The sequence below is a fragment of the Streptosporangium sp. NPDC048047 genome, assembly GCF_040653115.1.
GTDB lineage: Bacteria > Actinomycetota > Actinomycetes > Streptosporangiales > Streptosporangiaceae > Streptosporangium.
Window position 1 is genome coordinate 178,428 of sequence record NZ_JBEZNH010000001.1, and the last position, 54,580, is coordinate 233,007.

The following is a 54,580-nucleotide window of genomic DNA, read 5'->3' on the forward strand; positions in this document are numbered from 1 at the left end:
GGAGGGGCGGTGCCCGTCCGTGCGGCGAGGATCGGCGGGAAAGGCGGAGGAGGGGCGGTGCCCGTCCGTGCGGCGAGGATCGGCGGGAAAGGCGGAGGAGGGGTGGTCCCCTTCCGTGCGGCGAGGGTAAGCGGGAGACGCGGAGGAGGGGCGGTCTCCGGGAGGCCGGGCCGCCTCCGCGCGATCAGGCGCGGGCGCGGTCATGCTCGCCGGGCGAGGTCGTGCCCATGCTCGTCGGCGTGGCCGTGCTCGTGGCCGTGCTCGTGGCCGTGGGTGCGGCCGTGCTCGTGGGCCCAGGCATGGACGAGGCCGGAGACCCACTCGGCGACCGCGGGTGCGTCCGGCTCCTCCCGGATCGAAGTGAACAGCACCGGCCTTCCGTCCCGCACGGCCGCCGCGTCCCGGTCCATCACCCTGAGGTCCGCGCCCACCATCGGCGCCAGGTCGGTCTTGTTGATCACGAGCAGGTCCGCGGTGGTCACGCCGGGGCCGCCCTTGCGCGGGACCTTGTCGCCCCCCGAAACGTCCAGCACGAAGATCTGCCGGTCGGCCAGACCCCGGCTGAAGGTGGCGGTGAGGTTGTCCCCGCCGCTCTCCACGATCACCAGGTCGAGCGGGCCGAACCGTTCCTCCAGTGACTCCACCGCGTCGAGGTTGGCGGCGATGTCGTCACGGATGGCGGTGTGCGGGCAGCAGCCGGTCTGCACGGCGGCGATCCTCGCCGGGTCGAGCACCCCCGCCGCGCGGAGGAAGTCGGCGTCCTCGGTGGTGTAGATGTCGTTGGTGACCACCCCGAGGCGGAGCGCCGGGCCCAGCGTCCGGCACAGCGCCGCGGTCAGCGCGGTCTTCCCGCTGCCGACGGGGCCACCGATGCCCAGTCGCAGCGCCCGCCCGCGCGGATCGGCCGCCGGGTGGTGGTCGTCGTGGTCAGCGCCCATGAGGGTCACCGTCCTTCCTTCCCTGGTGATCTTTTCCGGTGGTCTGTCGCGGTGGTCTTTCCCGGCGGCCTTCCCCGATGGGCGGCGGTGCCGTCCGGTGTTCCGTCCGTCCGGTGTTCCGTCCGGGGCGCCCGTCAGGACGCCCCGGACGTCAGGAGACGAACATCCTCGGCTCGGCGCGGACGTGCCGTTCGGCGAGCAGGTCGAGCGCGGGCGCGGCGGGCGCGGGCAGCCGTTCCCAGGGGTCCGGCGCCCCGGCCTCCCCGGCGGATCCCGAGCCCGGTGTTCCGGGACTCCCGTCCGGTCCCGGGGCCGGCGCGCCGATTCTCCCGTCCGGTCCTGAGCCCGGTGCTCCGGCCTCTTCGCCGGATCCCGAGGCCGGCGGGCCCGCCAGGTGCGCGGCGGAGCCGGTGGCGATCCGTTCCAGGTCGGGGGCGAGGGCGGCGAGGAGCCGGTGGACCGGGACCGGGTCGAGGCCGAGGAGCCTGACCGCCGCGGTGGCGGGGCCGGTGACCGCGGTGTAGGCCGCCGCGAGCGCCGCCTCCGCCGGGGAGCATCCCGCGGCGGCGGCCACCGCGCCGAGTGCGACCGCGTGGTGCGCGCCAGCGGGCGCGGCCCGCGCCAGGTCGTCCAGGATCGGCGACGGCCAGATCCGCCGGGCGCTCCGCAACAGCAGTCTGCCCTGCGTACGGCTCGCCTCCCGCTGCGCGGGCGACGACGTCCGCGCGTCGGCCTCGGCGTCCAGGCGCTCCCACGCGGAGGCCGGGGGCTCCCATCCGGCGTCCGGACGCTTCCACTCCGCGTCCGTCGCCGGGCCGGCCTCGCGGGACGCGGCGAGGTCGCAGGCCGCGGCGGCGAGACCGGCCGCCACCGTCCCGGCGGTGGCCAGCCGTCCCCGCAGGAACGCGGCCAGGCTCGTGAGATCGCGGACCGCCCCGGCGCGGATCGCCTCCTCGGCGCCCCCCGAGTGCGCGTGCCCTCCAGCGGGCAGCCGGGAGTCGGCCAGCAGCAGCAGCGCGGCGTTCACGCGACGCTCAGAAGAGGAAGTAGCGCTGGGTCATGGGCAGGGTCTCGGCCGGGGCGGGCTCGACCGTCTCGCCGTCCACCCGCACGGTGAAGGTGTCGGGATCCACCTCGATCTCGGGGGTGGCGTCGTTGAGGGGCATGCTCTCCTTGCCCCGGCGGCGGACGTCGGCCACCGGCACCAGGCGCCGCCGTACGGCCAGCCGGTCGGCCAGGCCGTCCTCGATCGCGAGCGGGGCGACGAAGTGGACCGACGTGGCGGCGGCGGTGACCGGGACGGCGCCGAACATCGGACGCGGCAGCACCGGCTGCGGGGTCGGGATCGAGGCGTTGGCGTCGCCCATCTGGGCATGGGCGATGACGCCGCCCTTGAGCACCAGGTCCGGTTTGACCCCGAAGAAGGCAGGCTGCCACAGCACCAGGTCCGCCAGCTTGCCGGGCTCGACCGAGCCGACCTCCCCGTCCAGGCCGTGCGCCACCGCCGGGCAGATCGTGTACTTGGCGACGTAGCGCCGGGCGCGGAGGTTGTCCGCCGGTCCGTCGCCCGGCAGCGCGCCGCGCCGCCGCTTCATCACGTGCGCGGTCTGCCAGGTCCGGATGATCGTCTCGCCCACCCGGCCCATCGCCTGGGAGTCCGAGCCGATCATCGAGATCGCCCCCAGGTCGTGCAGCACGTCCTCGGCGGCCATGGTGGCCGGCCGGATCCGCGACTCGGCGAACGCCAGGTCCTCCGGGACCGAGGGGTTCAGGTGGTGGCAGACCATCAGCATGTCGAGGTGCTCGTCCAGCGTGTTGACGGTGTGCGGACGGGTCGGGTTGGTCGAGGAGGGCAGGACGTTGCGGTGCGAGGCGACCCGGATGATGTCCGGAGCGTGGCCGCCGCCGGCGCCCTCGGTGTGGTAGGCGTGGACGGCCCGGCCGCCGATCGCCCTCAGCGTCGACTCCACGAACCCCGCCTCGTTGAGGGTGTCGGTGTGCAGCGCCACCTGCACCCCGGTGGCGTCGGCGACCGAAAGGCAGGCGTCGATGGCCGCGGGGGTGCTGCCCCAGTCCTCGTGCAGCTTGAACCCCGAGGCCCCGGCGCGGAGCTGCTCCAGCAGCCCTTCGGCGCCGGTCGTGTTGCCCTTGCCGAGCAGTGCGACGTTGACCGGGTGGGCATCGAGCGACTCCAGCATCCGGGCGAGATACCAGGTGCCGGTCACCGTGGTGGCCTTGGTGCCCTCGGCGGGGCCGGTGCCGCCGCCGACGATCGTGGTGACCCCGGCCGCCAGGGCCTCGTCGAGGATCTGCGGGCAGATCAGGTGGACGTGGGAGTCGACCGCCCCCGCGGTCACGATCTTCCCGTTGCCCGAGATGACCTCGGTGGACGGGCCGATCACCAGATCGGGGTGGACGCCGTCCATGGTGTCGGGGTTGCCGGCCTTGCCGAGCGCGACGATCCGGCCGTCCCGGACGCCGATGTCGGCCTTGACCACGCCCCAGTGGTCGAGCACGACCGCGCCGGTGATCACCAGGTCGGGGGCGCCCTCGGCGCGGGTGGTCCTGGCCTGGCCCATCGACTCCCGGACGACCTTGCCGCCGCCGAACACGGCCTCGTCGCCCGCGCCCGCCGGGCCCATGGCGAGGTCCTCGGTGACCTCGACGAACAGGTCGGTGTCGGCGAGCCTGATCCGGTCCCCGGCGGTGGGACCGTACAGCGCGGCGTAGCGGGACCGCTCAACGAACATCGGTGCTCCCGTCCATCCCGTCCATCCCGTCCAGGGGGCCCGCCCACTCCGGGCGCAGGCCGGGCACGATCCGGCGCCCGGCGATCGGCACCAGGGTCACGTCGCGCTCGACGCCGGGCTCGAAGCGCACCGCCGTGCCGGCCGGCACGTCCAGGCGGGTGCCCCAGGCCGCCCGCCGGTCGAACTCCAGGCCGGGGTTGGCGGCGGCGAAGTGGTAGTGCGACCCGACCTGGATCGGCCGGTCGGCGACGTTGACGACCCGGACGGTGACGCGCTCACGGCCGGGGTTGAGCGGCACGGGGGCCTCGCCGTACCGGATCTCGCCGGGGACCACGCGCTCCGCCGTCACGGGATCGGCCAATGGACGGTGACGAGCTTGGTGCCGTCGGGGAAGGTGGCCTCGACCTGCACCGACTCCAGCATCTCCGGCACGCCGTCCATGACGTCGCCCCGGGCGAGCACGGTGCGCCCCGCCTCCATCAGTTCGGCGACGGTCCGGCCGTCCCTGGCCCCCTCCATGAGGAAGGACGCGATGACGGCGGTCGCCTCCGGATGGTTCAGCCGGAGACCCCGGGCCTTCCGGTCCCGGGCGACACCGGCGGCGACATGGATGAGCAGGCGTTCCTGCTCGTGTGGTGTGAGCCGCATTGAACGGACCATAAGAACCGGCTGTTACCGAAGTGTTGCACGGTGATGTCCGGGTGGTTTCCGGTCCGGGCCGTCACGGGGGTGAAACCCCCGCAAAGCGCAATTAACATCCGCGATCTTCTCGGGAAACCTTACTCGCCCACCTTGTCGGCAGGTGGATCGGTGCGGGGCCGTACCGGTGGGAACCGGTGAGAGAGGAAGGCACTTGAGGAGAACAGCCTGGCGCTCCGGCGTCACCGCCGCCCTGCTGGCCGTCGCGCTCGCCGCGTGCGGCGGGGAGGCTCCGGCGGGCGAGAACGCCGCCTCCGCCGGCGGCGGCGCGGACGGCGACGGCATCAAGGTCGGCATCCTGCACTCGCTGAGCGGCACGATGGCCATCAGCGAGGTGACGGTCAAGGACGCCGAACTCCTCGCGGTCGAGGAGATCAACGTCTCAGGAGGGGTGCTCGGGAAGAAACTGGTCCCCGTGGTGGAGGACGGCGCCTCCGACTGGCCGACCTTCGCGGAGAAGGCCACCAAGCTCATCCGGCGCGACAGGGTCGCCGCCACCTTCGGCGGCTGGACCTCGGCGAGCCGCAAGGCGATGCTTCCCGTCTTCGAACGCAACAAGGCCCTGCTGTGGTATCCGGTGCAGTACGAGGGACTGGAGAGCTCGCCGTACATCTTCTACACCGGCGCCACCACCAACCAGCAGATCATCCCCGCGCTCGACTACCTGAAGGAGCAGGGGAAGAAGAAGCTCTTCCTGGTCGGCAGCGACTACGTCTTCCCGCGCACCGCCAACAAGATCATCAAGGCGTACGCGGCGGCCAACGGGATGCAGGTCCTCGGCGAGGAGTACACCCCGCTCGGGCACACCGAGTACGGCACGCTGACCAACAAGGTCGTCGAGGCCGCGCCGGACGCGGTCTTCAACACCCTCAACGGCGACAGCAACGTGGCGTTCTTCAAGCAGCTCGCCAGCGCCGGGGTCACCGCCGAGAAGATGCCCGTCCTGTCGGTGAGCGTCGCCGAGGAGGAGGTCAAGGGGATCGGCGTGGACAACATCGCGGGCCACCCGGTCGCCTGGAACTACTACCAGACCACCCAGGGACCGGCGAACGAGAAGTTCGTCGCCGCGTTCAAGGGCAGGTACGGCGCCGGCAAGGTCACCTCCGATCCGATGGAGGCAGGCTACAACGCGGTGTACCTGTGGGCCGAGGCGGTGAGGAAGGCCGGGACCACCGAGGTCGAGGCCGTGCGCAAGGCCGCGGGCGGCATCGCCCTGGAACGCCCCGAGGGCCTGGTCACCATCGACGGCGAGAACCAGCACATGTACAAGACCGCCCGGATCGGGGTGGTCCAGCCGGACGGCCTCATCAAGGAGGTCTGGAAGTCCGGCGAGCCGATCAAACCCGACCCCTACCTGAAGGGCTACCCCTGGGCGAGCGGCCTGGCCTCGGGCTGACGCGCACCCCGGGCCCGCCGGTCCGCCCCCGGAGCCACACCGGCCCGGCTGGCCGGCCGGGCCGCCCCCGACCGGCTCCGGAGCGCGGCGGTGAACGACCCGCGGCAAGAACCGCGGCGCCGCCGCGCTCCGGAGCCAGACCCCTCGCGGAAAGGGACGAAGGTGGAGGCGTTTCTCAACCAGCTGCCGATCGGTCTGTCGATCGGCGCGGTGCTGCTCCTCATCGCCGTCGGGCTGACGTTCACGTTCGGCCAGATGGGCGTGATCAACATGGCCCACGGAGAGTTCATCATGGCCGGGGCGTACACGGCCTACCTGCTCCAGGGCGTCGCCGGCCGCGACGCGGTGGTCGTGGCGCTGCCCGTCGCCTTCCTGGTCGCTGGGCTCATGGGGCTCCTGCTGGAGTGGGCCGCGATCCGGCACTTCTACGGCCGGCCGCTGGACACCCTGCTGCTCACCTGGGGCGTCAGCCTGGTGCTCCAGCAACTCGCCCGCGACCTGTTCGGGGCGCCCAACGTCCAGGTCCAGGCGCCGGACTGGCTGCGCGGCGGGCTCGGCACGCTGCCGTACAACCGGCTGTTCATCCTCGCCCTGGCGGTACTCACCGTCGTCGCCGTCTGGGCCTACATGAACCGCACCGGCCAGGGACGGCGGATGCGGGCCGTGATGCAGAACCGGCGGCTCGCCGCGACCAGCGGCATCGACACCGGCCGGGTGGACCGGCGGACCTTCTTCATCGGCTCCGGCCTCGCCGGGGTCGCCGGGGTCGCCCTCACCCTGATCGGCCCGGTCGGACCGGCCCTCGGCACCTACTACATCGTCGACGCCTTCCTGGTCGTCGTCGCGGGCGGCCTCGGGCGGCTCCGCGGCGCCGTGATCGCCGCCGCCGGGCTCGGCCTGCTCAACTCCTACGCCGAGTTCTGGACCGACGCCAGCCTGGCCAAGGTCATCGTGTTCGCCGCGATCGTCGCATTCCTGCAGTTCCGGCCGCAGGGCCTGTTCGTCACCCGATCGAGGGCATTGGTCTGAATGAACCTCAACCATCCGGAAACGCCGGAAACATCGGAAACAGCGGAAATACCGAAGACCCTGAAAACACTGAAAGGGCTGAAAACGCTGAAAGGCCCCGGCGTCTTCGCGGCCATGGCCGTGCTCGCGCTGGTCGCCGCCCCCCTCCTGCTGGAGCCCTTCCGTCTCGGCCTGCTGGCCAAGTACCTGTGCCTGGCGATCGTCGCCCTGGGCATCGGCCTCGCCTGGGGCCAGGGCGGCATGCTGGCCCTCGGCCAGGGCGTGTTCTTCGGCCTCGGCGGCTACGCCATGGGCATGCACCTGAAACTCGCCGACGCCCGGGGCGAACTGCCCGACTTCATGGTGTGGAGCGGCGTCGAGCGACTGCCCGCGCTGTGGAGGCCGTTCGCGAACCCGGTGTTCGCGCTGACCGCCGCCGTGGCGGTCCCGACGCTGATCGCCGCCGCGCTGGGCCTTCTGGTGTTCCGGCAGCGGGTCCGGGGAGCCTACTTCGCGATCCTCACCCAGGCGCTCGCCGCCGCGTTCGCCATCCTCCTCGTCGGGCGGCAGGGCCTGACCGGCGGGACCAACGGCCTGACCAACTTCTACGACCTGTTCGGCCTGGACCTGGCGGACGACGCCGTCCAGCGCGGACTGTACCTCGTGGTCGCGCTCACGCTGGGCCTGCTCTATCTGGGCGCGCGGCAGCTGACCCGCAGCCGCTTCGGCCGCCTGCTCGTCGCGGTCCGCGACGGCGAGGACCGGGTCAGGTTCCTCGGCTACGACCCGGCCCTCGTCAAGACCGTCACCTTCGCGATCTCCGCGGGGATGGCCGGGCTGGCCGGCGCGCTGTTCGTGCCGGTCGTCGGGATCGTCTCCCCGGCGCTGCTGGGCGTGGTCCCCTCGCTGGAACTGGTCGTCGCGGTGGCGGTGGGCGGCCGGTTCACCCTGGCCGGGGCGGTCGCCGGGGCGGTCGTCATGGGATACGCCAAGACCGCGTTCAGCGAGGAGTTCGCCGGCGGCTGGCTGTACCTGCAGGGCGCCCTGTTCATCCTCGTGATGACCCTCGCGCCGCGGGGCGTCCTCGGACTGGCCGCGACGGCCCGGGACGCGCTCGCCCGCAGGCGTGCCCGCCGTACCGAGGCGAGCCCCCGGCCGGGCGGGCCCGGCGCCGGCCGCGTCATGGAGGAGGCCGCGTGACGTCCTCTCCGCGCCGGCGGGAACCGTCCGGCGGGAACCGTTCAGCGGGACGGTTCGGCGAGAACCGGAGGAAGCGATGAACCCGTCCGGCCCCCGGGCAGGCCTCCCGGAGGAAGCGACGAGCCCGCCCGGCTCCCAGGCAGGCGTTGACCCGTCCGGCCCCGGGACGGGCGTTCCGGAGGACCCGATCATCGAGATCCGCGGCCTGTCGGTCGTCTTCGACGGCTTCCGCGCCGTCGACGGCGTCGACCTGACCGTCGGGCGGGGGGAGCTGCGGTTCCTCATCGGGCCCAACGGCGCGGGCAAGACGACGCTCGTGGACGCCGTCACCGGCCTCACCCGCCCCACCGCCGGGGAGATCAGGTTCGCCGGCCGCGACCTGGCGGGTCTGCGCGAGCACCGGATCGTACGGCTCGGCGTCGGGCGGACCTTCCAGACCTCCGTGGTCTTCGAGGAGCTCACGGTGCTGGAGAACCTCGACCTGGCCGCGTCGTTCCGACGTACGCCGTGGTCGCTGCTCCGGCGTCGGCGCGGCGTCGGCGAGGCCGTCGCCGAGGCGCTGGAGACGACGGGCCTGGGCCCGATGGCGGAGCGGCCCGCCGGGGTGCTCTCCCACGGGCAGCGGCAGTGGCTGGAGATCGGCATGCTGCTCGCGCAGCGGCCCCGGCTGCTCCTGCTGGACGAACCGGTCGCCGGCATGTCGCAGGGCGAGCGCGAGCGCACCGGCGAGCTGCTGACGTCGATCGCCCGCGAGCGCACGGTGGTCGTCATCGAACACGACATGGAGTTCCTGCGCAGGTACGCCTCGCGGGTCACGGTCCTGCACGAGGGCCGGGTCCTGGTCGAGGGGCCCGTGGAGCAGGTCCGCGAGGACCCCCGGGTGCAGGAGGTCTACCTCGGGAGGAGGAGCGGCGATGCTGTCGGTACGGGATCTTGACGCCGGGTACGGCAGGGCCCGGGTGCTGTCCGGGATCGGCCTGGAGGTGGAGCCCGGGACGCTCGTCTGCGTGATGGGCCGCAACGGCGTCGGCAAGACCACCCTGCTCGACACCGTGATGGGCGTGCTCCCGGCCACCGCCGGATCGGTCGTCTTCGACGGGCGCGACGTGACCCGTCTCGCGCCCCACGAACGGGTACGGCTCGGCATGGGCTACGTCTCCCAGGGGCACGCGACGTTCCCCCAGCTCAGCGTGCTCGGCAACCTGCAGGTCGCCCTGGAGGCGGCCGGCGGGCCGAAGGAGGCGCTGGAGGAGGCGCTGGAGGTCTTCCCCCGGCTCAAGCCCCTGCTGAAGCGCCACGCCGGGTTCCTGTCCGGCGGCCAGCAGCAGCAACTCGCCATCGCCCGCGCCCTGGTCGCCCGCCCCAGGATGCTGATCCTGGACGAGCCCACCGAGGGCGTTCAGCCGTCCATCGTCATCGAGATCGAGGAGGCGATCGAGCGGCTGCACGCCTCGGGGCTCGCCGTACTGCTGGTGGAGCAGTACGTGGACCTGGCGCTGCGCCTGGCCGACCGCTTCCTGATCCTCGACGCCGGACGCGTCGTCCGCGCCGGCCCGGTCGCGGAGCTGCGGGACGAGGAGGTCCGGAGCCTGCTCGCGGTCTGACCCGGCCTCCCGCCCGGCGGCCGGACCGGCCGGGTCCGTACGGCCCGCCACGGGCGGACGCCTGAGAGCGGGCCGACAGGGGCCGGGACCGCACGGAGCCGGGAGCGTACGGAGCCGGGACCGTGCGGACCGGGAAGGCGTCCGTCAGGGGCGGGCCTCGAAGGAGTTGAACGCGACGTCCAGCCCGGGGCCGCCGCGCCGGCCCCGCGCGAAGACGCCGATGGAACCGGCGGTCGGCGGCCGGGCCCGGTCCACCTGGGAGACGACCTCCTTGCCGTTGACCCGCAGGCTCAGCGTGGTCCCGGTCGCGCCGCCGCGGCAGACCGCCTGCAGGACGGTGAGCCGTCCGGGACGCAGGCCGGGGACGCGCCGCACCGCCGACGGAGCCTTGCCGCTCCGGGTGATCGAGGCGGCGCCGTCACCGGTGAGCGCGAACTCGTAGCGCTCGGCCGTCCCCTTCCGGCCGCGGCAGAACACCCCGAAGTCTCCCTTGCCGGAGATCAGGCGCACCTTCACGGTGATGACGGTGTTCCGCAGCGAGGCGGTGACGGGGGCGGTGACCGGGAGGTCCGCACCGGCCCGGACGGTGAGCCGGTAGGCGCCGTGGTCCGGCCGGTGCTTCCCGGCGTTCCCCGCCGCCGTGCTGCTCCAGCCGCCGGCGGCGCCGAAGTCGTCCTGGAACGGCAGGGTGCGCGCGGTGGAAGGCCGGGCGGTGCGCTTCACGGGCGACGGGGACGGCGACGGCGACGCCGTCACGGGGGCGGGGGAGCCCGTGGGGGCGGGCCCGGCGCTCTCCGGGGCGCTGGGCCGGGCCTGCGACGCGACGTCGCCGGTCGCCGGGTCCCGGGGGAGGAGCCAGGCGACCCCGGCGATGACCCCGGCGAGGACCAGTCCCGCAACCGCGGGGATGAGATGCCGCCTGACCTGCCGCGCCGTGTCCGGAACCGCCTCATCGGCACGACGGGCCGCATCGGTACGGCGAGCCGTGCCCACGACGGCGGGGGTCGCGCCCGCGTACCCGGGGACGGCCGGTACGGCGGGCGGCGGGGCCTGTCCCGGAACCGCCGCGACGGGCGACGGGGCGGTTCCCGGACGGGGCACGGGCGGCAGGGCGGCCCCCGGACGGGGCGCGGGCGGGGGGACCGGCTCCGGAACGACCGGCGACCGGACCGGTGCGGGGCCCGCGGCGGGCGGGTCGGCGGGAGTCCCGGCGGACGGTTGGACGGCCGGTCCCTGACCGATCACGGCCGGTGCGGGCATCGGCCCACCGACCGGCGGAATCGGTGCGGGCGTCTGCCCACCGGCCGGCGGGATCGGCGCGGGGCCCGCGGCGGGCGGCCCGGCGGGGGCTCCGCCGGCGGCGGGCGGCCTGGGCGGGACCGGCGCGGCGGCCGGGTCGCTGACGCCCGTCAGGGCGCGGACGATGTCGCGCACGTCCGGGCGGCGGGCGGGATCCTCGGCGAGGGCGCTCGCCACGAGATCGCGCAGCGGGCCGTGCAGGCCGGTCAGGTCGGGCCGGAGGCGGACGGCCCTCGCGGTCTCCTCGGGGTCGCCGGCGTCGGCGTCGCCGTACGGTTCGTGCCCGGCACGGCCGTACGGATCACGTCCCGTCGCCGCGTACAGGACGGCCGCGCCCCAGGAGAACACGTCCGACGCGGCGGTGGCCGCCTCGCCGCGCGCCCGTTCCGGCGGCGCGACCTCGCCGGGGACGTCGCGGAGGGGGAGGCCGGCGAGACCGAAACCCCCCACCCTCGGCCCGAGGGGGCTCAGCAGGATGCCGGACGGCGTCAGCCGCCCGTGCGCGATGCCCGCGGCGTGGATCGCCTGCAGGGCGACGGCGACGGACACGGCCAGCGAGCCGAGGCCCGGCCCGGCCAGGGGGCCCTGGTCCCCGACCCGCTCACGCAGGGAGGGGCCTTCGACGTGCTCGGTGACGACGTAGGCGCGGTCACCGTCGAACCCCGCGGAGAGCACCGGGACGACGCAGCGCGGGGCGACCCGGGACGCGGCGCCCGTCTCCTGCTGGAACCGCCACCGGACGCCGGGATCGGCGGTCAGGGCCGGGTCGAGGACCTTGACCGCGACCTGCCGTCCACCGGGGTCGTGGGCGAGGAGGACCTCGCCGGCGGCGTCCTGCCCCAGCCTGCCGGTCACGCGGTACGGCCCGATGATGAGATCCATCCCGTCCAGCATCCCCCCAACGGGTTCACCCGGCAGGGGAATCGCCTCCTTAGCTGCGGTCGAAACGGGCAGAGCTCGTCCGTCGCCCGCCCCGGCCGAGGAAGCCGGGGAAAGCGGGAAGCCGCTCCTCTCGGGGGAGCGGAGGAGTCGTCCTCCGTTCCTGACATTCGGTACTGGATCTTAGGGGGTATTCCGGTCACTTCGCCGGGAAGCGGTTTGATCTCGTATTGATGAAGGGCCTCCTCACGGCCGGTGCCACGCCCTAGCCTGCCTAATGAGCAGGGGGTTCGTGGGATCATGACCGAAGAGCACGAGGGCGTGACGGCACCGTCCGGGAAGGCGGGTCTTTTCGCCGGGAAGCTGCGGCGCCCCGGCGAGAAGGCCGGCTCCGTGCCCGATCCCGGCTCCGTGCCCGATCCCGGCCCCGTGCCCGATCCCGTGCCCGACCCGGCCCCGCAGCCGGAGCCGCCACCGGTCAAGAGGTTCCGGATCTTCCGGCTCGTCGGCTGGGTCGCCCTGGTCATGGCCGCGGTCGTGGTCGGCACGTCCATCCTGCTGGCGAACGGGCCGCCCACCGAGGCGGAGCTGCGGGAGCGGGCCGGGCTGTTCAGCAAGGACCGGCTCCGGATCGGCGTGAAGTCTGACACTCCGGGCATCTCACTCCAGGAGAAGACGGGCAGGCGCGCCTTCAAGGGGTTCGACATCCAGATCGCCTACATGATCGCCGCCGACCTGGGCTTCTCACCGGACAAGATCGACTTCCTGTCCATCGAGACCGAGGACAGGGCGCGTATGCAGGCCAAGGACGACCAGGGCCGGTTCGTCAAGGTGGACCTGGTGGTCGCCACCTTCAGCGTGACGCCCGATCGGCGGAAGGACGCGGCCGTCGGATTCTCCACGCCCTACCTGTACACCGAGCAGTCCGTGGTGACGAGATCCGACTACCCGGGGAAGATCACCTCTCTGGTGGATCTTGAGGGGAAGCACGTCTGCACGCTCGGCACTTCCACCTCCGCGATCGAGCTGGAGAAGGCGACCGGGGCCAAGGCCACCGCCCGCAACCTGATCAGCGACTGCATCGCCGATCTGAAGGCGGGCAAGTTCGAGGCGGTGACCACCGACGCGGCGATCCTGGCCGGGTTCGTCGCGGAGTCCGGCGGGAAACTCGTCCACCACGACATCGCACTGGAGAAGACCGAGATGTGGGCGGTCAACACCGGCCCCAACAAGGCGCTGCGCGACCTGGTCGACCTCGCGCTCTACCGCTCCTACGCCGACCCTCAGGACCAGCGGTGGGAGCAGGCGTACCAGATGTACATCGACCCGCTGCTGGCGGCCAATCCCGGCATCAACGTCGCACAGGCGCAGCAGCCCTGTGCGCTGCCCCCGGCGGTGCGCAGGTGGCCGTGGGAGCGGACGCTTCCCGTCCAGGAGTGCTCGACCAGTTGATCGGCATCGGGCGGACCAAGCGCACGTCCAGAATCCACCCCAGGAACCAGGAGTGGCTGCTCGCGCTGCTCCCGGCCTTCCCCCTGGTCCTGCTCATCATGCGGCTGTGGTACGCCAGCCGTCAGGACACCCAGACCCTGCTCCTGCTGGTGCAGAACATCAGCCCGCTGGGCCTGCTCACCGCCGTGCTGCTGACGACCGTGTGGATCCTGCCGGTCCTCGTCCTGTGCGGGCGGATGCTCGGCGCCCTGTACTGGATCAGCACGAGGGACTGGAGCGGCGCGAACCGCTCCTCCTGGCTGCTGAACGCCACCGAGCGCCTGCCGGGCTGGGTGGTGGTGCTGGCGGTGGTGGTGGGCCTGGTCTCCTGGGAGCTGCGGTTCCTGCCGACGCTGGAGATGCTGGCGCTGGCCACCGCCGGGCTGACGGTGCGCGACCGCTTCCCCGGCAGGGAGAGACTGCGGGTGGTCGTGTGCTACGCCCTGCCCGTGGCGGCCGCCGTGCTCGTCTACGCCGCGCTGTGGCCCGCCATCGGCCAGGCGATCGCCGCGCGGGACACGACGACCTCGGTCCTGCTCATCCTGCCGCCGGGGATCGCGGGCCTGCTGACCGGTCCGGTGCCGCGGGTGCTCGCCCGGCTTCTCACCCACGGGCTCGCCGTCGTCGTGGCGGTCTTCGCGCCGTTCCTGGTGGGCGTGGTGGTGATGAAGGCGCCGATCCTGCCGCTGACGGCGTTCCAGATGAAGGCGGACAAGGGGCAGGACGCGCCGAGGGTGCTCGTGGGCTACCTGGTCGCCAGCGACGACCAGATGGTGACCGTACTGGGGGCCGACGGCGCGGTGAGCTTCATCCGCGGCGACCGGCTGGAGTCGAAGGTGCTCTGCCCCGACCCCGACCAGGCCCCCCGGACCTGGGTGAACCTGCACGGCTGGTACGTCGAGAAGAGCATGCTGTCGTGGCTGGCCCCGGCCCCGCCGGAGAGACCGGCCGACCCGCGTTGCCAGGGCCGCTCCGCGGACTGAGCGGCTCTTCGGGCACGGCTCCCGCTGACGGCTGCTACTGGCGGTAGCCCTCGACCTCGCCGACCGGGCGCGGCGCCGCCGAGTCGGGGTCCTCTCCGGCGTCCCGGCGCGCCCGGCGCTGCCGCAGCAGGTCCCATGCCTGGTCGAGGGCCTCCTCGACCTGCCGGACCCGGTTGTTCTCCTCGTACGAGGAGATCCCGCCGGAGGCCAGCCGCCGGCGCAGGTCGTGCTCCTCCTCGATGAGGTCGTGGATGTGGGCGAGGATGTCGGTGTCCTTCATGGGTCTCCCCGGTTCGGATTCGGCGGTAGCGTCAATCTAACCCGGCCGGTACGGCTCTGTCCTGAGCGGGGTTTCCTCGGCTGAGGATGTCGTCCCACACCCCCTGTGAACTGGGACGTCTCGATTCATGAGATCCGCGGGCGTGGATTTGGGACGGTCTGCTAACGTGCTAGACATGCTGCGCGGGCTGCTTCTTAGCTGCCGCGACGAGGGCCTGTAAGAGGTCGGCCCCCTCGTCGCGGAGCGAGCCATGCGCGTCGGCCACGATCGTTTCCCACGTCGAGGAGCCATTGCATGTATCCGCAGCAGCAGCCCAGTCCCATGCCGTTCCGGCGTTACCAGCCCTTCGCCCCGGTCAGGCTCGACGACCGCACCTGGCCCGGCAAGGTCATCGAGACCGCGCCCCGGTGGTGCGCGGTGGACCTGCGTGACGGCAACCAGGCGCTGATCGACCCGATGGACGCCCACCGCAAGCTCAAGATGTTCGAGCTGCTGGTGCAGACCGGCTACAAGGAGATCGAGGTGGGCTTCCCCGCCGCCTCGCAGACCGACTTCGACTTCGTACGGCAGATCATCGAAGAGGACCGGATCCCCGAGGACGTGGTGATCCAGGTCCTGACCCAGGCCAGGCCCGAGCTGATCGAGCGGACCTTCGAGTCGCTGCGCGGCGCCAGGCAGGCCATCGTCCACCTGTACAACTCCACCTCCACGCTGCAGCGCCGCGTGGTGTTCGGCCAGGACCGCGAGGGCATCACCGCGATCGCGGTCGAGGGCGCCAAGCTCTGCAGGAAGCTGGCGGCCGAGCTGGAGGACACCGAGATCTACTTCCAGTACTCGCCCGAGTCCTTCACCGGGACCGAGCTGGAGTACGCCGTGGAGGTCTGCAACGCCGTCAACGACGTCTGGCAGCCCACCCCCGACCGCAAGGTCATCGTGAACCTGCCGGCCACCGTGGAGATGGCCACCCCCAACGTCTACGCCGACCAGATCGAGTGGATGCACCGCAACCTCGCCTACCGCGACTCGATCGTGCTGTCGCTGCACCCGCACAACGACCGGGGCACCGCCGTGGCCGCCGCCGAGCTGGGCTACATGGCCGGGGCCGACCGCATCGAGGGCTGCCTGTTCGGCAACGGCGAGCGCACCGGCAACGTGTGCCTGGTCACGCTGGGGATGAACCTGTTCTCCCAGGGCGTCGACCCCGAGGTCGACCTGTCCGACATCGACGAGATCCGCCGGGTCACCGAGTACTGCAACCAGCTGCCGGTCCACCCCCGCCACCCCTGGGGCGGCGAGCTGGTCTACACCGCCTTCTCCGGGTCCCATCAGGACGCGATCAAGAAGGGCCTGGAGCACCTGGAGCGCGACGCGGCCGCCGCGGGCGTCCCGGTGGACGAGTTCCCGTGGGCCGTGCCGTACCTGCCGATCGACCCCAAGGACATCGGCCGCACCTACGAGGCGGTCATCAGGGTCAACAGCCAGTCCGGCAAGGGCGGCGTCTCCTACATCATGAAGGCCGACCACAACCTCGACCCGCCGCGCCGCCTGCAGATCGAGTTCTCCCGGGTCGTCCAGGCCCGCACCGACACCCTCGGCGGGGAGGTGAACCCGGCCGAGATGTGGGAGGTCTTCTCCGACGAGTACCTGCCGAACCCGGCGCGCCCGTGGGGCAGGCTGGGCCTGCTCGCGCACCGCGGCGTCTCCACGGTCGACGAGAAGGACGTCATCAGCGTCGACCTGCGGCTGGACGGCGAGATCCGCGAGGCCGAGGGCGTGGGCAACGGTCCCATCTCCGCCTTCTGTGACGCCCTGACGCGGATCGGCTTCCCGGTGCGCGTCCTGGACTACGCGGAGCACGCCATGAGCGCCGGCACCGACGCCAAGGCGGCCTCCTACATCGAGTGCGAGGTGGCGGGCCAGGTGCTGTGGGGTGTGGGCATCGACTCCAACACCACGACCGCCTCGCTCAAGGCCGTCATCTCCGCCGTCAACCGCGCCGCCCGCTGAGGGTTCCGGTCCCGTCCGGGCCCACCCGCCCGGACGGGACCTGACCGCGCCGGCCGTACGGCGTGCTCCGGGCACCGCCGTACGGCTCGCGGGGGAGTCGCGGGCCTTTCCGGGCCGTGGGGCGGGTGCTCAGGTCGCGGACACCGGTACGGCGGCGGCGCGGGCCTTGTCGAAGTTGGCGACGTAGCGCCGGTAGATGGTCTTGTCGTTGAGCCGCAGCATGGTCTCGTCGTTGTGGCGCAGCGACGTCTCGTTGTAGTTGTGGCTGCCGGTGAAGACCCAGCGGGCGTCGCGGTCCCCGTCGTAGGAACCCTCGACCAGCAGGTACTTGGAGTGGATGCGGCCGGGCAGCGCGTTCCCGTCGCCGAGGGCGCGCAGCTCGACGCGGGGCTCGGCCAGCAGCAGCCGCCTGACCTCGTCGTCCATGATCCCGTAGACGATCTGCACCGAGCAGCCCTGGGCGGCGAGATCGCGGAGCCGCTCGGGGATCGCGACGCGGTGGGCGTCCCACTCCGACATCCCGACGCGGAGCTTCGTGCGGCCCTCGCAGGAGACCTTGTCGAGGTACTCGACGACGGGGTCGGTGGAGGCGTCCGTGCCCGCCCGCGGGAAGAAGTGCGCCCGCACCGAGCCGCCGGCCGCGCCGGTGCTGACGACGCGGTAGTAGTCGAGGTTCTTCCGCTCCGCCGCGAGGTCGGCGAAGTAGCCGTCGTACGCCTGGTACAGCCGCCGGTTGCCGGGCAGGACGACCGCGTTGTTCCAGTACGTCGTGGAGTTCAGGTCGGTGAGGTTGGCCGACGACTGCACGACCACGTTCGAGGCCCGGCCCGTCCGGGAGAACGTGTAGAACTTGTTGTGCTGCCCCTTGTCCCCGATGCAGGCCGCCGTGCCGCCCGACATCGGGCCGGTGCAGACGTGCACCCACGATCCGGCCGAGGTGTCCGTGCCCAGCTCGGCCGCCAGCCGCGACGCCACGGTGGCGCCGCGCTTGTCGCCGTCCAGGATCACCCGCACCTCGACGCCGCGCCGGTGGGCCTCGGCGAGCTCCTCGGCGAACTCCGTGCCGGCCGTACCGGACATGACGAAGTGCGCGACCTGGATCCGCGCCCCCGCGGGGGTCTGGCGGACCAGGCCGCAGAGCCTGCGCACGATGGCGGCCGGGTCGCCCCCGACGGGCTCGCTGAAGACGGCGTCCGTGGTGACCGGGGTGTCCGGGGCGCTCGCGCAGACGCCGCCGCTCGCCGCGGTCGTGTCGCCCGTCGCGATCCTGGACGGGCCGGTGGCGGGTCCGGGAACGGCGGCCTGAAGCCCGGGACAACGGCCGGCGAACTTCTCCAGTGTGATTCACCTCTCTTCGGGAGGCCCGAACCGCGTGTGGGGCGGCCGCCCCCGGTTTCCGCAGAATGAAGTTCCACCCAGAAGGGTTGCGGCCCACACGTCGGGTACGGCAGTCCCCGCCGCAATGGAACGCGGCGGGCCGCCGGGGAACCGGCCGGCCCGCCGCTCGGGGACAGGGGAAAGACATGCAACGCAACACCATCGTGCGCTCCGTGCACGATCTCGGCATGGCCGCCTGGTTCGGCGGATCGCTGATGGGCGCCGTCGGTCTCAACGGCGCCGCCTCGGCGGTCGACGACCGGAGCGAGCGGACGAGGGTGGCCAACGTCGGATGGAGCCGGTGGACACCGGTCAACGCCGCGGGGATCGCCGCCAACCTCATCGGCTCGGCCGCCGTGCTGTCGGCCAACAAGGGCCGTGTCGCGACCCAGAGCGGCGTCGGGAAGAGCAGCACCGCCAAGGCGGCGCTGACCGCGGGGGCCATGGTCGCCACCGCCTACAGCAGGGCGCTGGGAAAGAAACTGGAGCGCGCGGGCGACGTGCCCGCCGAGGGCGCCCTGGAGCCCGGCAAGGAGACCCTGGAGGACGTCGCCCGGGTGCAGCGGCGGTTGCGCGTCGTGCAGTGGGTCATCCCCGCCATGACCGGCGGCCTCGTCGTCCTGAACGCCCTGCACGGCGAGCAGCAGCGGCCGAACCAGGTCTTCGGCGGCATCGCGCGCCGGGTGCTCGGCAGGGGATAGGGACGCGCCCCCGGCACGTCCCGTGTGCCGGGGACGCGGTCTCCGCGACCGTCGTCGCGGGGACCCGTCGTCCGCCGGCCGGGCGGGGAGCCCTCAGCCGCCGTGGGCGCCGTGGAACGGCGTGGTCACGCCCTCGTAGTCCAGGTGCAGGACCATCCCCTGGTCGGCGTGGGCGAGGTTGTGGCAGTGGTTCATCCACATGCCCGGGTTGGCGGCGCGGAAGGCGACCTCCCACACCTCGCCGGGACGCACGTCGAAGGTGTCCAGCCACAGCGGGCTGCCGCCCGTCGCCCGCCCGTCACGGGAGAGCACCAGCACCCGATGCCCGTGCAGGTGCCAGGGATGGGTGTCACGGCTCCGGTTGACGACGGTGAAGCGGACGAGCTCGCCGTCCCTGACGACCTGGGTGGGGATGGACGGGAACGCGCGGCCGTTGACCGTGTGCGCGTACATCGGCCGGCCGCCGGAGAACGTCAGGCCGCGGTCGAGCACGAGGGTGAACCGCCGGTCGAAGCGGTTGCCGGAGCCGAACGGCGTGCCGGCCGGGGTCCCGTACCGGGTGATGTCGAGCTCCGGCCAGCTCGCGCCGTCCCCGGCGCTCCCCGCGGCGCCCGCGGGTCCGGCCGCCCCGGAACCGGCCCCCGGGGCGGTTCCCGATCCGGACTCCGACGCGGGCGCCGGGCTCGCCGACGGAGCGGGCGCCGAGGCGCCCCCGGCGCCCTCCCGCGATGACAGCCGCAGACCCTCCGTACGGTCGTCCACCGCGAGCAGCACCGTCCGCGCCGCGGGCATGGTGAACGCCAGGTCGTAACGGCCTCCCGCGGGCAGCCGAAGCCCGGTCCTGCCCAGCCCGCCGGGGCCGTTCAGGTCCTGCCCGTCCACGGCCACCAGCCGGTACGGCGTGCCCGCCAGGGTGAACCGGTGCGGCGTGTCGTCGGTGTTGACCAGGCGGAGCCGTACGGGGGTCCCGGGGGCGGCGGACCGTTCGATCGTCCGGTCCTGGTCGCCGAGCACCGTCGCGCCCCCGAAGGTGTGCACCGGCAGCGTGAGATCCAGTCCCGCCGCGGACACGTCCGGTCCGCCGGAGCCGCCGTCCCGCGTCCGCCCGCTCTCCCCGCCGGACGCCGCACCGGGTCCGGAGCCGGAGCCGGAGTCGGAGCCGGAACCGGCCGGTCCGCCGGCCCGGGGGCTGACCACCAGCGTGCCGTAGAGACCCTTCCGGACGCCGATGTCGGAGACCTCGTGCGTGTGGTACCAGTAGGTCCCCGCCTGGTCCGCCAGGAACCGGTAGGTGAACTCCTGACCGGGCCGTACGGCGTCCTGGGTCAGGCCCGGGACCCCGTCCTCGCCGGCGGGCACGTCGTAGCCGTGCCAGTGGATCGTCACGCCCGACGTGACGTCGGCGTTGCGCAGCCGTACCTCGATCAGGTCGCCCTCGACGGCGGTGATCGGCGGGCCGGGCACGCGGCCGTCGAAGGTCCACGCCGCCACGCGCCGCCCGGAGGACAGGGTGACGGTGGCGGTGCGGGCGGTCAGCGTGAACCTGCGCACCGTGCCGCCCGGCGCGGGTTCGGAGGGGCCGCGCAGCGCGGTCACCGGCCGGGCGTCTCCCACCGCGGCTCCGCGCGTCTCCGGCGCGTGCTCTCCCATGGCGTCCACGCCGGTCGCGTGCTCACCGGCGGTGTGGGCTCCGGTGGCGTCCGCCGTACGGCCGTCCGCCCGGTGCCCGGCGGCCATGTGGCCGCTCGGCGGCCCGCCGCCCGCGTCGGTCTCCGGGGCGGGGACGAACGCCAGCCCCGTCCCGGCGAGCCCCGCCGCCAGTGCCGCCGCGACGGCGACCCTCGTGGCGGGCGCCGGAAGGGGCACGGGGGTGGAGACGATCCGCCAGGTGAGGAGCACGGCCGCCCCGACCAGGGCCACCGTGACCAGCCCGGCGCTCCAGGTCGCCGGGTATCCGAGCAGCAGCGCGTACACCGGCCCGGCCACGGCCGCGTAGCCGGCGCCGAGCAGCGGGACGACGACGGCGGGCCGCCCCGCGAGGTCCGCTCCGCCTCCGCGGGCCGCCCTGACCAGGCGCGGCCCCGCCACCGCCGCCGCGACCAGTCCGGCGACGGTGAGCAGCGGCACCGTGAGGGTGATCTTCTCCTGGACGAACCACCAGCCCGCTCCGGCCAGCACGGCGGCGGTGACGGCGCGGGCCACCGACAGGACGGCCGCCGCGACGAACAGGGCCAGCGCGATCCCGGACCGCCGGGCGGCCGCCGCCGCGCCCGCCCCCAGCCACGCCACGGCGACCAGGACCGAGACCAGCAGGTCGAACGTGATGAGGGTGGCGACGCTCATGACACGCGCGCCGCGGGCTCTCCCGGTGCCATCCCGCCGGACGCGGCTCCGGCCGGGGCCGCCGCCAGAGCCCTGGCCCGTCGCAGGACCGTCCCGGCCGCCCCCATGACGGCCAAGCCGTTGATCGCGTGCAGGCCGAGGACGACCAGGCTCGCGGTGGTGGTGTAGCCGGTGTCGTCGTTCAGCGCCCTGCCCAGGACCACGATCAGCACCTGGACGATCACCAGGCCCAGCGGCAGCAGGGTGAACCCGATCAGCCGTCCGGGTGCCTTGGCCAGGGCCGCGGCCACGGTGGCCAGCAGCGACAGGATCGGGATGGCCATCATGCCGAACGTGTCGTGCAGCGCGAACGAGCCCTCCTCCATGGGCCTGTCGAACGCGCCGACCGCCGCGAAGTAGAACTGCACGACCACGGAGGCCAGCAGCAGGCCGGCCAGCACGACGTAGACCTTGCGCACGGTTCGCTCCTTCCTGTTCCATCGCTTCCGCCCGTCGTCGGACGGTCACTGGCGATGGTGTCCGACACGGCCCGCGCTGTCGTCCGCCGGACGGAGGCGAACGGCCTACTCTCGGTGCGGTACGGATCACCCTCTCGTAGTACGCCGCCCGCGGTGCCCGCCGTGGCGGGCCGCGGTTCCGGAGGAGGGGCCGGCCGCCTTGAAGAGACCGGCCGTCGGGCCGCGAGTCCGAGGGAGGGCCGGCCGCCGGACGCTCAGCGGCGGCGCGGACCCGCCGGGCGGACCCGCCGGAAGAGCTCGGCGACGTAGCCCACCGCCGCGGCGGGCACGTAGACGACGACCGCCCGGCCGAGCCCGTCCTGCAGGAAGGACTCGGCGAACGGCTCGTCCGGCAGCGTGAGCCGCCGGGACACCACCACGACCAGCAGGCAGCCCGCGAAGGGCACGAGGGCGGCCAGCAGCGGGCGGACGAACGCCGCCCCGCCCCGCCCGGTCGCAACCCGCGCGGCGAAGAACGCCCCGCCGACCAGGAAGAAGGCGACGCACGCCATGTTGACGGCGCTGGCGAGCACGATTCCACGCAGCGGTTTGCCGGCGTAGAGCAGCAGCATGAGGGCGAGCACCAGCCCGCCGGCGATCACGGAGGGAAGCCACGGCCATCGCCTGAGTTCGCTCATGGGTTCACGCTAGCCGCCGACGTGTAGGCTGTCTACATATGATTTCCCGGCCTCGTCCCACCGGTCCGCGCCGAAAACGACCCCGGTTCCAGTACGGCGGGCAACCCGAAGGCCGTGAACACCCCGGCGTCCTGGAAGACCGTGTTACGGCCGACGAGCCCGCCGGCGACGGTGAACACCTGAAGGGTGTGCAGGTGATGGCGGCCGTCCTCCCCGCGCACGTAGGCCGCCGCCGCGGGCTGGCCGTTGGCCGAGGTCGGGACCATCCGCCAGCCGGTGCCCCGCATGGCGAAGACGCGGGCGATGAAACGGCCGTAGGCCGCCCGCCCGGTGAACCAGTCGAGGAACGGCGGCATCTCCAGGACGACGTCCTCGGTCAGCAGCCGCTCCAGCGCCGCGACGTCGGCGTTCTCGAACGCCGTGACGTACCGGTCGATCAGCGCCCGGCGGGCGGGGTCCGCGGGCTCGCCGATGCCGTCCTCGCCGGCCGCAGCCGTCTCGCCGAGCCGCGCGCGGGCGCGCTGCAGGGCGCTGTTCACCGCGGCCGTCGTGGTGCCCAGCGCCTCGGCCACCTCGGCCGCCGGCCAGTCGAGGACGTCGCGCAGGATCAGCACGGCGCGCTGCCGGGCGGGCAGGAACTGCATGGCCGCCACCAGGGCCAGCCGCAGGCTTCCCCGGGCCGCGACGACGGCGGCCGGGTCACCGTGGGCGGGCGGCATCAGCGCGTCCGGGAACGGCTGCAACCAGGGCACCTCCCACCCCGGGGTCAGCGGCCCCTCCGGATCGTCGCCCGGAGCGCCGATCGCCGACGGCAGCGGCCTGCGGTCCCGCTTCTCCAGGGCGGTGAGGCAGGCGTTCGTGGCGATCCGGTACAGCCAGGTGCGCAGCGAGGCTCGCCGCTCGTCGAACCGGTCGTAGGCCCGCCAGGCCCGCAGCATGGTCTCCTGCAGCAGGTCCTCGGCGTCGTGCACCGAGCCCAGCATCCGGTAGCAGTGCGCCAGCAACTCCCCCCGGAACGGCGCCGTACGGCCCGCGAACTCCTCGGCGCCCCCACTCGTCGTCATCGTCGGCTCTCTCCTCGTCGTCCCGGCCGTGACCGGACCCTACTCGTCGGTCCGCCGGTACATACCGCGGAAAGGCCCACGACTCATCGCTGAGGCCGCTCTGGGAGGCGGCCCTGTCGAGTGACACGAAATGCGGATGATCGGAGCGCGAGAGGACGTCATCATGAGCTCGTGCCCCTGTCGCCATCGAGAGGGAGAAAGCGTTACCGCGTCGGCGCTCCGGAAGTACGGGCCGGTGGAGTTCTGGGAATCCGAGAGACTGGAAACCATGACCATGCGCTGCACCCAATGTGACGGCACGGACCTGGAGCCGGGATTCGTCGAGGACGCCGGAGAGCATTCACGGGGATACGGTCGCTGGATCGCGGGTCCTCTGAAGCGCGGCCCGCTCGGCAACGCCAGGCGCATGGGAAAGACGCGCTGGATCATCGAGGCGTTCCGCTGCACCCGCTGCTCCCACCTCGAACTGTTCGCCCGCTCCGAGGAATGAGGCCTGGATGCGGAGCCGGTTAGACCTCGGGTGCGGAGCCGACGGCGGCAGGTGCCCCGAGGCCTGGGCTGATCGGGAAACAGCACTGTGGCCTCGCGAAACTACAAATAACTTTTAGTTCCACGTGTAGCCGGTTCACCGAACTACAAGTGACGACGGCGAGCGATCTCGGCCTGCCGCCCGGACGGGCCTTCATCCGATGAGCCACGTCGGCTCTCGACATGGCCGGGTCGCTCTCGCCGGTCGTCAGCGGCCCTGAGCGGGTCTGCCGCCGAAGCGCCAGGGATGGACCTCCGTACGGCCGTCGCCGCCGGCCGGCAACAGCGCCGCGGCGGTCTCCCGGTCCGGAGCCTCCACCAGGGCCGCCCGGCCGAGCCGCGTCTCACCGTCGAGGGAGAGCAGCTCGCCGTACACGATCAGGTGTTCCGACGTGGCCGGCGCGGGGCCGGGGCCGCCCATGGCGAGCACCAGGAACCGGTCGTAGCCGTCCACGGCCCCGGTGAAGTCCCACATGGTGCGGCCCAGGACGTTGCGGAAGCGGTACAGCAGCACCGACGCGAAGACGCCGGCCCGGTGGTACGGCTCCTCGTGGGCGAACGCGCGGGCGGCCTTCGCATCCGGGAGGTCGACGATGTGCAGGCTGCCCGTCGGCTCGGCCTCGTCGCCATGGTGGGTCAGCGTGGGACCCCGGGCGACCAGCACCTCGGCGTACCCGTCCATGAAGGCCCAGTGGTCCTCGCTCAGATCCACCTTGAGCCCGAACGTGCCGGGACGGTCGCGGCCGTACACGAAATACTCCACGACCGCCCAGCCTAGATGATCTCGGCGCCCCGGCCCGGCATCCCATGGAATCAGCCGTCGCGGAAGAGCCGGTTGCGGGGTGCTTCCCATGATCCATCAACATCCATTAGCCTAAAGTACTAGGAGACTAGATAAATGGTGGAAACAGTGATCGAGTTCTATCTGGACGGCAGGTCGGGCGTCTCGCCGTACCTGCAACTGGTCCAGCAGGTACGGCAGGCGCTGCGGCTCGGCCTGCTGCGTGAGGGCGACCGGCTCCCGACCGTCAAGGAGGTGGTGGCGCGGCTGGCGATCAACCCCAACACGGTGCTCAAGGCCTACCGGGAGCTTGAGCACGAAGGACTGGTGGCCGCCAGGCCCGGCGTCGGGACGTTCGTGACGAGGACGCTGACCGACGCCTCGCTGGCCGCGCACGGGCCGCTGCGTCAGGAGCTGCGCCGCTGGCTGACCAAGGCCCGCCTGGCCGGTCTCGACGACGAGAGCATCGAGGCCCTGTTCATGACGACCTTCCGGACCACCGCTCAGGAGGACATAGCGTGACCGCCGTCTTACAGGCCCGGGGACTGGGCAAGAGGTACGGCAGGCGCTGGGCGCTGCACGAGTGCACCGTCGACATCCCGGCGGGTCACGTCGTCGGGCTGGTCGGTCCCAACGGGGCCGGCAAGACCACGCTGCTGAAGCTGGCCTGCGGTCAGCTCGAACCGACGGCGGGCGGCGTCACCGTGCTCGGCGGCCGGCCGGGAAGCACGCCCGCGCAGCTGGCCAGGGTCGGGTTCGTCGCCCAGGACGCCCCCGTCTACGCGGGACTGACCGTCGCCGAGCACCTGCGGCTGGGGGCGAGGCTCAACCCCCGCTGGGACGACGGCGCGGCGCGGGAGCGCATCGCCCGGCTCGGCATCGACCCCGCCCACCGGGCGGGCGGGTTGTCCGGCGGCCAGCGCGCCCAGCTCGCCCTCACCCTGGGCCTGGCCAAACGGCCCGAGCTGCTGATCCTGGACGAGCCGGTCGCCGCGCTCGACCCGCTGGCCCGCCGCGAGTTCATGGGGGGACTGATGGAGGCCGTCGCCGAGCACGAGTTCAGCGTCGTCCTCTCCTCCCACCTGGTCTCCGACCTGGAACGGGTCTGCGACTACCTGATCGTCCTCGTCGACTCGCGCGTCCGGGTCGCCGGGGAGATCGACACGCTGCTGAGCACCCACCACCGGCTCACCGGCCCGCGCCGCGACCCCGGCAGGCTCCCCGCCGACCAGCACGTGGTCTCCGCACACCACACCGACCGGCAGAGCACGTACGTGGTCCGCACCGACGCGCCGATCCACGACCCCGCCTGGACGGTCAGCCGGCTCGGCCTGGAGGACCTCGTCCTGGCCCACATGGACGGGTCCGTCACCGACGACCGGCGGGTCGCCCTGGAGGTGCGGCGATGATCTGGCTGACCTGGCGTCAGTTCCGCGGCTCGGCCGCGATGACGGCCGCCGTCCTCGTCGTCCTCACCGCCGTCCTGGCCCTGACCGGCCCGGACCTGGCCTCCCGCTACTCCGCGGGGATCGCCGCCTGTACGAGGGACGACACCTGCGAGCGCTTCTACGACCGCTTCTTCAACGGCCACCAGCTGCCCTTCCTGGCCGTCAGCCTCGTCGTGCTGCTCCTGCCCGTCCTCCTCGGGCTCTTCTGGGGAGCACCGCTGATCACCCGCGAACTGGAGGCGGGCACCCACCTGCTGGTGTGGAACCAGAGCGTCACCCGCGGTCGCTGGCTGGCGGTCAAGCTCGGCCTCATCGGCCTGACCGCCACGGCCGCCGCCTGCCTGTGCGGCCTCGTGGTGACCTGGTGGTCCGGCCCCCTGGACAGGTCGGCCGTTCCCGAACTGGCCGTGATGGCCCCCCTGGTCTTCGGCGCGCGCGGCATCACTCCGATGGGGTACGCGGCCTTCGCCGTCGTCCTGGGCGTGACCGTCGGCATGCTGGTGCGCCGCACTCTGCCCGCCGTGGCCCTCACCCTGACCGCCTTCGTCGCGGTCCAGTTCGCCGTGCCGCTGCTGGTCCGGCCCCACCTGATGTCCCCGATCACGGCGACCTTCGAGATCAGCCAGGCGAACGTGCCCGGAATCGCCATCGACGGGGAGACCGGATCCGCGCACATCGTGCTGAGGCCGGTCGTTCCCGGTCATCCCGGCGCCTGGGCCCTGTCCAGCGACCTCCTCGACCCGTCCGGGCGCACGATCGCCCACGTCGGAGAGGAAGGCCCCGTCAGCGTCTCCACCACGTCGGGCCCCTGCGCGCCGATGGGAAGATCACCGGAAATGGGCGCGTGCCTGGCCGAGGTCAACGGCCTCGGCTACCGGCAGCGGGCGACCTACCACCCCCTTGAGCGCTTCTGGCCCTTCCAGTGGATCGAGACCGGGATCTACGCCCTGCTCACCGCCGGTCTCACGGGGTTCTGCTTCTGGTGGATCCGCAGGCGTCTGTCATGACGTGCCGTGCCGAGGTCATCGGTGAGCACGGCACCCCGGGCATCCGATCACCGAAGGAGACGATCACGGCCGCCGTCAGGGCCGCGGCCGCCGGGCTCGCCCTCCTGCTGGCGGCGGCCTGCACCACGCCGCCGCCGCCGCGCAGCCAGGCGGGCACGGCCGCCGGCACGGTCTGCTCGCGGCCTCACGGAATCCCCGGGGCGGAGACGGCCACCACGGTCGACGTCATCGAACAGGCGTACTTCTGCATCCTCAGCGACCACTACGGCGGCGCCACCCTGGACGCGCGCTCGCTGCTGACAGCCGGATTCGCCGCCCTGATCCAGGAGCTGAACCGCGACGGGCGCGACCTGCCCGAGGCGACGATGCCCGCGCTGACCGGTGATCGCGGAGCCGACTGGGCCGCCTTCGAAGCCGCCTACCGGAAGATCACCGATCAGGTCCCCGGCCTGCGCGACAGGCTGGCCGTCGTCACCCTCGAGGCCATCGTGGCCGCCCTCGGCGACGACCACGCCCGCTGGACGCACGATGTCAGAACGCCGCCCGACCACTACGACGGTGACGGCTACGACCTGGGTGTCGAGGCGAACGTCAGCGGCCCGCAGGTGGACGGCGACCCCGGTGCCGCGCTCCCCCCGCTGTTCGTCACCGCCGTGCCGGGCGGCGCGGCGCGGGCCGCCGGGCTGCGCCCCGGCGACGTCATCGAATCGATCAACGGCTCGGCGCCCTTCGTCGACGGGAGGGCCGGTCCCGCGATCGCCGCCCTCTACCCGCGCTATCCGGAGGCGCGCCCGGTCGAACTGCGGCTCCTGCGGCGGAGCACCGGCCGCCGCTGGACCGTCACGCTCAAGCCCGGCCTCTACCCGCAGGATCCGGCCACCCTGCGGGTGGTGACGTCGAAGCTGCTGGACGGCGACGTCGTCTACGTACGGCTGCGCGGGTTCGCCTCCGACTCCGCGAACAGGGTTCTCAAGGCCGTCTCCAGGCTGCGCGCGGGCCGGACGCCGGCCGGCCTCGTGCTGGACCTGCGCGGCAACGGCGGCGGCAGTCCCGCGGAGGCGACCCGGCTGGTGAGCGCGTTCGTCCACGGCAGGGTCACCGCCTACCAGTGCACCGTGGACGACAGGTGCCAGGCCATGTGGACCGACGGCACCGTCGAGCTGCTCGGCCTGCCGCTGGTGGTGCTCATCGACCGCGGCTGCGCCTCGGCCTGCGAGCACTTCAGCGCCGCGGTCAAGGACCTGCGCGCCGGCCGGCTGGTCGGCACCAGGACCGCCGGGGTCGTCTCCGGCCCGGCGCAGCCGTACCTGCTCAGGAACAACACGGTCCTGAGCCTCCCCGCCAGGCACCACCTGGGGCCTGACCGTGAGGTGATCGACCGGATCGGCGTGCCGCCCGACCACCACGTGCCCCCGACCCCGGAGGACGCGGCCGCCGGGCGCGACCCCGCGCTGGTCAAGGCCCTGGCCCTGCTGCATGAGTGAATCGGACCTCTCCATGAGACAGTTCCTGGCCGTCGTCGCGGGACCGGCCGTCCTGACCGCCCTGACAACCCTGGCCGTCCTGGCCGTTCTGACAGTGTCCGCCTGCTCCACGCCCACGCCGCCCCGGACCGGCGCCCCGTCGGTCACGCCGACCGGCCCGGCGGCCCTGCCCGCCCCGAACGGTCCCCACCCGGTCGGCACCACCGCCCTGTACCTGAAGGACACCTCCCGCCCTGATCCGTGGAACCTCGACGCCGACGCCAGAGAACTCAAGGTCACCCTGTGGTACCCGACCGGGCGGCGGGACGGGCCTCGGGCGCCGTACATGACGCCCGAGGAGTCGGAGCTCCTGCTGAAGGGCAAGGGGATCGCCGGCGCGCCGTACGACACGCTGAGCAGGACGCGCACGAACGCCGTCAAGGACGCCGCCCCCGCCGGACGGAGGCTTCCGCTGGTGGTGCTCTCGCCGGGCTTCACCGAGCCGGTGAGCACGCTCACCTCCCTGGCCGAGGACCTGGCCGGCCGGGGGTACGTCGTGGCCGGGATCGACCACACCTACGAGAGTCACGCCACGACCCTCCCCGGCGGGCGGGTCGCCGGATGCCTCGCCTGCGACAGCGACACCGACCCGGGCTTCGGCACGGGCGTGGTCCGGGGCCGGGCCGCCGACGTCTCCTTCGTGCTCGACCGGCTGATCTCCGGGTGGGGCGGGCACGGCCTGATCGACCGCACCCGGATCGCGATGGCGGGTCAGTCGATCGGCGGGGCCGCGGCCCTGGCGGCCATGGTGGAGGACTCCCGCGTGCGGGCCGGGATCGACATGGACGGCACCACCTACGCCCGGATCCCCCGGAGCGGCCTCTCCCGGCCGTTCATGTTCATGGGTTCGCCGCAGCACGTCCCGGGGGGCCGCGACGCCTCGTGGGACCGTGACTGGAAGCGGCTGACCGGGTGGAAGCGCTGGCTGGTGCTGTCCGGCAGCGAACACGGCTCCTTCACCGACTCGCCGCTGCTGGAGGACGCCCTCGGCATCAGGAACCCTCCCGGCGTCCTGCCCGCGGCGCGGTCCGCCGAGCTCGTCCGCTCGTACGTGGCGGCCTTCCTCGACCGGCACCTGAAGTCACGGCGGCAGCCCCTCCTGGACGGGCCGTCACCGCGCTTCCCCGAGGCCGGGTTCTGCCCCGGGGCGTGCGGCCGATCCTGAGGTCACACGCGCCATGTCCGAGGTCATGCCCCTTCGAGGGCCGGCCTGGTGCGGCTCCCGGGATCGGCCGGGAGCCGCGGCGTGATGAGCGCGGTGACGGGCTCAGAGGGGCAGGCCGAGATAGGCGGCGTGGGAGCGCATGGCGTGGTCGAAGGCCGGGCCGCGGTCGAGGATCGCGTTGTTGAACTGGCCGAACAGCTCGAAATTGACCCAGCCGAACAGGCCGGTCCAGGCGACCAGGGCGCGGGCGATCACGTCGTCGGGGACGTCCGGGATGATCCCCCGTACCCGGGCGGCGTCCTCGGCGAACGACGCGGCCGGGGGAGGGGTGAGGTCGGGCGGGTTCAGCGCCCCGGCGTGGAGGGCGTCGGAGACGATGCGGCCGTAGACGACGGTGTCGCGCACGGCCGCGGCGACGGTGTCCTGCGGCGCCTGGTAGCCGGGCACGGGCGAGCCGTACAGCAGGGCGTACTCGTGCGGGTGGGCCAGCGCCCAGTCCCGTACGGCGTGGCAGACCGCCAGCCACCGGCCGGTGTGGTCCTCGCGGGGCACGGCCGCGTCGGCGTTCTCCACGGCTTCGCCGAGGGCGTTGTAGGCGTCGAGGATCAAGGTCGTGAGGAGGTCGTCCCGGGAGGGGAAGTAGCGGTAGATCGCCGAGGAGACCATGCCCATCTCCCGGGCGACGGCCCTCAGTGAGAGCCCCGCGGCCCCCTCGGTGGCGAGCTGCCGGCGCGCGATGTCGGCGATCTCCCTGGTCAGCTCGGCTCTGACCCGTTCCCGTGCTGTTCGGCTTGAGCTCATGGTCAGGACGATATCAGAGCGGCGGAAATAAAAGAGAGCACTGCTCTTGACGAGGGTCTCTCTTTTGAGAGAGCATTGCTCTCACAACGAAGCAACGATCTCATCGGAGCCCCCCATGCTGAACCTCGCCAAAGGCGCGAACCTCCTCGTCATGTTCCTGCTGGAGCTGGGCGTCCTCGTCGCGGCGGGGGTCTGGGGCTTCACCGCCGGAGCGAACTGGCCGATGAGGCTGCTCCTCGGGCTGGGCGCCCCGGTGGCGTTCGCCGTGGTCTGGGCGGTCTTCGGCGCGGGCGGCGGCGCCAACGCGCCGATCCCGGCCACCGGACTCGGCCGGGTCGCCCTGGAGGTCATCTGGTTCGGCGGCGGCGCGGCGGCCCTGGTGGCGGCCGGCCGTCCCGGAGCGGGAGCGCTGCTCGCCGCGGTCTTCCTCGTCAACGCGGGGCTGCGGCTGCTGTGGAACCAGTGAGAAGCAGTGAGGGCCGGTGAGAGACCAGTGAGAGTGAGAGGGAGAGCGACCATGAGCAAGCACGTCGTCGCGGGGGCCGGGCAGATCGGCTCGCAGGTGGCCCGGCTGCTGGCCGAGCGGGGTGACGAGGTGGTCCTCGTCAGCCGTTCCGGCTCCGGCCCCGAACTGCCGGGCGTCCGCCGGATCGCCGCGGACGTGGCCGACCGCGACCGGATGGCCGGCCTCACCAGGGGCGCCGCCACCCTGTTCAACTGCGTCAACCCGCCCTACCACCGCTGGGCCGAGGCGTGGCCCCCGATGGCCGCCTCCATGCTGGGCGCCGCCGAGACCTCCGGCGCCGGATACGTGATCCTCGGCTGCCTGTACGGCTACGCCGCCCCCGACCGGCCGATGCGCGAGAGCGACCCGCTCACCCCGCCCAGCGCCAAGGGCGCCATCCGGGTGCGGCTGTGGCGCGACGCCCTGGCCGCGCACGAGGCCGGCCGGGTCAGGGTGACCGAGCTGCGGGCCTCCGACTACTTCGGCCCCGGCTCGCTGGACCAGGCGCACCTGGGGGAGAGGTTCGTCCCCCGGCTGCTCTCGGGGAAGGTCGCCCGCTTCATCGGCGACCCCGGGCAGCCGCACAGCTGGACCTACACCCCCGACGTGGCGCGGGCCCTGGTGACGGCGGCCGGGGACGACCGGGTCTGGGGACGCGCCTGGCACGTCCCCACCGACGCGCCGCTGCCGGCCGCCCAGGTCGCCGACCGGTTGTGCGAGCTGGCCGGCGTCCGCAACCCGGGCGTCAGGGCGATGCCGCACTGGCTGGTCCGCGCCGGGGGCGCCTTCTCGCCCATGCTCGGCGAGCTGGAGGAGCTGCGATACCAGTTCACCCGGCCCTTCGTTCTCGACTCCACCGATTTCCAGACGACCTTCGGCATGTCGCCCACCCCGCTCGACGAGGCGCTGACCTCGACGATCGCGTGGTGGCGGAACCGTCTCGCGGCGGCGGCGTAGGCCGTACGCTCGGAGCATGCAGATCGCCATGATCGGCCTGGGGGACATCGCGGAGAAGGCGTACCTGCCCGTCCTGTCCGCGCTGCCCGGCCTCGACATCCACCTCAGCACCCGTAACCGCGACACCCTCGACCGCCTGGGCGACGCCTACCGGGTGGCGTCCCGCTCCACCTCGGTGGAGGAGGTGATCGAGGCCGGGGTCGAGGCGGCCTTCGTGCACGCCGCGACCGCCGCGCACGTCAAGGTCGTCGAGCCGCTGCTCCGGGCGGGCGTCCACGTCTACCTCGACAAGCCGATCGCCTACACCTACGCCGAGTCCGAGCGTCTGGTACGGCTCGCCCGCGAGCGGCGGCGGTCGCTGCTGGTCGGCTTCAACCGCCGCCGGGCGCCGTCCTACCGGGAGCTGCTCGGCCTGCCTCGCGACCTGGTGGTCATGCAGAAGAACCGCAGGGACCTCCCCGAGGACCCGCGCACCGCGATCTTCGACGACTTCGTCCACGTCGTGGACACGCTCAGGTTCCTGGCGCCCGGCCCGGTCGAGCACACCCAGATCCGCACCCGGGTCGCCGACGGCCTGCTGGAGCACGTGACGCTGGAGCTGTCGGGCGACGGCTTCACCGCGTTCGGGATCATGAGCAGGACGAGCGGCGCGTCCGAGGAGACCGTGGAGGTCATGGGCGGGGGCGTCAAGCGCCGGGTGGTGAACCTGGCCGACGTGATCGACTACGCCGGGGGGGAGACGCTGACCCGGCGCGGCGACTGGGTCCCGGTCGGCGAGCAGCGCGGCATCGAGCAGGTCTGCCGGGAGTTCCTCGACGCGGTCCGCTCCGGCGTCGTCATCGACGCCGGCGACGCCCTGGCCACCCACGCGGTCTGCGAGGACGTCGTGCGGGCGGCGATCCACCCGGCTACCGACGCCCTCTAGGCCCCAGCCGGCCGTCCGGGCCGCGTCGCAGGACGGCCCGGACGGCGGGGGCATGCCGGGCCCGCCCCTGATCCGGGCCCGAAGATGTCAGCGCTGTTCGAGGTAGGCCCGGCCGAGGGCGCGCAGCCGTTCGTGGGCCGACTCGTAGACCGCCGGACCTCCGAGGTACGCCTTGGGGATCTTGGCGAGCATCGTGTAGTTGGTGTCGCAGACGTTGCCGACCGGCGCCTCACCGATCTGGCTGACGAGCTGGTAGGCGTCCAGGGTCTCCAGGCCGGTGACCTCCGAGGCCCAGGTGACCAGGTCGTGCTGGCTGATCCGGTAGGCGTCCTCCAGCGGGCGGGCCGAGCCGGTCGACATCAGGTGGGTGTCGTCCTCCAAGCGCGGCCACGGGGTGGTCACCCCCTTGACCAGCTCCACCGCGACGACGGTGTTCATCGCCGCCTCGACGGCGGTGCCGCAGACCTCGCCGTGCCCCTGGCGGGCGTGGCCGTCGCCGACCGCGAACAGGCCGCCCTCGACGTTGACGTTCAGGTAGACCGTGACCCCGGCCCGCAGCTCGGGGGTGTCCATGTTGCCGCCGTGCGTGTCCGGGGTGATCGTCATCCGCGCCTCGGACGCGGCGGGCGCCACGCCGACCGTGCCGTGCATCGGGTCCAGCGGCAGCTCGACGGTGAAGTCGTCGTTGCGGGCGTGGTAGCGGACCACGCGGGCCTCGGCGTCGATGTCGTAGCGCCAGACGACCTCGGGCAGCGCCGGGGTGAGCATGGCCGTCGCGTGGGTGGGCGTGAGCGCGCCGAAGTGCGGGAACGTCGCCGACACCGCCCAGTCCCTGGCCGGTTCGATGGAGACGAAGTGCAGGGCGAGCGTGTCGCCGGGCTCGGCGCCCTCCACGTGGAAGGGGCCGGTGACCGGGTTCAGGTAGGGGAAGTCGCAGACGCGCGAGGGCAGGTCCCCGACGGAGCGGACCCGCCCGGCGAAGCAGTCCTCGGTGTACATCTCGACGACGGTGCCGGGCCGGATCCGCCGTACGGCCGGCCGTCCGCCGAAGGTGTAGCTCAGCTCGGAGGGCTCGGGCCGGTAGGAGACGACGTTCATCGCGCGTCCCCCGTCCGCCCGGAGCGGGAGACCGAGGGCTCCGGCGCGTCGCCGTGCATCCCGGACAGCGTGGGGCGGCGGCCCAGGGCGTAGGAGACGGCCAGCAGCACGACGCCGAGGGCGATCCAGGACAGCCCCAGCGTCTTGGCCTCGAAGCTGGCGTTGATCACGACGTAGCCCAGGATCGCGAAGCCGATGACCGGGGCGAGCAGGTGCCGCCACAGGTCGCGGCTGCGCCGCCGTACGACGTAGTGGACGACCACCGACACGTGCAGCACGAGGAAGGCGGCCAGCGCGCCGAAGTTGACCAGCCCGCTGATCAGCGGGATGCCGTTGTCCGGGCGGGTGGTCAGGTACAGCCCGACGGCCAGGGACACCGCCGCCGTCAGCAGGGTGGCGTTGACCGGCACCCGGTGCCGGGGGTCCACCTTGGCGAGGAAGGACGGGAGCTGGCGGTCACGGGCCATCGCGTACAGCAGCCGCGAGGTGGCGGCCTGGGCGACGAGGGAGTTGGCGAAACCCCAGGCGATGGCGGTGGCCACCGCGGTCAGGATGCCGAGCCAGCGGCCCCCGGCGAACTCGGCGACGTCGTAGAACGCGGTGCCGGCCGGGTCGCCCTGGGACAGCAGCCGGGCGCGGTCGGGGACGAGCAGCGCGGCCACCCAGGTCTGCGCGATGAACAGCGCGCCGGCCAGGCCGAGCGCGGCGATCATCGACTTGCCCAGCCGGCGGCTGTCGACCTGGCTCTCCTCGGCCAGCGTCGAGATGCCGTCGAAGCCGAGGAAGGACAGCACCGCGATCGAGACCGCCCCGAAGACCAGCGGCCAGGAGAACGTCGAGGAGTCGAACAGCGGGCTGAGCGCTCCCACCTGGGCCTTGCCCGACAGGAGTGCCACCGCGCCGACGATGAGGAAGATCGCCAGGACGATCAGCTCCGCGACCAGCATGATCTTGGTGACCCGCGCGGTCATCTGGATGCCGGTGTAGTTCACGATCGTGTTCAGCAGCACGAACACGATCAGCCAGCCCCAGATGGGGATGAAGGGCACGAACGACGCCATCGCCGCGCTCGCGATGAGGTAGAGCAGCGCCGGCACCAGCACGTAGTCGAGCATGATCGCCCACCCGGACAGGAATCCGACGGGGGCGGCGATGCCCCGTCCCGCGTAGGTGTAGACCGAGCCGGCCATCGGGAAGGCGCGGGCCATCTGCGCGTAGGACGACGCGGTGAACGCCATGGCGACCATGCCGATGGCGTAGGTCAGCGCGACCATGCCCCCGGAGCCCTGGTAGACGCTGCCGAAGATGCCGAACGGCGCGATCGGGACCATGAAGATCAGGCCGTAGACGAGCAGGTCGGTGAAGGTGAGGGATCTGCGCAGTTCCTGTCGGTAGCCGAACTGCTCTATGGAGGGCTCGGTGGTCATGGAAGCGAGCTCCTAAGCGCCGGAAAGGGGTCCGGTCGTACCTTAGGGGCGATCCTTCCATATGAAAAGTTTTCTATAGAAAGATTTAACGGACGATGTCGAAGTCCAGACCGTCCGCCCGGCCGAGATGGGCCCGCCGCCGCACCCCCCGGTTCAGCAGGGTCAGCCGCCCGCGCGCGGTGACGACGGAGGCGCCGTCGGCCACCGCGTCCACCGCGGGCACGGCCAGCGTCCCGGCCCGGCCCGCGAGCGCGGCCAGCATCAGCACCGCCTCGTAGCACCCCTGGCCGTGCCCGTTGAGCAGCGGCGCGTCGGGGCCGAACCGGCGGACGTAGCGCTCGCCCAGGCTCAGGCTCTCGTCGGTGACCAGGCTCGCGAAATACCCCATCGCCCCGTACAGCTCGCCGGTCGCGTCACCACCGATGCCGAGCAGGCCGTGCTCCTCCAGCGCCCCGCACAGCCGCGGATGCGACAGCCCCGCCTCGGCGAAGGCCCGGTTGAAGGAGACGAGGTCGCTGCCGATCAGGCTGACCAGCAGGGCGTCGGCCCGGCAGGCGGCCAGCTCGGCCAGGACCGGCGCGAAGTCACGCACGCCGTACGGCACCAGCCGCTCCCCGGCCACCTCCGCGCCGCGCGAGCGCAGGTGACGCCGGGCCGTCCCGTGGACCAGTCGCGGCCAGACGTAGTCGTTGCCGAGCAGGAACCACCTGCGGGCCCGCCGCCGGTCGATGAGCCAGTCCAGGCCCGGCCGCAGCTGCCGGCCCGGCGTCTCGCCGAGGAAGTACACCCCCGGCGCGTGCCCGCCCCCCTCGTACGGCGGGGCGTAGACGAACGGCACCCGGCCGCCCAGCGCCCGCACGACCGCGATCCGCACGTCGCTGCCGTGCGTGCCCGCCACCGCGTCGATCGCCCCGGAGGCCGCCAGCCCGGCGACCTCGGCCGCCACCCGCGCGGCCGGCCCGCCGCCGTCGACCAGCACCAGCTCGACGGGCCTGCCGAGCATCCCGCCCGCGAGGTTGACCTCGTCGGCGGCGAGGACCGCGCAGTTGACCGCGCACGGGCCGACCAGGCCGAGGACCCCCGACAGGGGCACCACGAGCCCGACGCGCAGCGCGGCGCTCCGCAGCAACCGGGCTTCCAGCGGTTCCATGACGGGCGTGACGATGTCTGCCACACTGCGGAGTATCCTCCACTGCCGACGGGCGCCGACAGGCCCGTCACCCGACCGAGACGGGAGCGTCACGTGGCGACCACCGGGCTGGGCTCCTCGCTCGCCTACCTCCTCAGCCGGGCCGAGCGCAGCGTCAACCGCGGGCTCTCCGCCGCGGTGACCGCCGAGGGCGTGACCGTCGAGCAGTGGCGCATCCTGCGCGCCCTCGCCGACGGCCGGGGCCACTCCATGGGAGACCTGGCCGAGGCCGTGCTGATGCCCCACCCGACGCTGACCAAGGCGATCGACCGGCTCATCGACCGCTCCCTCGTCTACCGCGGCCACGACCCGGCCGACCGCCGCCGGGTCGCGGTCTTCCTCGCCGACCGCGGCGCCGAGCTGCTCGGCCGGGTGGAGGGCGGGGTGGCCGGCCACCACCGGCTGATCGAGGCGGCCTACGGCACCGAGCGCACCGAGCGGCTCATGCGCGACCTGGCGGGCCTGGTCGGCGCCCTGGAGGAGGACGACCGGCCCGCCCAGCACGCGGCCGCGGCGCTTCGCCGCGCCGGGGACGGGCACACCCGCCCCTGACCGGTCCGCCCCTGACCGGCCCACTCCCCCGGACCGATCCGCCGTTGACCGGCCCACTCTCCCCGACCGGCCCACCCGCCACGGACGGGCCGATCTCTCCGCTCCAGGAGGGCGGCTCAGGGGTAGAGGCCCCGCATCCGGTGGGTCTCGGCGACCCGGTCCACGCCGATGACGTGCGCCGCCTCGCGCAGGGTGATCCCGCGCTCGGCCGACATCGCCGCGACCGCGTCGAAGGCGTCCTCCATCAGCCCGCGCAGCCTGGCGTCCACCTCGCCCGCGCTCCAGGAGCACGCCTGGAGGTTCTGCACCCACTCCAGATAGGAGACGATCACCCCGCCCGCGTTGGCCAGGATGTCGGGGACCACCGTGGTGCCGGAGTCGGCGAGGATCCGGTCGGCCTCGGGCGTGGTGGGGCCGTTGGCGCCCTCGACGACCAGTCCGGCCCTGATCCGGGACGCGTTGCCCGCCGTGATCACGCCCTCCAGCGCCGCGGGCACCAGCACGTCCACGTCGAGCTCCAGCAGCTCGTCGTGGGACAGGGCGTCGGCGTGGCGGTAGCCGTACACGCCGCCGGTCTCCTCCGCCCACGCCCGCAGGGCGTCGACGTCCAGGCCGGAACGGTCCACCACGGCCCCGGTGACATCGGAGACCGCCACCACGCGGCAGCCGGCGTCGGCGAAGTACCGCGCCGCGCCCGCGCCGACCTTGCCGAACCCCTGGATCGCGACGGTACGGCCGTCCGCGGAGCCGCCCAGGGCCCTGAGCGCGGAGATCAGCACGCCGCGCGAGGTGGCCCCGGCCCGCCCGGCGGAGCCGCCGAGGATGGTGGGCTTGCCGGTCACCACGCCCGGCACGGGACGGCCGGCGTTGATGGAGTACGTGTCCATGATCCAGGCCATGGTCTGCTCGTCGGTGCCGACGTCGGGGGCCGGGATGTCCCGGTCCGGGCCGATGATCGGCATGATCTCATTGACGTAGCGGCGGGTGACCCGCTCCAGCTCCCGCGTGCTCAGCGAGGCCGGGTCCACGGCGACGCCGCCCTTGGCGCCGCCGTACGGGATGCCGACCAGGGCGCACTTCCACGTCATCCACATGGCCAGCGCGGTGACCTCGTGGATGTCGGTGGAGGGGTGGAAGCGGACACCGCCCTTGGCGGGGCCGCGGGTGGTGTTGTGCTGCACCCGGAAGCCCTGCACGACGTCCATCCGGCCGTCCTCGCGGCGGACGGGCACCGAGACGGTGAGCGAGCGGCGGGGCGTGGCCAGCATCGTGCGCAGGCCGTCGTCGAGTCCGAGCCGGTCGGCGGCCCGGTCGAGCTGGAGCAGCGCGGCGTCGAGCGCCTGGCGCCCCGGGCCGATGAGAGTGGTCGCCGGCGTCGTTGACGGCACCATGGTGGTCATGAGGACAGCCTCCATAGGATGGGCGGGGCGCCGTTGCCCCGCCCGGAACTGTTGGTGACGATCACATTAATGACGGGTTTTTTGCCCGCCAAGCAGGGCATGTTGCGTTCGTGTGAACGTTTCTTGTGCGTTCCGCTGCCTGCGGGCCTGATCCGTTGAAACCGATCAGATCAGGTGGAACGGGCCGGGGGAACGCGCCGATACGGCAGGCTTCCCTGTGAAAGCCTGCCGTTCTGTACTGGTTGAGAGGTCTGAGGTGCCGGAACTTGTCGTCGGTCCGATGCTGCGCTACGTGGACGAGACCGATGCGTCGGTGTGGGTGGAGACCAGCGAGCCCTGCGAGGTGACCGTCGAGGTCGGCGGGGTGCGGTCGCGGGCGTCGACGTTCACCGTGCACGGCCACCACTACGCGATCGTCGACGTCTCCCGTGAGGGGACCTACGAGGTCCGCCTCGACGGGGAGGTCGTCTGGCCGCTGCCCGACCAGTCGCCCAGCCGCATCCGCCTCCTCGGGGCGGACGGTCCCCGCCGGGTGATGTTCGGCTCGTGCCGCACCAGCGTCCCGCACGACACGCTGCACACCATCTCCCACGGGGTGGACGTGCTGCGCGCCTACGGCTGCACGATGATGGAGACGCCCGAGGAGGACTGGCCCGACCTGCTCCTGCTGCTCGGCGACCAGGTCTACGCGGACGAGCCGTCCAGCGAGATGCTGGAGTTCATCAAGAACCGCCGGGACGGCGAGCCCACCGGGGAGATCGCGGACTTCGAGGAGTACGCCGAGCTGTACCGCTACGCGTGGACCGACCCCGAGATCCGCTGGCTCCTGTCCACGATGCCCAGCGCGATGATCTTCGATGACCACGACCTGCGGGACGACTGGAACACCTCCGCCACCTGGCGCGAGCAGATGGCCCGGGTGTCGTGGTGGCCGCGCCGGGTGATCTCCGGGCTCAGCGCCTACTGGGTCTACCAGCACCTGGGCAACATGTCGCCCGGGGAGCGCGCCTCCGACGAGGTGCTGGCCAGGCTGTGCAAGGCCGAGGGCGACGGGGCGGAGATCCTCGACGCGTTCGCCGAGCACGCCGACGCCGTCCCGACCGACAACCGGTGGAGCTACGCCCGCGACCTCGGCGACACCCGCCTGATCATGCTCGACTCCCGGTGCGCCCGCCAGCTGGACCCGAAGGACCGGCGGATGATCGATCCGGTCGAGTGGGAATGGCTCGCCGAGCAGTTCCGGCGGGAGGGCGCCGAGCGCTTCGTGATCGGCACGTCCGTGCCGTTCCTGCTGCCCTCCGGGATCCACCACATCCAGAACTGGAACGAGAAGCTGGCCCAGGGCGCCTGGGGGCCCCGGGTGGCGCGATGGTCGGAGAAGCTGCGCCAGGCCGTCGACCTGGAACACTGGGCGGCCTTCCGCCGCTCCTTCGAGGACCTGGCCGGACTGCTGGCGCGGACGGGCAAGCCGGTGATCATCCTGTCCGGCGACGTGCACTACTCCTACGTCGCCAAGGCCGACGGGCTGCCGGTCTACCAGCTCGTCTGCTCGCCGATCCGCAACCCGCTGAGCCGTACGCTCCGCCTGGCCAACATCGTCGCCCAGTTCGGCGTCGCCACGCTGATCGGCGGCTGGCTGGCGCGCCTGGCGAAGATCCCCAAGCCGTCCATGAAGTGGAAGATCGCGCACGGGCCGTGGTTCTCCAACGCGGTGGCCACCCTGACGCTGGACAGCACCCCGCCGTCGGTCCGCTGGGACACCGCGGCGGCCACCGAGATCTCCGAGGTCAGCACGGTCCGGCTGCCCTGACACGGCGCCGCCCCGGAAGCCGCCGCGCCACGAGGCGCGGTCCGGGCGCCACTGGTCGCGGAAGATACTCTCATTGGTGAAAGTTCCAGCGAAGTTACTAACATGGATGAGAGCATTCCATGGTGCAGTTCATCGGACGCGAGCGTGAGCTCGGCCTTCTCCGTGATCACCTGGATCTGGTACGAGCGGCGATCGGCGGCAGCCGCCCGGGCCGTTGCCTGATCATGCGGGGCCGTCGCCGTGTCGGCAAGTCGCGGCTCGTGGAGGAGTTCGCCCGCTCCTCCGGTGCACCGGTGCTGTATTACACCGCCGGCGGGGTGCGCGTGGAGCAGGAACTGGAGCAGTTCCGCAAGGACGCCGCGCTTTCCGGGGTCAGGGAATGGGCACTGCTCGCCGAAACCCCGGTGAACACCTGGGACGGTGCGTTTCACCTGCTGAGCCAGGTGCTGCCCGACGACCGGGCCTCCGTGGTGGTGATCGACGAGGTTCCCTATCTCGCACAGGGAGACCCCGGCTTCGAGGGCACGTTGCAGCGGGCCTGGGACAGGTTCTTCGAGCAGAAGCCCGTCCTGCTGATCCTGATCGGTTCGGACCTGTCGGTGATGGAGGCGCTCACCGGTTACGGCAGACCGTTCTACCAGCGCGGGCGGGAGATGAAAGTCGGTCCCCTGACGCCGGGTGAGGTCGGCCGCATGCTGGCCCTTCCGGCGGCCGAGACCTTCGACGCCTGGCTGGTGACGGGTGGGCTCCCGCTGATCTGCGCCGAGTGGAAGCCCGGAGAGGAGGTGTGGGAGTTCCTCGAACGTGCCCTCGCCGACCCCACGTCTCCGCTGCTGGTCTCCGCCGAACGCTCGCTCGCCGCGGAGTTCCCCAAGCAGGCGATCGCAAAGGACGTGCTCGGGGTCATCGGCTCCGGCGAGCGGACCTTCAGCAACATCTCACGGGCCTGCGGAGGCCTCTCCGCGGCGACGACGACCCGATCCCTGGAGCTTCTCACCGTCAAACAGGTCGTGGCCGCCGAGCTCCCTCTGAGCACCCGTCCTTCCAGGGATCGCCGCTATCGCATCGCCGATCCTTACCTGCGGTTCTGGACGCGATTCCTTGAGCCCGCCCTGCCGTTGCTCGAACGAGGACGCTCCGACGTGGTGCTGCGCCGCATCCGGGAGGGCTGGACCTCCTGGCGCGGGCGGGCGGTGGAACCCGTGGTACGCGAGGCTCTGGCCCGTCTGCTACCCGGTGAGACCTTCCCCGACGTGGTCGAGGTGGGCTCTTTCTGGACCCGCACGAACGATGTGGAGATAGACATCGTCGGAGCCGATCGCGGGCCCATCGCCAAACGGCTCTTCTTCGTCGGTTCGGTGAAGTGGCTCCAGGAGCGGCCCTTCGACGACCACGACCTCGCCAGGTTGGCACAGGCGCAGGGGGCCGTCGCGGGGGCGACGCCCCTTCCGATGATCGCCGTTTCCCGATCCGGGACGACGGCGGGTGGTCTGGCGGCCGCCTACGGCCCTGAGGATCTCCTGCGCGCCTGGGAGTGACGGCCGGTACGGCCCGCGCCGTGGGGCGGGGCCGTACCGGGACGGTCAGCCCGTGAATTCGGCGATGGCGTCGGCGAGCTGTTCGACGGCCCAGACGAGGTCCTCCTCGGAGACGACGATCGGCGGGGCGAGCCGGATGGTCGAGCCGTGGGTGTCCTTGGCGAGGACGCCGCGGCGCATCAGCGCCTTGGAGACCTCGCGGCCGCTCGCCAGGGACGGGTCGACGTCCACACCCGCCCACAGGCCGCGCCCGCGCACGGCCACCACGCCGTGGCCGATGAGCGCCCGCAGCCGCTCGTGCATGACCGCGCCGAGCTCCCTGGCCCGCGCCTGGTACTCGCCGGTGCCGAGCATCTCGATGACCGCGTTCGCCACCGCGCAGGCGAGCGGGTTGCCGCCGAAGGTGGAGCCGTGCTGGCCCGGCCTGATCACGCCGAGCACGTCCTCGTTCGCGGTGATCGCCGAGACGGGGACGACGCCGCCGCCCAGGGCCTTGCCCAGCACGTAGACGTCCGGGACGACGCCCTCGTGGTCGCAGGCGAAGGTGTCACCGGTACGGCCGAGGCCGGACTGGATCTCGTCGGCGATCATCAGGACGTTCCGCTCGGTGCACAGCTCCCGCACCTGGGTGAGGTAGCCGTCCGGCGGGACCAGCACACCGGCCTCGCCCTGGATGGGCTCCAGCAGCACGGCGACGGTGTCCTCGTCGATCGCCTCGCGGATCGCCTCGGCCGAGCCGTACTTCACGATCCTGAAACCGGGCGTGTAGGGGCCGAAGCCGTCGTGGGCGTCGGGGTCGGTGGAGAAGCTGACGATCGTGGTGGTGCGGCCGTGGAAGTTGTCCTCCATCACGATGATGTTGGCCCGGTCCGGCGTCACGCCCTTGACCTCGTAGCCCCACTTGCGGGCCACCTTGATCGCGGTCTCCACGGCCTCGGCCCCGGTGTTCATCGGCAGGACCATCTCCTTGCCGGTGAGGTCGCCGAGTCCGGCCGCGAAGGCGGCGAACTGGTCGTGGAAGAACGCGCGGCTGGTGAGGGTGAGCCGGGACAGCTGCTCCTGGGCCGCCGCGATGATCTTCGGATTCCCGTGGCCGAAGTTCAGCGAGGAGTAACCGGACAGGCAGTCCAGGAACCGCTTGCCCTCCACGTCGGTCACCCAGGCCCCCTGCGCCTCGTGGATCACGACGGGGAGCGGGTGGTAGTTGTGCGCGCTGCGGCGCTCACTGAGTTCGATGAACTCGTTGGTGCTGGTCATCCGATATCCGCCGTTCCTTCGGTGCGGTTCCTTGCTGTCAGAGCTGTCAGAGCTGTCAGGCCGTCCTGCCTGGATTCATCCCCGGATCTCCAGCGTGCAGCACTTGGGGCCGCCGCCCGCCTTGCGCAGCTCCGACAGGTCGACGGGCACGACCTCGAAACCGCGGCGCTTGAGCTCCAGCTGGAGGTCTGCCGCCTCCGTGTTGATCACTACGTTGGTCCCGTCGCTGACCGCGTTGAGTCCCAGGACGGTCGCGTCGTCCTCGGTGGCGATGACGGCCTCGGGGAACATGGCGCGGAGCACCTCCTGGCTGCCCGCCGAGAAGGCCCCTGGGAAGTATGCCACGTTATGTCCGTTTAGCGGGAAGAGTGCGGTGTCGAGGTGGTAGAAGCGCGGGTCCGCGAGCTGCAGCGTCACCACCGGCAGGCCGAGGAACTCCTGGGCCTCCTTGTGCGCGGTGATGTCGGTCCGGAAACCGGTCCCGGCCAGGATCACGTCGTCGAGCGTGAGGAAGTCGCCCTCGCCCTCGTTGACGAAGGCCGGCTCGCAGATCCGGTCGTAGCCGTTGGAGACGAACCAGTTCAGGTAGGCGGGCCCCTCGGCGGCGCGCTGCGGGTAGGTGAACCGCGCGCCGTACACCCGGCCGCGGACGACCAGCGCGCCGTTGGCCGCGAAAACCATGTCCGGCAGGCCCTCGACCGGCTCGATCAGGCTGACCTCGTGCCCGAGTTCGAGGTAGACCTTCCTGAGGGTCTCCCACTGCAGGATCGCCCGGTCCCGGTCGGCGCCCGCCTCCGGGTGCATCCACGGGTTGATCGCGTACTCCACCGCGAAATGGTCGGGCCGGCACATGAGGTAGTGCTTGGACATGCGAAACCCCGCAAAGGACGTCGTGGTGGGGAACGACGGCGGCCGTCGTGGCGAGACCGTCGCGGTGAGAACGGCTACAGCCTAGGAACGCGGGTTCACGCAGGCCAAGGGCGCGATCGTGCGCGTTCGCGCGGGTTCCTTGCGTGTTTCACCGGGGAAACGGGGATTCGTTGTGCGTGACGATGACCGGGGTGTCGGTGAGGCGGGAGAGCACGATGGAGCTCTTCGTCCGCACCACGAACGGCTCCGCCGCGATCCGCTCGATCACCCGCTCCACGTGCCGGACGTCGGTGGCCCTGATGTGCAGCAGCGCGTCGGCCTCGCCGGTTATGGTGCAGGCGGAGACCACCTCGGGATGGCGGGCCACGGCCACCCCGATCGCCGACGGCGAGGTCTTGCCCGCGCAGAACAGCTCCACGTACGCCTCGGTGGTCCACCCGAGCGCCGCGGGCTCCACCCGCGCGGTGAACCCGGTGATCGCCCCCCGGTCGCGCAGCCGGTCGACGCGGCGCTTCACCGCCGACGCCGACAGGCCCACCCGCTGCCCGATCTCCGCGTAGGTGGCGCGGGCGTCCTCGACGAGCGCCCCGATGATGTCACGGTCCAGCCGGTCCAACTCCACCGCTGCTTTCTAACACAGCGAGCCGGTACGGCGAGCCGTACGGCCCGCCGCCCGCGCCCCGGTTCCGGCCGCCCCGGGCGCGATCCGCTCAGCCCAGCCCGCCCCGGTCCGCCCCGGTCCGCCCCGGTCCGCCCCGGTCAGGCCGTACGGCCCGGCCGGGCCGCCTCAGCCGGGGCCGTCTCCGCGGTGGTCGTCGAGGAGCCCGGCCTCGTGGGCCAGCAGCGCGATCTGGACGCGGTTGTTGAGGCCCAGTTTGGCCAGGACGCTCGATACGTGCGTCTTGACCGTGGGCACGCTGAGGAAGAGCACCGCCCCGATCTCGGCGTTGGACCGGCCCTGACCGACTGCGACGGAGACCTCCCGCTCACGGTCGTTCAGCAGGGCGAGACGCTCCCTGGCGCGGGTCCGCCGCAGGTCGGGGGCGGGGTCGGCCACCCGGTCGATGAGGCGGCGGGTCACCGAGGGCGACAGCACCGGATATCCCCGCGCCACCTGGCGTATCGCGGTCACGATCTCACCGGGCGGGGTGTCCTTGAGCAGGAACCCGGCCGCCCCGGCGCGCAGGGCGCGCAGGACGTGCTCGTCGGCGTCGAAGGTGGTCAGGACGATGACCTCCGGCGCGTCGTCCCGGGCGCGCAGCCTCTCGGTCGCGGCCAGCCCGTCCATCGAGGGCATCCTGATGTCCATCAGGACCACGTCGGGGGAGTGCCGGTCGGCGAGCCGGAGCGCCTCGGCCCCGTCGCCCGCCTCGGCGACCACGCGGATGTCGGGGGCGCCGCCCAGCATCATCGTCAGACCGGCGCGGACCAGGGGGTCGTCGTCGGCGATGAGCACGCCGACCGGCGCGGGGGCGGAACCGGTCACGGCGGTCATGGCGGCCATGGTAGCCAGGCCGCCAGCCGCCGGCCGCCCGCGTCGTCGGGGCCGTGCTCCAGGCGGCCGCCCGCCAGGGCGACGCGCTCGGCCAGCCCGGCCAGGCCCCGGCCCGACCCCGCGCCGGACGTGGGCGAGCCCGGCCTGCCGTACGCGGCCGCCGCGGGGGCGGGGCCCTCGTCCGGGTGATCGCCGTGCGTGGGCGACGCGGACCCGGCGACGCCGGACGCGGGCCCCGGAACCGCCGGCGCGGCGGGGGGAGCGGTGTTGCGCACCTCGACGGTCAGCCCCGTCCCCGGCGCCCCCGCGAGCCGTACCGTCACCCGGGCGCCGGGGGCGTGCTTGCGCGCGTTGGTCAGCGCCTCCTGGACGATCCGGTACGCGGTGCGGCCCGCCGGATCGGGGGCGGCCCCGGCGAGGTCCTCGCCGAGGGTCACCTCCATGCCCGCCCTGCCCGACTCGGCGACCAGCTCCCGGACGTCGGCGAGGGTGGGCTGCGGCAGCTCGCCGACAGGCGCCCGGAGCACGCCGATGACCTCGCGCAGGTCCTGCAGCGCCTGGTGGGCGCTCTCCCGGATCACCCTGGCCGCCCGGGTGATGTCCTCGGCCGGGGCGCCGGGGTTGTACTCCAGCGCGCCGGCGTGCACGCTCAGCAGCGACAGCCGGTGTCCGAGGACGTCGTGGATCTCCCGGGCGATCGCCTCGCGGGTCCGGTGCTGGGCCTGCTCGGCGCGGAGCGCCGCCTCGGTCTCGGCCCGGGCGGCGCGGTCGCGCAGCGACGCCGCGAGCCTGCGCCGGTGGTGGACGAACAGACCCCAGCCGACCGCGGCGCCCTGGAAAGAGACGCCCAGCAGGAACATCAGGAGGGGAGGGTCCTCGGGCTCCGGGCGCAGCACGACGAAGCCCAGCGCCCCCACCAGGCTCAGCGCGAAGACCGCCGAGGAGGTGCGCGGCGGCCGGTGCACCGCGACGGTGAACAACGCGGCCAGCATCGCGCCGCCGACCGTCTCGGAGAACGACGACAGGATCACCAGCACGACGGCCAGTTCGACCGGCCGGCGGCGGCGCAGCCACAGCGCGGCGCAGCCCAGCGCGCCGGTGACCTGGTCGAGGTTGAACAGCCACGTCTCCGGCCGGGGGTGGACCTCCAGCCGCAACCCCGCCATCACGAGCCCGAAGAGCACCGCCAGCAGGAACAGCAGGAGGTCCACGGCCCAGTCGCGCGGGCTCCGCCGTACCCCGGCGGCGGGTGCGGATCCGTTCATCGCCCGAAAGCCTAGGAGCCCGGAGGGGGACGCCGCTCCTCACGGACGGCAGGCGATACCAAAGTCGCACCCGGCGCCTACCTTCGCCGGCGGCGAGGCCCGGGGACGGCGACGCCGGTCGGAGCGGGGCGTCCCGACGGCCGATCCCCGCCGGGACGGCGATCCCTAGCGTCAGATCCATGGGCAAAGCCATTCAGTTCATCGGGTTCCTCATGCTCCTCCAGGGCGTCAGCGGAACGATCGACCGCCTGTTCGTCCAGCCGTTCATGGGCGGGCTCCTCAACCTCTTCAACCGCGTGGTCATCCCGCACCTGGACTTCCTGACCGGCTACGAGGTCTATGCGAACCTGAGCCTGGCGGTCCTGGGCGCCGCCGTCCTCGTCGCCGCCGACCGGATCGGAACGTCGGGGACGTCGTGACGGAAAGCGAGAAGGGGGCCGCGACGGATCGTCGCGGCCCCCTTCTCCGAAGGACCGGGTGAGGAAGGAAGATCAGGCGGGCTCGCCCGTCACCTGCTCCTGCGCCTCCTCGGGGGAGGCCTCCAGGTCGTCGCTCGCGCTCGCCTGCATCGCCGACTGCTTGTCGAGGCGCACCCAGCTCGTCACGCTCTCCACGGCGAACAGCACGCCGAGATAGACGGTCAGCGCGGCCAGCACCCAGGTCAGCACGCCCAGCGCCGCGCCGGCGCCGATCAGCAGCAGCCGGATCTCCCAGCCCAGGCCCGCCCGGAACACCCAGTCGGGCGGCCAGATGCTCTGCCGGGTGCGGTACACCGTGTCGTAGGTGTGGTAGCCGATCACGTACAGCAGCACGTACATCAGCCACTTGGGCGCGTCGGCCGCCAGGCCGATCAAGATGATCGTGAGGAACTCGGTGGACCGGATCAGCGGCGGCAGCAGCCAGTCGATCCTGCCCAGGTGGTCGCGGGCCGCGGTCGGCAGCACGAGGACGAGCATCACCACCGGCGGGAGCAGCAGGACCGGGCCATCCTTGAGGATCCCGGCCGCAGCCATCGCGATGATCAGCGCAAGCGCGGCGAGCGCGGCGGGCACCGCGGGCAGCCCGGGGCCGATCCTGCCGCGCAGCGCCGTCACCAGCGGGCCGTCGTCGCGGTAGGCGAGCAGCCGGGCGGTCTGGATGCGCAGCCGTTCCTCGTACGGGTCCGGGACGGGCGCGGTCTGCGGTTGGGTGATCATGCGAGCGACCTCATCAGACGTCCGGTGAGCGTGTAGGTGGCGGCGATGCCGCCCCAGATGATCAGCGTGATGAAGGTGATCCTGGCGTCGAAGAGGGCACTGACGATCGCGATGGCCGCGAAGCGCTCGCCGATCGGGAAGACGATCATCTTGCGGGCCCAGTACACGGCGCGGTACCTGCCGGCCCTGCTCCACATCCTCAGCAGCCCCCGGATGCCGCCGCTGCGCGCGAGACGGCGCTGCTCCAGCGCCAGGCGCAGGTCGGTGTCGGGGCTGATCGACAGGGGCATCGACGGCAGCGGCGACGGCGGCTTGCGCCGGTTGGCCGCGCCGAAGGAGAAGTCCAGCAGGTGCTTGGCGGACTGCAGGGCCAGCGCCACCAGCGCGAGCGTCCACACGTCGCCGACGCCGGACACGGCCGCGCCGACCGCCAGGCCCGCGAAGACCACGTACTCCTTGAAGCGGTCGAAGGTGGCGTCCAGCCACGCCCCGAGGACGCCGAACTTGCGGGCGTACCGGGCGACCTGACCGTCCACGCAGTCGAACACGAACGCGAAGTAGATCAGGACGCCGCCGGCGATCATCCCGGCCCGCGCACCGGTGGCGAAGCACGCCGCCGCCGCCACACCCAGGGCGATCGAGATCAGCGTGACCTGGTTCGGGGTGAGCCCGCGCCGGGCCGCCCAGCGGGCGATGAACCGCGAGTAGGTGCTGACGAAGTAGGTGGTGAAGAAGCCGTCGGCGCCCTTGACCGCGTTGTTCAGCCGGGCGCGGTCCTCGTCGAAGGTCGCCAGCTCGGCCACGGCCTCGTCGGCCTGCTCGGGCGAGGTGATCCGCCGGAAGAACAGGTCGCGGCGGCCGCGGATGCCGACCGAGACGCCCCGCCGTACCAGGCCCAGGATCAGGAGCTGGACCAGGTCGTCCTCGGGGCCGAACAGGTGGGCCATGTCCGCCAGCTCGCGGGCGGCCTCGGCCAGCGTGGGCGCGTGCTTGCGGTGCAGGTGCAGCGGGCCGAGCGCGATGGCGTTGGGCCGGGTCACCGCGTGGAACGCCGAGCCGACCGAGACGACCCGGGACCTGGCGGCGCGCAGCCGGACCGGCAGGCCCTCGTACATCCGCTCGCCGATCTCCGGCTCGGCCTCGGCGATCGGGACGTCCGGGACGATGAGATCGCCGTTCTCGTCCTCCTCGCGGTCCTCACGGGGCTCCTTGGCGATCAGCGCCAGCGCGCCGCGCTTCGACTTGGTGATCTGGTAGATCAGCTCGTCGTGGATCAGCGAGTCGGACGGGAGGATCAGCAGGTTCTCCTCGCCGTCCTCGACCGCGTCGGCCAGGGCGCGCAGGTCGCCGGCGAGATCCGCGGTCTCGACGAGCGTGCCGGGGAAGCCGCGGTAGGCCGGCGCGTCGGCGACGCGGGCGATCGTGACCGGCGCCGGGTCGAGGGAGGCGAGCTGTCCGTGCAGCTTGCCGATCACCGTGGGGCAGCCGGGGAGCGCGGGCAGCGTCAGCGCGGCGGGCGGCGCCGGCTGGCCGGGGACGTCATCGTGGCCGGGCGATGAACCCAGCAGGACCACGCGGGGCATGGCACCCTTTCGTGCGGGGGTGGGGGTGGAACATCAAGGCGGAGGGTACGCCGAGAGCCAAAGTTTAGTTAGTTTCAGGTGAACAACGTGCACTCGTGATCGTTCCGTGCCGATGAACCGGGTAGAACGGCCTTCCACCCCGGTCACCGCACTAAGCTGATCCGGTGAGTCTGTACCGTGACGAGGGCATCGTGCTGCGCACCCACAAGCTGGGCGAGGCCGACCGCATCGTCACCGTCCTGACCAGGCGCACCGGCAAGGTCCGCGGCGTCGCCAAGGGCGTCCGGCGCACCATGTCGCGCTTCGGCGCCCGGCTGGAGCCGTTCACCCACGTCGACCTCCAGCTGCACACCGGCCGCACCCTCGACGTGGTCACCCAGGCCGAGACGATCCACCCGTACGGCGAGGCGCTCGTCCACGACTACCCCCGCTACACCGCGGGCAGCGCGATGCTGGAGACCGCCGACCGGCTGATCATGGGGGAGAAGGAGCCCGCGCTCCGCCAGTTCCTGCTGCTGGTCGGAGGCCTGCGCACCCTCGGCTCCGGCGGGCACGAGCCCAGGCTGGTGCTCGACGCCTACTTCCTGCGCTCGCTGGCCGTCGCCGGCTACGCCCCGGCCCTGGAGGCGTGCGCCCGGTGCAAGGCCCCCACGGTGCGGGCGTTCGCCATCGTGGCCGGGGGAGTGGTGTGCGGCGCGTGCCGCCCGGCCGGCGCCGCGGTGCCCGCCGGGGAGACCATCGCCCTGATGAGCGCGCTGCTGAAGGGCGACTGGGCGACCGCCGACGCCTCCGAAGGGCGCCACCGCGCCGAATGCAGCGGCCTGGTGGCCGCGTATCTCCAATGGCACCTCGAACACGGAATACGCTCTCTTCGACACGTAGAAAGGGAGCCTTCATCGTGAACGTCCGTCCTCCGGCACCGCACCCCTCCGGAGCCATTCCGCCCCCCATCCCGCGCGACCTGGTGCCCCGGCACGTGGCGATCGTGATGGACGGCAACGGCCGGTGGGCCAAGCAGCGGGGGCTGCCGCGCACCGAGGGCCACAAGGCGGGCGAGGCGTCGCTCTTCGACGTCATCGAGGGCGCCATCGAGCTGGGCGTCCCGTACCTCTCGGCCTACGCCTTCTCCACCGAGAACTGGAAGCGCTCCCCGGACGAGGTGCGCTTCCTGATGGGCTTCAACCGCGACGTCATCCGCCGCCGCCGCGACCAGCTCCACGAGATGGGCGTGCGGGTCCGCTGGGCGGGCCGCCCGGGGCGGCTGTGGAAGAGCGTCATCGGCGAGCTGCAGGACGCCGAGCGGATGACCGAGCGCAACTCCACGCTGACCCTGCAGTTCTGCGTCAACTACGGCGGCCGCGCCGAGATCGTGGACGCCGCGGTCCGCCTGGCCGCCGACATCGCCGCCGGGCGCGTCAAGCCCGGCCGGGTCAATGAGACGACCTTCGCCCGCTACCTCGACGAGCCGGAGATCCCCGACGTCGACCTGTTCGTGCGGTCCTCCGGCGAGCAGCGCACCTCCAACTTCCTGCTCTGGCAGAGCGCCTACGCCGAGATGGTCTTCCTCAACCGCCTGTGGCCCGACTTCGACCGCCGCGACCTGTGGGAGGCGTGCGAGACCTACGCCAAGCGCGACCGCCGGTACGGCGGGGCGGTGCCCAACCAGGTCTGAGGTCGGAGAGGCGGCGGCTCCGCGCGGAGATCGACAGCCGGGGGGTTCCCGGTTGAACAGGGGAGTCGGATCGGGCCACGGAGGCCCGAAGGATCGGATCGCCGCACCGGAGGTGGTCGATGACCGTCAGGATCGAGCGGGACGGGCCGGTGACCACCGTGGTCCTGTCCCGGCCCGAGACGCGCAACGCCGTGGACGGGCCCACCGCCACGGCCCTGGCTGACGCGTTCCGTGAGTTCGACGCCGATCCGGGCGCGTCGGTGGCCGTGCTGTGGGGCGAGGGCGGCACGTTCTGCGCCGGCGCCGACCTCAAGGCCGTCGGCACCGCGCGGGGAAACCGGGTGGCGTCCGGCGGCGACGGGCCGATGGGCCCGACCCGGATGCGACTCACCAAGCCGGTGATCGCGGCTGTCGCGGGGTACGCGGTGGCCGGTGGGCTGGAGCTGGCGCTCTGGTGTGACCTGCGGGTGGCCGAGGAGGACGCGGTGTTCGGGGTCTTCTGCCGCCGCTGGGGCGTGCCGCTGGTCGACGGTGGCACCGTACGGCTGCCGCGGCTGGTCGGGACGGGCCGCGCGATGGACATGATCCTCACCGGTCGGCCGGTGGCCGCCCCGGAGGCACTGGACATGGGACTGGTCAACCGGGTGGTCCCGGCCGGCCGGGCGCGCGCGGCCGCCGAGGGTCTCGCCGCCGACCTCGCACGTTTTCCGCAGGACTGCATGCGCGGCGACCGCATGTCGGTGCTGGAACAGGAGGGGCTGAGCGAGGAGGAGGCCATGGAGGGCGAACTGGCCCACGGGCTGGAGGTCCTGCCGGGCATCGTTGCGGGCGCCGCGCGTTTCATCGCGGGGGAGGGCCGTCACGGGAGCTTCGGCGAGAGCTGAGCCCCGCCCCGGACGGCGCTTCGTCGTTCTCGTCCGCCCCGCCTCTCCGATGCTCCCGCGGAGCCGTCCGCCGTGAAGCCGATCGCCGGAGGCGTCCCGTGGCGTCACCCGCCGCGAGGACGCGAGGAGGTCAGGCGCGGCGGCGGGCGCGGTAGGCGGCGACGTGCATGCGGTTGCCGCAGGTGCGGCTGTCGCAGTAGACGCGCGAGCGGTTGCGCGACTCGTCCAGGAAGAAGTGGTCGCAGTCGGGGGCCGAGCAGCTCCGCAGGCGCTCCCACTCGTCCTCGACGAGCAGGTGGGCCAGGGCGACGCCGAGGTCGGCCGACAGCCGCTCGGCGAGCGACACGCCCGGCGCGAAGTAGTGGATGTGCAGGGGGTGGCCGTCGTGCTCGGCCAGGGTCGCGGTGATCCTGGTGCCGCCGAGCAGCGTGTTCAGCCGGATGATCACGGTTGCCCGGTCGGGGGCGGTGATGACCCGGTGGAAGGACTCGCGCAGGGCCCGGACCTCGGTCAGGTCGGCGGCGCGCAGCCTGCCGACGTTGCTCACCTGCTGACGTTCCACGAACTCGCCGAGCGTCCGCAGGTCGCCCAGCCCCTCCTCGCCGTTGACGGTGGGCGAGGTGTTGATCAGATCGATCATGGTGGCGAGTGAGCACAGCATGTCATGTGCGAATGGCATGTTGACTCCTGTTATATGTGGTTTTCGCGGGAACGCGTACGGCGACCGGCCGTCTCGGAAGCGTATCCCGCGAACGGTCCCGCGGGGGCATCTCGCCGGACGGGCGCCGCGGGCCGGTCAGGCGCGGACGCGGCGGGAACCTCGGACCGGCCGGAATCCGACCGGACGGGCGCGGCGGGCCGGCCGGAAGCGAGCCGGCCGCGAGCGGGCCGCCAGGAAGCGGGCCGGTCAGGAGCGGGCCGCCGCTCCCGTCGTTCCCGCCGCCTTCGCCGCCGAGCAGGCGCCGCAGGTGCCGAAGACCTCGACCGTGTGGGTGACCTCGGTGAAGCCGTGCTCGGCCCCGACCGCCTCGGCCCACCGCTCCACCACGGGCCCGGCCACCTCGACCGTCCGCCCGCAGACGCGGCAGACCAGGTGGTGATGGTGGTCGCCGCTGGCGCAGGCGCGGTAGACGGACTCCCCGTCGTCCGTCCGGAGCATGTCGACCTGGCCGCCGTCGGCGAGGTTCTGCAGCGCCCGGTAGACCGTGGTCAGGCCGATCTTCGCGCCCTGCGCGCGCATCTCGGCGTACACGTCCTGGGCGCTGCGGAACCCCTCGCTGCTGCGGAGGACTGCGTGTACGGCATCGCGCCTGTTGCTCATGGCGTGGACTCCTGTGATCGGCTGCGGCGTACGAATCTACCGAGCCCCAGGGCGAGGACGAACCCCGCGAGGGCGACCACCACGATGATCGCACCCGGCGGCACCTCCACGTAGAAGGACGAGGTGAGCCCGCCGACCGTGGCGAGCACCCCGAACACCATGGACAGCAGCATCGTGGCCCGGAACCCCCGGGTGAACTGCTGGCTGGTCGCCACCGGGACCACCATCAGCGCGCTGACCAGCAGCAGGCCCACCACCCGCATGGCGATGACCACGGTCAGCGCGGCGGTGACGGCGATCAGCAGGCTGAGGAAGCGCACCGGCAGGCCGCTGGCCCTGGCGACCTCCTCGTCCTGGCACAGCACGTACAGCTCGCGCCCGAAGACGGCGACCACGCCGAGCACGGCCGCGGCCAGCAGGCCGATCGCCCACACGTCCTGGGCGGTGACGCTGCTGATCGAGCCGAACAGGTAGGACATCAGCGTGGTGTTGCTGCCGCCCGGGGCCAGTGAGATGAGCAGCGCGCCTCCGGCGATGCCGCCGTAGAACAGCAGGGCGAGCGCCACGTCGCCGCTGGTCCTGCCGCGCGCCCGGACCAGCTCGATCGTCACGGCGCCCAGCACGGAGACCGCCACGGCGGTCAGCACGGGGGCGGTGCCGGTCAGGAAGCCGAGTGCCACGCCGGTCAGGGCGACGTGGCCGATGCCGTCACCGAGCAGGGCCAGGCGGCGCTGGACGATGAACGTGCCGATGGCCGGGGCGGCCAGGCCGACCAGCAGGGCCGCGATCAGCGCCCGCCGCATGAGGCCCAGGCTGAGCAGTTCGATCACGGCGTGGGCCTCCAGTCGAGCGTGCTCACGGGATTCTCCTCGGCGTGCGGGTGCACGTGGTCGTGGCCGGGCAGGGCGTGGGCGCCGACGGCGCGCGGCGGCGGGCCGTCGTGGCAGACGCAGCCGTCGCGCAGCACCACGGCGCGGGTGATCAGCGGCTCCAGGGGACCCAGCTCGTGCGCGACCAGCAGGACCGTCCTGCCCTGGGCGACGAGCGTGGACAGGGTGTCGGCGAGGAGCTGCTGGCTGCCGGAGTCCACCCCGGCGGTGGGCTCGTCCATGACGTAGGTGTCGGGCTCCCCGGCCAGGGCGCGGGCGATCAGCACCCGCTGCTGCTGGCCGCCCGACAGGGCCTGGACCGGGTCGCCGGCCCGGTCGGCCAGGCCCACCACGGAAAGG

Annotated in this window: 55 protein-coding genes (1 of these 55 running past the window's edge); 26 read left to right on the forward strand and 29 right to left on the reverse strand. The window is 72.7% G+C overall.

Annotation, left to right across the window (positions count from 1 at the left end):
* Positions 1–200: 200 nt before the first annotated feature.
* From ureG to AB0D67_RS00840, 5 genes are all read right to left on the reverse strand, one after another.
* Positions 201–938: an urease accessory protein UreG gene (gene ureG / locus AB0D67_RS00820; RefSeq protein WP_362928743.1), complete on the reverse strand. Its 738-nt coding sequence runs from the start codon at positions 936–938 to the stop codon at positions 201–203.
* A gap of 151 nt (positions 939–1,089) precedes the next feature.
* On the reverse strand, positions 1,090–1,965 hold the full coding sequence (locus tag AB0D67_RS00825) for an urease accessory UreF family protein (RefSeq protein ID WP_362928369.1): 876 nt from the start codon (positions 1,963–1,965) through the stop codon (positions 1,090–1,092).
* A gap of 7 nt (positions 1,966–1,972) precedes the next feature.
* Positions 1,973–3,688 (reverse strand): urease subunit alpha, encoded by a 1,716-nt coding sequence (locus AB0D67_RS00830; protein WP_362928371.1) that lies wholly within the window; start codon positions 3,686–3,688, stop codon positions 1,973–1,975.
* Complete coding sequence (locus AB0D67_RS00835) at positions 3,678–4,022, reverse strand: urease subunit beta (RefSeq protein WP_362928745.1); 345 nt, start codon at positions 4,020–4,022, stop codon at positions 3,678–3,680. Before AB0D67_RS00835 ends, AB0D67_RS00830 begins: the two co-directional genes overlap by 11 nt.
* Positions 4,023–4,033: 11 nt before the next feature.
* Positions 4,034–4,336, reverse strand: coding sequence for an urease subunit gamma (locus AB0D67_RS00840; RefSeq protein ID WP_362928373.1), 303 nt, complete (start codon positions 4,334–4,336; stop codon positions 4,034–4,036).
* Positions 4,337–4,541: 205 nt separating this feature from the next.
* Here AB0D67_RS00840 and urtA point away from each other — a divergent pair, with 205 nt between their 5' ends.
* The 5 genes from urtA to urtE all read left to right on the forward strand — a co-directional run bounded on the left by urtA (position 4,542) and on the right by urtE (position 9,595).
* Positions 4,542–5,783 (forward strand): urea ABC transporter substrate-binding protein, encoded by a 1,242-nt coding sequence (urtA, locus tag AB0D67_RS00845; RefSeq protein WP_362928375.1) that lies wholly within the window; start codon positions 4,542–4,544, stop codon positions 5,781–5,783.
* A gap of 162 nt (positions 5,784–5,945) precedes the next feature.
* Entirely contained in the window at positions 5,946–6,812 is an 867-nt protein-coding gene (gene urtB / locus AB0D67_RS00850; protein WP_362928377.1) for an urea ABC transporter permease subunit UrtB, read from the forward strand.
* Between the two features lie 114 nt (positions 6,813–6,926).
* Positions 6,927–7,991 carry an urea ABC transporter permease subunit UrtC gene (urtC, locus tag AB0D67_RS00855; RefSeq protein ID WP_362928379.1) on the forward strand — a complete coding sequence of 355 codons (1,065 nt, stop codon included), beginning with the start codon at positions 6,927–6,929 and terminating at the stop codon, positions 7,989–7,991.
* 76 nt (positions 7,992–8,067) lie between these two features.
* Positions 8,068–8,928 (forward strand): urea ABC transporter ATP-binding protein UrtD, encoded by an 861-nt coding sequence (gene urtD, locus AB0D67_RS00860; RefSeq protein ID WP_362928381.1) that lies wholly within the window; start codon positions 8,068–8,070, stop codon positions 8,926–8,928.
* Entirely contained in the window at positions 8,906–9,595 is a 690-nt protein-coding gene (urtE, locus tag AB0D67_RS00865) for an urea ABC transporter ATP-binding subunit UrtE (protein WP_362928383.1), read from the forward strand. The genes urtD and urtE overlap by 23 nt, the downstream gene beginning before the upstream one ends.
* A 144-nt stretch (positions 9,596–9,739) precedes the next feature.
* Here urtE and AB0D67_RS00870 read toward each other — a convergent pair whose 3' ends face one another.
* Complete coding sequence (locus AB0D67_RS00870) at positions 9,740–11,776, reverse strand: serine/threonine-protein kinase (RefSeq protein WP_362928385.1); 2,037 nt, start codon at positions 11,774–11,776, stop codon at positions 9,740–9,742.
* A gap of 297 nt (positions 11,777–12,073) precedes the next feature.
* Between AB0D67_RS00870 and AB0D67_RS00875 the strand changes: the two genes are divergently transcribed.
* Together AB0D67_RS00875 and AB0D67_RS00880 are read left to right on the forward strand one after the other, a co-directional pair.
* Positions 12,074–13,225, forward strand: a complete 1,152-nt coding sequence (locus tag AB0D67_RS00875; RefSeq protein ID WP_362928387.1) for a transporter substrate-binding domain-containing protein — start codon at positions 12,074–12,076, stop codon at positions 13,223–13,225.
* Positions 13,210–14,247 (forward strand): hypothetical protein, encoded by a 1,038-nt coding sequence (locus AB0D67_RS00880; RefSeq protein WP_362928389.1) that lies wholly within the window; start codon positions 13,210–13,212, stop codon positions 14,245–14,247. The genes AB0D67_RS00875 and AB0D67_RS00880 overlap by 16 nt, the downstream gene beginning before the upstream one ends.
* 34 nt (positions 14,248–14,281) lie before the next feature.
* On the opposite strand, the gene AB0D67_RS00885 is transcribed toward AB0D67_RS00880, so the two are convergent.
* Complete coding sequence (locus AB0D67_RS00885) at positions 14,282–14,527, reverse strand: DUF2630 family protein (RefSeq protein ID WP_362928391.1); 246 nt, start codon at positions 14,525–14,527, stop codon at positions 14,282–14,284.
* 294 nt (positions 14,528–14,821) lie between these two features.
* On the opposite strand from AB0D67_RS00885, the gene leuA reads away from it, so the two are divergent.
* Entirely contained in the window at positions 14,822–16,534 is a 1,713-nt protein-coding gene (leuA, locus tag AB0D67_RS00890; RefSeq protein ID WP_362928393.1) for a 2-isopropylmalate synthase, read from the forward strand.
* Between the two features lie 129 nt (positions 16,535–16,663).
* Here leuA and AB0D67_RS00895 read toward each other — a convergent pair whose 3' ends face one another.
* The gene (locus tag AB0D67_RS00895) at positions 16,664–17,614 is read right to left on the reverse strand and encodes a phosphatidylserine/phosphatidylglycerophosphate/cardiolipin synthase family protein (protein WP_362928395.1); all 951 of its coding nucleotides are present in this window, start codon (positions 17,612–17,614) and stop codon (positions 16,664–16,666) included.
* Here AB0D67_RS00895 and AB0D67_RS00900 point away from each other — a divergent pair.
* Both AB0D67_RS00900 and AB0D67_RS00905 read left to right on the forward strand, forming a co-directional pair.
* Positions 17,613–17,840: a hypothetical protein gene (locus tag AB0D67_RS00900; protein ID WP_362928397.1), complete on the forward strand. Its 228-nt coding sequence runs from the start codon at positions 17,613–17,615 to the stop codon at positions 17,838–17,840. The genes AB0D67_RS00895 and AB0D67_RS00900 overlap by 2 nt on opposite strands.
* Positions 17,841–18,057: 217 nt before the next feature.
* The gene (locus AB0D67_RS00905; RefSeq protein ID WP_362928399.1) at positions 18,058–18,612 is read left to right on the forward strand and encodes a hypothetical protein; all 555 of its coding nucleotides are present in this window, start codon (positions 18,058–18,060) and stop codon (positions 18,610–18,612) included.
* Between the two features lie 93 nt (positions 18,613–18,705).
* On the opposite strand, the gene AB0D67_RS00910 is transcribed toward AB0D67_RS00905, so the two are convergent.
* The 4 genes from AB0D67_RS00910 to AB0D67_RS00925 all read right to left on the reverse strand — a co-directional run bounded on the left by AB0D67_RS00910 (position 18,706) and on the right by AB0D67_RS00925 (position 23,154).
* Positions 18,706–20,955 carry a multicopper oxidase family protein gene (locus tag AB0D67_RS00910; RefSeq protein ID WP_362928401.1) on the reverse strand — a complete coding sequence of 750 codons (2,250 nt, stop codon included), beginning with the start codon at positions 20,953–20,955 and terminating at the stop codon, positions 18,706–18,708.
* Positions 20,952–21,413, reverse strand: a complete 462-nt coding sequence (locus AB0D67_RS00915) for a DUF6220 domain-containing protein (RefSeq protein ID WP_362928403.1) — start codon at positions 21,411–21,413, stop codon at positions 20,952–20,954. Before AB0D67_RS00915 ends, AB0D67_RS00910 begins: the two co-directional genes overlap by 4 nt.
* 254 nt (positions 21,414–21,667) lie before the next feature.
* Positions 21,668–22,090, reverse strand: coding sequence for a hypothetical protein (locus tag AB0D67_RS00920; RefSeq protein WP_362928405.1), 423 nt, complete (start codon positions 22,088–22,090; stop codon positions 21,668–21,670).
* A gap of 32 nt (positions 22,091–22,122) precedes the next feature.
* On the reverse strand, positions 22,123–23,154 hold the full coding sequence (locus AB0D67_RS00925) for a sigma-70 family RNA polymerase sigma factor (protein WP_362928407.1): 1,032 nt from the start codon (positions 23,152–23,154) through the stop codon (positions 22,123–22,125).
* Between the two features lie 268 nt (positions 23,155–23,422).
* Between AB0D67_RS00925 and AB0D67_RS00930 the strand changes: the two genes are divergently transcribed.
* Positions 23,423–23,644, forward strand: a complete 222-nt coding sequence (locus tag AB0D67_RS00930; RefSeq protein WP_362928409.1) for a hypothetical protein — start codon at positions 23,423–23,425, stop codon at positions 23,642–23,644.
* Positions 23,645–23,890: 246 nt separating this feature from the next.
* Here AB0D67_RS00930 and AB0D67_RS00935 read toward each other — a convergent pair whose 3' ends face one another.
* Positions 23,891–24,445 (reverse strand): YciI family protein, encoded by a 555-nt coding sequence (locus AB0D67_RS00935; RefSeq protein ID WP_362928411.1) that lies wholly within the window; start codon positions 24,443–24,445, stop codon positions 23,891–23,893.
* 135 nt (positions 24,446–24,580) lie between these two features.
* Between AB0D67_RS00935 and AB0D67_RS00940 the strand changes: the two genes are divergently transcribed.
* Genes AB0D67_RS00940 through AB0D67_RS00960 form a run of 5 tightly spaced genes read left to right on the forward strand, consistent with a single transcriptional unit; the run spans position 24,581 to position 29,606 of the window.
* A complete protein-coding gene (locus AB0D67_RS00940) occupies positions 24,581–24,985 on the forward strand; it encodes a GntR family transcriptional regulator (RefSeq protein WP_362928413.1) in 405 nt (134 codons plus the stop codon).
* Positions 24,982–25,872 carry an ABC transporter ATP-binding protein gene (locus tag AB0D67_RS00945; RefSeq protein ID WP_362928415.1) on the forward strand — a complete coding sequence of 297 codons (891 nt, stop codon included), beginning with the start codon at positions 24,982–24,984 and terminating at the stop codon, positions 25,870–25,872. The genes AB0D67_RS00940 and AB0D67_RS00945 overlap by 4 nt, the downstream gene beginning before the upstream one ends.
* A complete protein-coding gene (locus tag AB0D67_RS00950) occupies positions 25,869–26,918 on the forward strand; it encodes an ABC transporter permease (RefSeq protein ID WP_362928417.1) in 1,050 nt (349 codons plus the stop codon). Before AB0D67_RS00945 ends, AB0D67_RS00950 begins: the two co-directional genes overlap by 4 nt.
* A complete protein-coding gene (locus AB0D67_RS00955; RefSeq protein ID WP_362928419.1) occupies positions 26,915–28,402 on the forward strand; it encodes a S41 family peptidase in 1,488 nt (495 codons plus the stop codon). Before AB0D67_RS00950 ends, AB0D67_RS00955 begins: the two co-directional genes overlap by 4 nt.
* 13 nt (positions 28,403–28,415) lie before the next feature.
* Positions 28,416–29,606, forward strand: a complete 1,191-nt coding sequence (locus tag AB0D67_RS00960; protein ID WP_362928421.1) for an alpha/beta hydrolase — start codon at positions 28,416–28,418, stop codon at positions 29,604–29,606.
* Positions 29,607–29,708: 102 nt separating this feature from the next.
* On the opposite strand, the gene AB0D67_RS00965 is transcribed toward AB0D67_RS00960, so the two are convergent.
* Complete coding sequence (locus AB0D67_RS00965; protein WP_362928424.1) at positions 29,709–30,407, reverse strand: TetR/AcrR family transcriptional regulator; 699 nt, start codon at positions 30,405–30,407, stop codon at positions 29,709–29,711.
* 115 nt (positions 30,408–30,522) lie between these two features.
* Between AB0D67_RS00965 and AB0D67_RS00970 the strand changes: the two genes are divergently transcribed.
* Genes AB0D67_RS00970 through AB0D67_RS00980 form a run of 3 tightly spaced genes read left to right on the forward strand, consistent with a single transcriptional unit; the run spans position 30,523 to position 32,794 of the window.
* A complete protein-coding gene (locus AB0D67_RS00970; RefSeq protein WP_362928426.1) occupies positions 30,523–30,873 on the forward strand; it encodes a YrdB family protein in 351 nt (116 codons plus the stop codon).
* Positions 30,874–30,924: 51 nt separating this feature from the next.
* On the forward strand, positions 30,925–31,869 hold the full coding sequence (locus tag AB0D67_RS00975; protein ID WP_362928429.1) for an NAD-dependent epimerase/dehydratase family protein: 945 nt from the start codon (positions 30,925–30,927) through the stop codon (positions 31,867–31,869).
* A 16-nt stretch (positions 31,870–31,885) separates the two neighbouring features.
* Positions 31,886–32,794, forward strand: coding sequence for a Gfo/Idh/MocA family oxidoreductase (locus AB0D67_RS00980; RefSeq protein ID WP_362928431.1), 909 nt, complete (start codon positions 31,886–31,888; stop codon positions 32,792–32,794).
* An 87-nt stretch (positions 32,795–32,881) separates the two neighbouring features.
* On the opposite strand, the gene AB0D67_RS00985 is transcribed toward AB0D67_RS00980, so the two are convergent.
* The 3 genes from AB0D67_RS00985 to AB0D67_RS00995 form a co-directional block, all read right to left on the reverse strand.
* Positions 32,882–33,892, reverse strand: a complete 1,011-nt coding sequence (locus AB0D67_RS00985) for an acetamidase/formamidase family protein (RefSeq protein ID WP_362928433.1) — start codon at positions 33,890–33,892, stop codon at positions 32,882–32,884.
* Complete coding sequence (locus AB0D67_RS00990; RefSeq protein ID WP_362928435.1) at positions 33,889–35,319, reverse strand: APC family permease; 1,431 nt, start codon at positions 35,317–35,319, stop codon at positions 33,889–33,891. Before AB0D67_RS00990 ends, AB0D67_RS00985 begins: the two co-directional genes overlap by 4 nt.
* An 85-nt stretch (positions 35,320–35,404) precedes the next feature.
* Positions 35,405–36,493 (reverse strand): substrate-binding domain-containing protein, encoded by a 1,089-nt coding sequence (locus AB0D67_RS00995; RefSeq protein ID WP_362928437.1) that lies wholly within the window; start codon positions 36,491–36,493, stop codon positions 35,405–35,407.
* A gap of 69 nt (positions 36,494–36,562) precedes the next feature.
* Between AB0D67_RS00995 and AB0D67_RS01000 the strand changes: the two genes are divergently transcribed.
* Complete coding sequence (locus tag AB0D67_RS01000) at positions 36,563–37,060, forward strand: MarR family transcriptional regulator (RefSeq protein ID WP_362928439.1); 498 nt, start codon at positions 36,563–36,565, stop codon at positions 37,058–37,060.
* 116 nt (positions 37,061–37,176) lie between these two features.
* Here AB0D67_RS01000 and AB0D67_RS01005 read toward each other — a convergent pair whose 3' ends face one another.
* The gene (locus AB0D67_RS01005) at positions 37,177–38,460 is read right to left on the reverse strand and encodes a Glu/Leu/Phe/Val dehydrogenase (protein ID WP_362928441.1); all 1,284 of its coding nucleotides are present in this window, start codon (positions 38,458–38,460) and stop codon (positions 37,177–37,179) included.
* 280 nt (positions 38,461–38,740) lie between these two features.
* Here AB0D67_RS01005 and AB0D67_RS01010 point away from each other — a divergent pair, with 280 nt between their 5' ends.
* Complete coding sequence (locus AB0D67_RS01010) at positions 38,741–40,270, forward strand: alkaline phosphatase D family protein (protein ID WP_362928443.1); 1,530 nt, start codon at positions 38,741–38,743, stop codon at positions 40,268–40,270.
* 119 nt (positions 40,271–40,389) lie between these two features.
* Positions 40,390–41,808 carry an ATP-binding protein gene (locus tag AB0D67_RS01015; protein ID WP_362928445.1) on the forward strand — a complete coding sequence of 473 codons (1,419 nt, stop codon included), beginning with the start codon at positions 40,390–40,392 and terminating at the stop codon, positions 41,806–41,808.
* Positions 41,809–41,853: 45 nt separating this feature from the next.
* Here AB0D67_RS01015 and rocD read toward each other — a convergent pair whose 3' ends face one another.
* From rocD to AB0D67_RS01040, 5 genes are all read right to left on the reverse strand, one after another.
* Entirely contained in the window at positions 41,854–43,065 is a 1,212-nt protein-coding gene (gene rocD / locus AB0D67_RS01020; RefSeq protein ID WP_362928447.1) for an ornithine--oxo-acid transaminase, read from the reverse strand.
* Positions 43,066–43,140: 75 nt separating this feature from the next.
* Complete coding sequence (gene ddaH, locus AB0D67_RS01025; RefSeq protein WP_362928449.1) at positions 43,141–43,935, reverse strand: dimethylargininase; 795 nt, start codon at positions 43,933–43,935, stop codon at positions 43,141–43,143.
* A gap of 148 nt (positions 43,936–44,083) precedes the next feature.
* Positions 44,084–44,557, reverse strand: a complete 474-nt coding sequence (locus tag AB0D67_RS01030) for an Lrp/AsnC family transcriptional regulator (RefSeq protein WP_362928451.1) — start codon at positions 44,555–44,557, stop codon at positions 44,084–44,086.
* A gap of 165 nt (positions 44,558–44,722) precedes the next feature.
* Positions 44,723–45,430 carry a response regulator transcription factor gene (locus AB0D67_RS01035; RefSeq protein WP_362928453.1) on the reverse strand — a complete coding sequence of 236 codons (708 nt, stop codon included), beginning with the start codon at positions 45,428–45,430 and terminating at the stop codon, positions 44,723–44,725.
* A complete protein-coding gene (locus AB0D67_RS01040) occupies positions 45,427–46,695 on the reverse strand; it encodes a histidine kinase (RefSeq protein WP_362928455.1) in 1,269 nt (422 codons plus the stop codon). The genes AB0D67_RS01035 and AB0D67_RS01040 overlap by 4 nt, the downstream gene beginning before the upstream one ends.
* A gap of 179 nt (positions 46,696–46,874) precedes the next feature.
* Between AB0D67_RS01040 and AB0D67_RS01045 the strand changes: the two genes are divergently transcribed.
* On the forward strand, positions 46,875–47,114 hold the full coding sequence (locus AB0D67_RS01045) for a hypothetical protein (protein ID WP_362928457.1): 240 nt from the start codon (positions 46,875–46,877) through the stop codon (positions 47,112–47,114).
* 72 nt (positions 47,115–47,186) lie between these two features.
* Here the strand turns inward: AB0D67_RS01045 and AB0D67_RS01050 are convergent, their stop codons facing one another.
* Positions 47,187–47,891 (reverse strand): DUF5941 domain-containing protein, encoded by a 705-nt coding sequence (locus AB0D67_RS01050; RefSeq protein WP_362928460.1) that lies wholly within the window; start codon positions 47,889–47,891, stop codon positions 47,187–47,189.
* Positions 47,888–49,474, reverse strand: coding sequence for a CDP-alcohol phosphatidyltransferase family protein (locus AB0D67_RS01055; protein ID WP_362928462.1), 1,587 nt, complete (start codon positions 49,472–49,474; stop codon positions 47,888–47,890). The genes AB0D67_RS01050 and AB0D67_RS01055 overlap by 4 nt, the downstream gene beginning before the upstream one ends.
* A 164-nt stretch (positions 49,475–49,638) precedes the next feature.
* Between AB0D67_RS01055 and recO the strand changes: the two genes are divergently transcribed.
* From recO to AB0D67_RS01070, 3 genes are all read left to right on the forward strand, one after another.
* Positions 49,639–50,376, forward strand: coding sequence for a DNA repair protein RecO (gene recO / locus AB0D67_RS01060; protein WP_362928464.1), 738 nt, complete (start codon positions 49,639–49,641; stop codon positions 50,374–50,376).
* Positions 50,373–51,146 (forward strand): isoprenyl transferase, encoded by a 774-nt coding sequence (locus AB0D67_RS01065; protein WP_362928466.1) that lies wholly within the window; start codon positions 50,373–50,375, stop codon positions 51,144–51,146. The genes recO and AB0D67_RS01065 overlap by 4 nt, the downstream gene beginning before the upstream one ends.
* A 119-nt stretch (positions 51,147–51,265) precedes the next feature.
* Positions 51,266–52,030 carry a crotonase/enoyl-CoA hydratase family protein gene (locus tag AB0D67_RS01070; protein WP_362928468.1) on the forward strand — a complete coding sequence of 255 codons (765 nt, stop codon included), beginning with the start codon at positions 51,266–51,268 and terminating at the stop codon, positions 52,028–52,030.
* Between the two features lie 130 nt (positions 52,031–52,160).
* On the opposite strand, the gene AB0D67_RS01075 is transcribed toward AB0D67_RS01070, so the two are convergent.
* The 4 genes from AB0D67_RS01075 to AB0D67_RS01090 all read right to left on the reverse strand — a co-directional run.
* Entirely contained in the window at positions 52,161–52,709 is a 549-nt protein-coding gene (locus tag AB0D67_RS01075; RefSeq protein ID WP_362928470.1) for a CGNR zinc finger domain-containing protein, read from the reverse strand.
* Positions 52,710–52,937: 228 nt separating this feature from the next.
* Entirely contained in the window at positions 52,938–53,351 is a 414-nt protein-coding gene (locus AB0D67_RS01080; RefSeq protein WP_362928472.1) for a transcriptional repressor, read from the reverse strand.
* The gene (locus AB0D67_RS01085) at positions 53,348–54,154 is read right to left on the reverse strand and encodes a metal ABC transporter permease (RefSeq protein ID WP_346020950.1); all 807 of its coding nucleotides are present in this window, start codon (positions 54,152–54,154) and stop codon (positions 53,348–53,350) included. The genes AB0D67_RS01080 and AB0D67_RS01085 overlap by 4 nt, the downstream gene beginning before the upstream one ends.
* Positions 54,155–54,177: 23 nt before the next feature.
* On the reverse strand, positions 54,178–54,580 hold the 3' portion of the coding sequence (locus AB0D67_RS01090) for a metal ABC transporter ATP-binding protein (RefSeq protein ID WP_362928748.1). 350 nt of this gene lie beyond the right edge of the window; 403 of the gene's 753 nt are visible here — the last part of the coding sequence; its start codon lies beyond the right edge, outside the window; the stop codon is at positions 54,178–54,180.

What these genes read in the sequence shown, in the direction of transcription:
- ureG (WP_362928743.1), bottom strand. Translation starts at nt 938, where the DNA reads ATGGGCGCTGACCACGACGACCACCACCCGGCGGCCGATCCGCGCGGG.
- AB0D67_RS00830 (WP_362928371.1), bottom strand. Translation starts at nt 3,688, where the DNA reads ATGTTCGTTGAGCGGTCCCGCTACGCCGCGCTGTACGGTCCCACCGCC.
- AB0D67_RS00840 (WP_362928373.1), bottom strand. Translation starts at nt 4,336, where the DNA reads ATGCGGCTCACACCACACGAGCAGGAACGCCTGCTCATCCATGTCGCC.
- urtC (WP_362928379.1), top strand. Translation starts at nt 6,927, where the DNA reads ATGGCCGTGCTCGCGCTGGTCGCCGCCCCCCTCCTGCTGGAGCCCTTC.
- urtD (WP_362928381.1), top strand. Translation starts at nt 8,068, where the DNA reads ATGAACCCGTCCGGCCCCCGGGCAGGCCTCCCGGAGGAAGCGACGAGC.
- urtE (WP_362928383.1), top strand. Translation starts at nt 8,906, where the DNA reads ATGCTGTCGGTACGGGATCTTGACGCCGGGTACGGCAGGGCCCGGGTG.
- AB0D67_RS00870 (WP_362928385.1), bottom strand. Translation starts at nt 11,776, where the DNA reads ATGGATCTCATCATCGGGCCGTACCGCGTGACCGGCAGGCTGGGGCAG.
- AB0D67_RS00875 (WP_362928387.1), top strand. Translation starts at nt 12,074, where the DNA reads ATGACCGAAGAGCACGAGGGCGTGACGGCACCGTCCGGGAAGGCGGGT.
- AB0D67_RS00885 (WP_362928391.1), bottom strand. Translation starts at nt 14,527, where the DNA reads ATGAAGGACACCGACATCCTCGCCCACATCCACGACCTCATCGAGGAG.
- leuA (WP_362928393.1), top strand. Translation starts at nt 14,822, where the DNA reads ATGTATCCGCAGCAGCAGCCCAGTCCCATGCCGTTCCGGCGTTACCAG.
- AB0D67_RS00900 (WP_362928397.1), top strand. Translation starts at nt 17,613, where the DNA reads ATGACGAAGTGCGCGACCTGGATCCGCGCCCCCGCGGGGGTCTGGCGG.
- AB0D67_RS00895 (WP_362928395.1), bottom strand. Translation starts at nt 17,614, where the DNA reads ATGTCCGGTACGGCCGGCACGGAGTTCGCCGAGGAGCTCGCCGAGGCC.
- AB0D67_RS00905 (WP_362928399.1), top strand. Translation starts at nt 18,058, where the DNA reads ATGCAACGCAACACCATCGTGCGCTCCGTGCACGATCTCGGCATGGCC.
- AB0D67_RS00910 (WP_362928401.1), bottom strand. Translation starts at nt 20,955, where the DNA reads ATGAGCGTCGCCACCCTCATCACGTTCGACCTGCTGGTCTCGGTCCTG.
- AB0D67_RS00920 (WP_362928405.1), bottom strand. Translation starts at nt 22,090, where the DNA reads ATGAGCGAACTCAGGCGATGGCCGTGGCTTCCCTCCGTGATCGCCGGC.
- AB0D67_RS00925 (WP_362928407.1), bottom strand. Translation starts at nt 23,154, where the DNA reads ATGACGACGAGTGGGGGCGCCGAGGAGTTCGCGGGCCGTACGGCGCCG.
- AB0D67_RS00930 (WP_362928409.1), top strand. Translation starts at nt 23,423, where the DNA reads ATGACCATGCGCTGCACCCAATGTGACGGCACGGACCTGGAGCCGGGA.
- AB0D67_RS00940 (WP_362928413.1), top strand. Translation starts at nt 24,581, where the DNA reads ATGGTGGAAACAGTGATCGAGTTCTATCTGGACGGCAGGTCGGGCGTC.
- AB0D67_RS00950 (WP_362928417.1), top strand. Translation starts at nt 25,869, where the DNA reads ATGATCTGGCTGACCTGGCGTCAGTTCCGCGGCTCGGCCGCGATGACG.
- AB0D67_RS00955 (WP_362928419.1), top strand. Translation starts at nt 26,915, where the DNA reads ATGACGTGCCGTGCCGAGGTCATCGGTGAGCACGGCACCCCGGGCATC.
- AB0D67_RS00960 (WP_362928421.1), top strand. Translation starts at nt 28,416, where the DNA reads ATGAGACAGTTCCTGGCCGTCGTCGCGGGACCGGCCGTCCTGACCGCC.
- AB0D67_RS00965 (WP_362928424.1), bottom strand. Translation starts at nt 30,407, where the DNA reads ATGAGCTCAAGCCGAACAGCACGGGAACGGGTCAGAGCCGAGCTGACC.
- AB0D67_RS00970 (WP_362928426.1), top strand. Translation starts at nt 30,523, where the DNA reads ATGCTGAACCTCGCCAAAGGCGCGAACCTCCTCGTCATGTTCCTGCTG.
- AB0D67_RS00975 (WP_362928429.1), top strand. Translation starts at nt 30,925, where the DNA reads ATGAGCAAGCACGTCGTCGCGGGGGCCGGGCAGATCGGCTCGCAGGTG.
- AB0D67_RS00980 (WP_362928431.1), top strand. Translation starts at nt 31,886, where the DNA reads ATGCAGATCGCCATGATCGGCCTGGGGGACATCGCGGAGAAGGCGTAC.
- AB0D67_RS00985 (WP_362928433.1), bottom strand. Translation starts at nt 33,892, where the DNA reads ATGAACGTCGTCTCCTACCGGCCCGAGCCCTCCGAGCTGAGCTACACC.
- AB0D67_RS00990 (WP_362928435.1), bottom strand. Translation starts at nt 35,319, where the DNA reads ATGACCACCGAGCCCTCCATAGAGCAGTTCGGCTACCGACAGGAACTG.
- AB0D67_RS01005 (WP_362928441.1), bottom strand. Translation starts at nt 38,460, where the DNA reads ATGACCACCATGGTGCCGTCAACGACGCCGGCGACCACTCTCATCGGC.
- AB0D67_RS01010 (WP_362928443.1), top strand. Translation starts at nt 38,741, where the DNA reads ATGCTGCGCTACGTGGACGAGACCGATGCGTCGGTGTGGGTGGAGACC.
- AB0D67_RS01015 (WP_362928445.1), top strand. Translation starts at nt 40,390, where the DNA reads ATGGTGCAGTTCATCGGACGCGAGCGTGAGCTCGGCCTTCTCCGTGAT.
- rocD (WP_362928447.1), bottom strand. Translation starts at nt 43,065, where the DNA reads ATGACCAGCACCAACGAGTTCATCGAACTCAGTGAGCGCCGCAGCGCG.
- ddaH (WP_362928449.1), bottom strand. Translation starts at nt 43,935, where the DNA reads ATGTCCAAGCACTACCTCATGTGCCGGCCCGACCATTTCGCGGTGGAG.
- AB0D67_RS01035 (WP_362928453.1), bottom strand. Translation starts at nt 45,430, where the DNA reads ATGACCGCCGTGACCGGTTCCGCCCCCGCGCCGGTCGGCGTGCTCATC.
- AB0D67_RS01040 (WP_362928455.1), bottom strand. Translation starts at nt 46,695, where the DNA reads ATGAACGGATCCGCACCCGCCGCCGGGGTACGGCGGAGCCCGCGCGAC.
- AB0D67_RS01045 (WP_362928457.1), top strand. Translation starts at nt 46,875, where the DNA reads ATGGGCAAAGCCATTCAGTTCATCGGGTTCCTCATGCTCCTCCAGGGC.
- AB0D67_RS01050 (WP_362928460.1), bottom strand. Translation starts at nt 47,891, where the DNA reads ATGATCACCCAACCGCAGACCGCGCCCGTCCCGGACCCGTACGAGGAA.
- AB0D67_RS01055 (WP_362928462.1), bottom strand. Translation starts at nt 49,474, where the DNA reads ATGCCCCGCGTGGTCCTGCTGGGTTCATCGCCCGGCCACGATGACGTC.
- AB0D67_RS01070 (WP_362928468.1), top strand. Translation starts at nt 51,266, where the DNA reads ATGACCGTCAGGATCGAGCGGGACGGGCCGGTGACCACCGTGGTCCTG.
- AB0D67_RS01075 (WP_362928470.1), bottom strand. Translation starts at nt 52,709, where the DNA reads ATGCCATTCGCACATGACATGCTGTGCTCACTCGCCACCATGATCGAT.
- AB0D67_RS01080 (WP_362928472.1), bottom strand. Translation starts at nt 53,351, where the DNA reads ATGAGCAACAGGCGCGATGCCGTACACGCAGTCCTCCGCAGCAGCGAG.
- AB0D67_RS01085 (WP_346020950.1), bottom strand. Translation starts at nt 54,154, where the DNA reads ATGCGGCGGGCGCTGATCGCGGCCCTGCTGGTCGGCCTGGCCGCCCCG.